Genomic DNA, 57671 nt, shown 5'->3' with positions numbered 1-57671 from the left:
GGCGGGTCTGAACGGTGACATCCTGGTGTGGAACCCGGTGCTGGAAGACAGCTTCGAGATCTCCTCCATGGGGATCCGGGTGGACGCAGAGGCCCTGCGCCGCCAGCTCGCCATCACCGGGGACGAGGATCGCCTGCAATACGACTGGCATCAGGATCTGCTGGCAGAACGCATGCCGCAAACCATCGGCGGCGGCATCGGCCAGTCCCGTCTGGCCATGCTGCTGCTGCAAAAAGAGCACATCGGTCAGGTCCAGGTCGGCGTCTGGCCATCTGAAATGAAGGCTGCCATCCCAGGCATGCTGTAACGAATTGATTTGATTGCCTCTGTCCTCCTATCGCGGCAACACGGCGCGGGACAGACGCGATAGCGAAGCTGGTCAGCCGGGGTGGAGAGCGTATCCCGACTGACTGTAAGGCGGGCATGGTCGCTGACTGTGCCTGCCGACCCTGGGGCTTGCCCCTGCGATCCGCCCAACCCACGTCAGATCGCATCGAATACATTCCTCCCGGCAATCTTCGGATTGCCGTTTTTTTACGCCGAAAAACTGTGCTCAAAACCCGCCCCGATCTGGTGCTGGCGCGGCAACCCCGCCTTTCTGCTGCCGGTGCAGTGGCAGGCAAACAACCGCTCCACCGCCTCTTCCTGCAGATAGGCTCCGAGCGCCACCGCCCGCTCTGGGCCGGAAAACTTCAGGTGCAGGCCGCCGATGACGGCGTGGATCCGCTCGTCGCCACACACCTCCTTGGCCCACTCGATGATGTTCTCGACCCCGGCGTGACCGCAGCCGATAAAGACGATGAGCCCCTGCTCGCTCTTGTAGGCCAGCGCCGAGTCGTCGCTGATGAGGTCTTTCTCCACCCGCCCGCCCCGCACCATGTAACCAAGCAAGGAGGGTTTGGCCTGCTCCCGTCGCAGTATGGTTCCCAGGAACACCAGCCGCTCGGACAGCCAGACCGGCTCAGCTGAACAGTGAGGGAGCAGCCCTCTCGTCGCCAGTTGTCGCGGATCCAGGTCGCCCGAGAGGCGGTAGAGGTTGTAGCGTCGGGGCAGCAACGGCAGGAAGTAGCCCCGCTCATTGAACACATCCGGACAAGCGATCAATGGAATAGGATCGGAATAGACGGGCAGGGAGCCGATGCCTCCCACATGGTCGTAATGACCGTGGGACAGCACCACATGGGTGAGAGAGCCAAGATCTACCCCCATCACCTCGGCATTGTGCCGCAGCGCCCGGCCCCGACCACTGTCGAACAGCACCTTGAGTCCATCGCACTCCAACAGCAACGACAGTCCCTTTTCAGGCAGGCAGCCGGGTAGATGAACATCATCATCCACCAAAACGGAAAACGTCAGCATCTCAATCACCCTGAAAACAAAACGCAGGCACGAGGCCTGCGTTTTTCATCGACAATCCCATTACTGGGTCATGGTGAGGCCGTTGCTGTCGGCCCCCAGCCGCAGTGTCTTGCCCGGGATGACCCGACCGCTGAGCAGGGCCTGGGCCAGCGGGTTCTCCACCTTCTGCTGGATCGCCCGCTTGAGGGGACGCGCCCCGTAGACGGGATCGAAACCGGCGTGGACCAGCTTGGTCAGCAGCTCCTCGCTCACCTCCACCTCGAAGCCCTGGGACTCCAGACGGCTCATCAGGCTCTTGAGCTGGATGCGGGCGATGGACTTGATGTGCTCCTCACCGAGCGGGTGGAACACCACGGTCTCGTCGATCCGGTTGATGAACTCCGGCCGGAAGCTGCGGGTCAGCACCTCCATCAGCATGGCCTTCATCTCGTCGTAATCCTTCTCGGAGTGGTGCTCCTGGATGAGATCAGACCCGAGGTTGGAGGTCATGATCACTACGGTGTTGCGGAAGTCCACGGTACGCCCCTGACCGTCGGTCAGGCGGCCATCGTCCAGCACCTGCAACAGGATGTTGAAGACATCGGGATGCGCCTTCTCCACCTCGTCCAGCAGGATCACCGAGTAGGGGCGACGGCGCACCGCCTCGGTGAGATAGCCCCCTTCCTCGTAACCCACGTATCCCGGAGGCGCCCCCACCAGACGGGCCACGCTGTGTTTCTCCATGAATTCGGACATGTCGATCCGCACCATGGCGTCCTGGGTATCGAACAGGAACTCCGCCAGCGCCTTGCACAGCTCGGTCTTGCCCACCCCGGTGGGGCCGAGGAAGAGGAAGGAGCCGATGGGGCGGTTCGGGTCGGACAGCCCGGCACGAGAGCGGCGAATGGCGTTGGAGACGGCGTCCACCGCCTCTTCCTGGCCGATCACCCGGCTGTGCAGCTGATCCTCCATCCGCAGCAACTTCTCCCGTTCCCCTTCCAGCATGCGGGCCACCGGAATGCCGGTCCAGCGGGCCAGGACGTCAGCGATCTCCACGTCGGTGACCCGGTTGCGCAGCAGGCTGGTCTCCTGCATCTCGGCCTGGGTGGCGAGATCCAGCTGTTTCTCCAGTTCAGGGATGCGGCCGTACTGCAACTCGGACATGCGGCCCAAGTCCCCTGCGCGGCGCGCCACCTCGAGATCCTGACGGGCCTGCTCCAGCGCCGCCTTGATGTGCTGAGTACCGGCGAGGGCAGCCTTCTCGGCCTTCCACACCTCTTCCAGCTCGTTGTATTCCCGTTCTTTTTCCGTCAACTCCTGATTGAGCAGATCGAGGCGCTTGCGGCTGGCGTCATCGTCCTCCTTCATCAGCGCCTGCTGCTCCAGCTTGAGCTGGATGATGCGCCGCTCGAGCCGGTCCAGGGATTCCGGCTTGGAGTCGATCTGGAGCCGGATGCTGGCCGCCGCCTCGTCGATAAGGTCGATGGCCTTGTCAGGCAGCTGGCGATCCGCGATGTAGCGGTGGGAGAGCTGGGCCGCCGCGACGATGGCGGGGTCGGTGATCTGCACATGGTGGTGCAGCTCGTAGCGCTCCTTCAGGCCACGCAGGATGGCGATGGTGTCCTCCACCGAGGGCTCCTCCACCAGCACCTTCTGGAAACGGCGCTCCAGCGCGGCATCCTTCTCCACGTACTGCCTGTACTCATCGAGGGTGGTGGCCCCGACGCAGTGCAGCTCGCCGCGGGCCAGGGCGGGCTTGAGCATGTTGCCCGCATCCATGGCACCCTCGCCCTTGCCGGCACCGACCATGGTGTGCAGCTCGTCCACGAAGAGGATGACGCTGCCCTCCTCCTTGGCCAGATCGTTCAGAACCGCCTTGAGCCGCTCCTCGAACTCGCCGCGATACTTGGCTCCGGCCACCAGGGCCCCCATGTCGAGCGACAGCACCCGCTTGTTCTTGAGCCCTTCCGGCACTTCGCCATTGATGATGCGCTGGGCCAACCCCTCGACGATGGCGGTCTTGCCGACGCCGGGTGCGCCGATCAGCACCGGGTTGTTCTTGGTGCGGCGTTGCAGCACCTGGATGGTGCGGCGAATCTCGTCATCCCGGCCGATCACCGGGTCGAGCTTGCCGAGTTCGGCCCGCTCGGTGAGATCGATGGTGTACTTCTCCAGCGCCTGGCGATTCTCCTCGGCGTTGGCATCCTCCACCTTCTTGCCGCCACGGACCTTGTCGATGGCTGCCTCGAGTTTTTCCTTGGTCAGCCCCTGGGCACGCAGCAGCTCGCCCAGCGTCCCCTTTTCATCCAGGGCCGCCAGCACGAACAGCTCGGACGAGATGAACTGATCCTTGCGCTGCTGGGCCAGCTTGTCGCAGACGTTGAGCAGGCGGCCGAGGCCGTTGGAGAGCTGTACGTCCCCTTCCACCCCGCTGACGCGGGGCAGGCGATCCAGCTCCTCGCCGAGGCGCGAGCGCAGGGTATTGATGTCGAGCCCGGTCAAGGTGAGCAGCGGACGAATGGATCCGCCGTCCTGATTGAGCAAGGCGCTCATCAGATGGACGGGTTCGATGAATTGGTGGTCACGACCCAGTGCAAGAGACTGGGCATCGGAAATGGCAATCTGGAATTTGCTGGTCAGGCGATCGAGGCGCATTGCACTCCCCCTTCAAGACAGACGCCGCATGCGCGGCAACAACATCGCTTTCTGACAAGGAAGATGTGGTCTTGAAGGGCAATTTCAAGGGGTGGCTGTTTATTTTTTCCTCAATAGCGGTGACCGAGGGAAAACGACCTCGCAATGGCAGCCTGCACCCTGAGCCTGCTCGGCAGCAAGACATGGTCGCGGAGGGCCATCACCAGAGAGTGAGGAGGCGCTTGCGGCCACTCGCGAGCGCCTCTTCGGCTATTTTTCCAGCCACACAAGGGAGGCCATGCGACCCGTCTGTCCATCGCGGCGATAGGAGTAGAAGCGCTCGCTGTCGCTGAAGGTGCAGTATTCGCCGCCATAGATGGCGGTGACGCCGGCGCGGGCGAGGCGCAGTCGGGCCAGCTGGTAGATATCCGCCAGCCATTTCCCTTCGTTGAGGGATGGCACGAATGCAGTCGCCGCTTCCGCCTGCTCCGTCATGAAGGCCTCACGCACTTCGCCACCCACTTCGAACGCGGCGGGACCGATGGCCGGGCCCAGCCAGGCCAGGATCTCGCCAGGCTCGCAGCCCATGGCGGCGATGCTTGCCTCCAATACCCCCCCCTGCAGTCCGCGCCAACCGGCATGGGCCGCCGCCACTACGGTGCCTGCCCGATCGCAGAACAGCACCGGCAAGCAGTCGGCAGTCATCACGATGCAGGCCTGCCCCGCCTCATGAGCACAGGCGGCATCGGCATCCGGTACGCGCTCATAACGGTCGCTCACCGGATGGACGGCGATGCCATGTACCTGGTTGAGCCAGTTGAGAGTGCCGGGGATCCCCGCCACCTGTTGCAGTCGGGCGCGGTTGGCCTCGACCCTGGCCGGTGCATCGCCCACATGGGCCCCGAGGTTCAGACCGGCAAAGACCCCTTCGCTGATGCCGCCGTCCCGGGTGGTCGAGAGAGCCCTGACATTGCCCGGCGCGGGCCAGTCGGGTGCGATCCAGTTCATCTGTGGCTCCTTTCGTTCATATGAAAACGGGGCCCCTTGGCTGCAACCAGTCAAGGGGCCCCGCATCAGATCATGGAGGGCAGGTTACGGCAGGAATCGTCGCAAGGCCGCCCCCGGGATCAGTTCCAGACCAGATCGTCCGGATTGGCCAGGGTATCCGCCCGCAGCACTTCCATCAGCGCCACCATGTCCTGCGGCGTGGGGGAGTGCCACTCCATCACTTCACCCGTAATGGGGTGCGCCAGCTTCAGCATGGTGGCGTGCAGCGCCTGACGGTGGAAACCGCGCAGGGCCTCGGTCAGTTCGGGGGTGGCGTTGCGCAGCAGACGCAGACGACCGCCGTAGGCGGGATCCCCCACCAGCGGATGCTTGATGTGGGCCATGTGGACACGGATCTGGTGCGTACGGCCGGTCTCCAGCCGCAACCGCAGACGGGTGTGACCACGGAACTTCTCGTGCACCCGGTAGTGGGTGACGGACTCGCGCCCGTTGGGCACCACAGCCATGTGGGTACGCTGGGTCGGGTGACGACCGATGGGGGCATCGACGGTGCCGCCGGCGGTCATGTGACCGATGGCAATCGCCTCGTACTCACGGGTGATCTGGCGTGCCTGCAGGGCTTCCACCAGGTGGGTCTGGGCGGGAATGGTCTTGGCGACCACCATCAACCCCGTGGTGTCTTTGTCCAGACGGTGCACGATACCGGCACGGGGGACCTCGGCGATGCCGGGGTAGCGGTGCAGCAGGGCGTTGAGCACGGTGCCGTCCGGCGTACCGGCGCCCGGGTGAACCACCAGGCCGGCCGGCTTGTCGATCACCAGGATGTGTTCATCTTCATAAACGATGTTCAGCTCGATGTTCTGGGCATCCCAGCGGGTGTCGTCTGCCAGTTCCACATTCACATGTACCTGCTGCCCGGCCACCACTTTCTCGCGCGGGGTATTGGCAACCTGACCGTCCAGGGTCACTCTGTCCTGTAAAATCCACTCCTTGATGCGGGTCCGGGAGTAGTCGGGAAACAATTCGGCCAGGGCCTGGTCGAGTCGTTGCCCGAATTGGTGATCCTGAAATTCGCCTGTCAGTTCAATATGCTGGCTCATGTATGGTCTCTTGAGCGGGGGTATCAATTCGAAATAATCCGGGTATTCTAGCTTTTCTTTTAGCCAAGCATAACGGATACTTTGCCAATTTCGTGGAAATGGACCGGATGTTGTTGATGGGAAAGAAGTCTCACCTGCTGATGTCGCTCGCCTTGGTCGCTACCCTGATCACTGGCTGTTCCAGCACCAAACCCAAGGTTCCCGACGAACCGCCGGAAGTTCTGTACCAGAAAGCCCGCATCAAACTGGATACCGGCAACTACCTCAATGCCATCGAACTGCTGGAAGCGCTGGACTCTCGTTACCCGTTCGGTGCCTACTCCAACCAGGTTCAGCTCGATCTCATCTATGCCTACTACAAGCAGGATGATACCGCCCAGGCGATCGCCAACATCGACCGTTTCATCCGCCTGAACCCGGCGCACAAGAACATCGATTACGTCTTCTATATGCGCGGCCTGACCAACATGGCGGCGGATTACAACTTCTTCCAGGATTTCCTCGGCATCAATCGGGATGACAAGGACCCCTCCTACGCCCGTCAGGCCTTCCAGGACTTCAAGACCCTGCTGCAGAATTACCCCAACAGCAGCTATGCAGCCGATGCCCGTGCCCGCATGATCGGCCTGAAGAACCGTCTTGCCCGCTATGACCTGGGGGTAGCCGAGTACTACGTCAAGCGTGACGCCCTGATCGCCGCCGCCAACCGCGCCAAGCTGATCGTCGAGACCTATCCCGACACGGTGGAGACCGAGAAGGCGCTGGAAATCATGGTCAACGCCTATGACACGCTGAAGATGCCGACCCTGGCCCAGCATGCCCGAGAAGTGCTGGCCAAGAACTACCCGGACAACCGTCTCGGTCGCGGCTGAGTAGCGAACGGACAATGAAAAACCGGAGCCACTGGCTCCGGTTTTTTTATGGCCGACGGCGGCACTCCGGGGTCACTGGTGCTTACCCTGCTGCTTGGCCCGCATGATGTTGATGATCTCGATGTCGGTATCCAGCATCCCCTCCCTGGAGAGGCGGCCCAGGTTGGCGATGGTCTGGTCCACGTCGTCCGAGACGATCCCCTCGCTCTGGGGCACGCGCAGGTTGTTGATGGCCATCAGCGAGGATTTCACCGCCGCCGAGGTGGAGGTGGAGACCTTCATGGAGCAGGCGCTGCCGGCGCCGTCGCAGATGATGCCGGAAACATCCCCAATCATGTTGTTGATGCAGTGGCTGATCTGCTCGAACTGGCCTCCCAGCAGCCAGGTGATGGCGGCCCCCGATCCCATGGCGGCGGTACTGGCGGCACACAGGGCGGAGAGCTTGTTCTGGTAGGCCTTGATGTAGATGGCCACCAGGTGGCTCATCACCAGGGCACGGGCTAGCTGCTCGTCATCGGCCTTGAGGAAGCGGGCGGCGGCGACCACCGGCATGGTGGCGGCAATGCCCTGGTTGCCGGAACCGGAGTTGGACATGGCGGGCAGCATGGCGCCATCCATCCGCGCATCGGAGGCGGCAGACGACAGGCGCATGGCCAGGGTCATCAGGTCGTCGGAGAGCAGCTTGCGCTCCACCTGATCGGTGAGGATCTTGCCGATGCGCAGGCCATAGCCCTGCAGCCCTTCGTCCGCCAGCGCCTGGTTCATGGTGGCCGCCTCGCGGATGAAGTCGATCTCGGCCAGCGGCACCTCCAGGGCGAAGGCCACGATCTCCTTCAGGGTCATGGCGGGCTTGTCGGCCTTGGCGGGCTGGATCTGCACCCCGGGGGCGCTGTCCTGCACCATCAGCACCTCGCCATCCTTCTCCATCAGCACGATGCGGGTGTGGTCGGTACAGATCACCACCCGGGCGCTGTGCCCCTCCACTTCGGCCAGCACCTCGGCGTAGAGCACGTCGGGCACATCCTTCACATCCACCTCTATGGTGGGCAGCAGCCCCTTGGCCGCCTCGACCTGATCCGGCGTGAGGCTCTTGAGCACCTCCAGCCCGGCATCCGGGTTGCCACCGGTGATGCCCACTGCGGCAGCCACCGGCAGGCCGATCATGCCGGTGCCGGGCACGCCGACCCCCATGCCGTTCTTGAACAGATTGCCGCTGACCCAGACGCGGGTGCGGGTCGGTACCTGCCCCAGCAGCTTGCGGCAGTTGGCCGCCGCCAGGGCGACCGACATGGGCTCGGTGCAGCCGAGGGCCGGCACCACTTCACGCTTGAGCAGGGTAATAAAGTCGGTCCATTGTGCGTTCATTGCGATGTGTCTCATGTTCATGGCGCCCGCGTGCGGGCTCGTCATTGTTGTTCGGCCAGTTCCGCCTTGTGATTGCGGATATGCAGGTAAACGGTATGGCGGGAGATGCCGAGCAGCTCGGCCACCAGTTGGGCGGCATCCTTGATCTCGAAGATGCCCATGTCGTAGAGCCGGTGCACGATCGCCTTGTTGCGAACGTTGCTGCCCAGCCCGGGATCCCTGTCCACCTTGGCGATCACCTGCGCCACCAGATCATCCACCGAGCTGGCGAAGGTCTCGGTGCCGTGGGCAGGGGGCACTGCGGGCGGGGCAAAGGTGTCGAGCAGGCTGCCAAGGGGCGTGTCCAGGCTGAAATTCACGCACAGCATACCGATGGGTTTGCCCTCGCGGTTGCTGATGGTGATGGACGAGGACTTCAGCAGGGTGCCCTCCCGGGTGCGGGAGAAATAACTGCTCCACTGGCTGCCGGCGGCACTGTGCAACTTGTCGAGCGCAAAATCGGTGACCGGCGCTCCCTCCTGGCGGCCGGTGATGTGGCCGTTGGCAATCTTGATGACGGAGGCGTGCAGACTGTCAAAGGCGTGCAGCACCACCTCGCAGCCCGGGCCAAACAGGGCGGACAGCGCCGCCACCGCAGGCTCAAAGCTGGCAATCAGATGGCGCTCTTCATCGGTCAGTGTGCTGGCGTCGCGCAAGGGAGCTACCTCGGTCATGGGGTCATCCGGTCAACGTTGGGTAAGGATATTCGAAGCGGACTCAAATAAAATTGAGCAAATCCGCTTTTTGCGCGGGCATTATGCCCGACTGGTGAGACAACACCACAAAATGTGAGCAAAATCACGACTGAAATGACAAAAAGGCCTCATGAGAGGCCTTCAAGGTGGTTTTTTGGTGCTTTTGCTCAACTTTAATTGAGCCAGGGCTCGCCAGTCAGTCCGGACAGGCAGGCACCACCGCCTGTCTGTTCCCTGCCACGGTCACCCACTCTGGTCATAGAAAAAGGGGGCCGAAGCCCCCTTTTTGTCTCATCCAGTCAACGCTTACAGCGCCTTCAGGATGGCCTCGACGCTGGCCTTGGCATCGCCAAACAGCATCTGGGTGTTCTCCTTGAAGAACAGCGGGTTCTGGACACCGGCGTAGCCAGTGTTCATGGAGCGCTTGAAGCCGATGACGTTCTGCGCCTTCCACACTTCCAGCACCGGCATGCCGGCGATGGGGCTGCCCGGATCTTCCATGGCGGCCGGGTTGACGGTGTCGTTGGCACCGATCACCAGCACCACGTCGGTGTCGGCGAAGTCATCGTTGATCTCGTCCATTTCCAGCACGATGTCATAGGGGACTTTCGCTTCCGCCAGCAGCACGTTCATGTGACCAGGCAGACGACCGGCCACCGGGTGGATGCCGAAGCGCACCTTGACGCCGCGATCACGCAGCTTCTGGGTGATCTCGGCCACCGGGTACTGGGCCTGCGCCACCGCCATGCCGTAGCCCGGGGTGATGATGACGGAGCTGGCGTTCTTCAGCATGTCGGCCACGTCTTCGGCGTTGGTCTCGCGGTATTCGCCCAGCTCCTGCTCGGCGGTGGAGGCCACGCCGTCGGAGCCAAAGCCTCCTGCGATCACGGAGATGAAGGAGCGGTTCATCGCCTTGCACATGATGTAGGAGAGGATGGCACCGGAGGAACCCACCAGGGCACCGGTGACGATCAGCAGGTCATTGGAGAGCATGAAGCCCGCCGCCGCCGCCGCCCAACCGGAGTAGGAGTTCAGCATGGAGACCACCACCGGCATGTCCGCACCGCCGATGGAGGCGACCAGGTGCCAGCCGAAGGCGAAGGCGATCAGGGTCATCACCAGCAGGGCGAAGGTGGAGCCACCGGCGTTGACGAAGTGGATCATCAGCGCGATGGAGACCACCACGGCCAGCAGGTTCAGCTTGTGGCGGTGCGGCAGCATCAGCGGCTTGGAAGAGATGAGGCCACGCAGCTTGCCGAACGCCACCACGGAACCGGTGAAGGTCACGGCACCGATGAAGACGCCCAGGAACACTTCCACCAGGTGGATGTTCAGCATGGCGCCGGAGAGGTGCTCGACCTGGGCGACGCTTGCCGCCTGCTCGAACGCCGCCCGGGCGGCTGCCAGGGTCGCATCCAGGTTGGAACCGACGGAGACCACCACTTCAGCGGGGGCGGAGGGGTGCAGATCGATGAAGCTGTTGAAGCCCACCAGCACCGCTGCCATGCCCACGAAGCTGTGCAGCACGGCCACCAGCTCGGGCATCTCGGTCATCTCGACCTTGAGGGCCAGACGCACGCCGATGGCGCCACCGATGGCCATGGCCAGGATGATCCAGTGGACGCCACTGGTTTCCGGGTTGAAGACGGTGGCGAGCAGGGCGATGGCCATCCCCGCGATACCGAACAGGTTGCCATGCTTGGCCGTTTCTTGCTTCGACAGTCCTGCGAGACTGAGGATGAAGAGCACGGCGGCAACGATATAGGATGCTGTTACCAGTCCTTGAGACACGTTAAACCCCCTTAATCCTTACGGAACATCTTCAGCATGCGCTGAGTGACGGTGAAGCCACCGAAGATGTTGATACTGGCAATCAGCACGGCGACAAAGGCCAGCACGGTGACCAGGGTCGACCCTTGTCCAATCTGCAACAGCGCACCGACCACGATGATGCCGGAGATGGCATTGGTGACCGACATCAGCGGCGTGTGCAGGGCGTGAGAGACGTTCCACACCACGTAGTAACCGACCACGCAGGCCAGGATGAAGACGGTGAAGTGGGAGAGGAAGGCGGCAGGCGCTACGGCGGCCACCCAACCGAAGGCGGCGATGCCGAGGGCACCGAACACGAACTTCTTGTTGGAGGGCTTGGCCTCTTCCTTCTTGGCGGCCGGTTTGGCGGCAGCGGGTTTCTGCGGGGCAGCAGAGACGGAGATGGCGGGGGGCGGGAAGGTCACTTCACCGGCCTGGACCACCGTCATGTTGCGCTGCACCACGTCTTCGAAGTCGATGGCGACGTTGCCGTCCTTCTCCTTGCACATCAGCTTCATCAGGTTCACCAGGTTGGTGCCGTAGAGCTGGGAGGATTGGGCAGGCAGGCGGCCCGGCAGATCGGTGTAACCGATCACCTTGACGCCGTTGTCGGTGACATGCAGTTCACCCGGTACCGTGTATTCGCAGTTGCCGCCGGCCTGGGCCGCCATGTCCACGATGACGGAGCCCGGCTTCATGCTGTCCACCATTTCCTTGGTGATGAGCTTGGGTGCCGGCTTGCCCGGGATCAGGGCGGTAGTGATGATGATGTCCACTTCCTTGGCCTGCTGGGCGAACAGCTCCATCTCGGCCTTGATGAACTCTTCGCTCATCACCTTGGCGTAACCGTCGCTGGAAGCGCCATCTTCGCCGCCGAAGTCCAGCTTGAGGAACTCGCCACCCATGGACTCGATCTGCTCGGCCACTTCCAGACGGGTATCGAAGGCACGCACGATGGCACCGAGGGAACCGGCGGTCCCGATGGCGGCCAGACCGGCCACACCGGCACCGATGACCAGCACCTTGGCGGGCGGAACTTTACCGGCGGCGGTGATCTGGCCGGTGAAGAAGCGACCGAACTGGTGCGCGGCTTCCACGACGGCGCGATAGCCACCGATGTTGGCCATGGAAGAGAGGGCGTCGAGGGACTGGGCACGGGAGATCCGCGGCACCATGTCCATCGCCATCACATTGATGTTGCGCTCGGAAAGCTTCTTGACCAGCTCGGGGTTCTGGGCGGGCCAGATGAAGCTCACCAGGGTGGCACCATCCTTAATTTGTGCGATTTCGGCCTCGGTCGGCGCGTTGACCTTGAAGACAAGGTCGGCTTGCCAGACGTTCGGTACCACGCTGGCACCGGCAGCCTCGAAGGCGGCATCATCGAAGCTGGCTCGCAGGCCGGCACCGGCCTCGATGGCAACCTCGAAGCCGAGCTTTTTCAGCTGCTCGACAGTGGCCGGGGTCGCTGCGACCCGGGTCTCACCGGCGAGACTCTCTCTCGGTATTCCAATCTGCATGACTATTCCCTGATGGTTAATAAACAATCATCGCCAAGTCTCTCATGTCTGAGGGGACAAGGCATGATCAAAGTGCAGGTCACGGGCCCTTTGTTATGAAAATCAGCAGGCTTCACCTCGACCTCCTGTCACGGTCAGGCCCCCGCTTTTCAGGCGCGAGGGTGATTAGTATCAAATTTTGGAGTTTTATTACAACCACGGCCCCGGGCGGGCGGGTACAGAATTCAGCCCATCCCGGACCATGATTAAAAAAAACAAACCAAATTAGGGGCTTATACCAGCAAAAAGCGCTAAAAAAAGTGATCCAACCAGTCAAAAAAAATGTTTAACCCGGCCTCTACCTTAGCGTTTTTTGTTCTTACGAAATCTGCCGTTGGCTCATCTGATGAGATGAAAAGGGAAAAAGTAACCATTTTGCAACGGCGTGCTCTGCTTACCAGGCCGCCTCATAAATATGCCGGCTCTGGGCCAGGTCGATGTCGCCGTGCTCACCCAGGGCGGTCATGCCGTGCTCTTCGAGCTTGGCCAGCAGGGCGTCGATCCGGGCGTCGGCCACGTAATCCCGCAGCCGGGTCTTGATCCCCATCCGCTCGAAGAAATCGCGGGTGGCGGCGATGGCACCGTCGATACGCGCCTCGTCACTGCCGCTGCGCAGATCCCAGACCCGCTCGGCGTATTGCAGCAGCTTGGCGCGCTTCTGCTCGCGCTTGGCCTGCAGCAGGGCGGGCAGCACCACCGCCAGGGTCTGGGCGTGGTCCAGACCGTGCAGGGCGGTGATCTCGTGGCCCAGCATGTGGGTGGCCCAGTCCTGGGGCACACCGGCTCCGATCAGGCCGTTCAGCGCCAGGGTGGCGCTCCACATGATGTTGGCACGCACGTCGTAGTTTTCCGGCTCCACCAGCGCCTTGGGCCCCTCTTCCGCCAGGGTCAGCAGCAGCCCTTCTGCAAAGCGATCCTGCACCTTGGCATCCACCGGGTAGGTGAGGTACTGCTCCAGGGTGTGGATGAAGGCATCCACCACCCCATTGGCCACCTGACGGGCGGGCAGGGTGTAGGTGAGCACGGGGTCGAGCACGGCGAAGCGCGGCATCACGAAGGGCGAGAAGAAGTGCTGCTTGTCCCCTGTGCTCTTGCGGGTGATGACGGCGCCCATGTTCATCTCGGAACCGGTGGCCGGCAGGGTCAGCACGCTGCCCAGGGGAATGGCGGAGGCCACCTCGCCCCCGACGGTCTCGAGGATGTGCCAGGGATCCCTGGCCGGATCGTAGTGAGCGGCCGCGGCGATGAACTTGGAGCCGTCCAGCACGGAGCCGCCACCCACCGCCAGCAGGAAGTCGACCTTCTCGGCGCGGGCCAACTCGACCGCTCCCATCAGGGTCTCGTAGGTGGGGTTGGGCTCGATGCCGCCAAATTCAAACAGGGTCAGGCCGGCCAGCTCGCTGCGGATCTGGTCCAGCAGGCCGCTGCGCACCACGCTGCCGCCGCCGTAGGTGACGAGGATGCGGGCGTCGCTGGGGATCTGGCCGCGCAGCTGGGCCACCTGGCCCTTGCCGAACAGCACCTTGGTGGGGGTGTGCAGGATGAAGTTGTTCATGGGATCTCCCGGGGTGGTCGTAGTCGGTAAGGTATGGGTTGCATTTTTCTCTTATAACCTCCTACCATCAAGGGAACTTTCTGCCGATTTCTTGCCTATTTCTACTGAGCCTGGATAAATGAGTACAAATCAGCCCATCGCGGCGACCCACCAGTCCGCCCTCGCCAGCCGACTCGCCGCCCTGGCACCCCACCCGGGGATCACTGCCGCCCCCGTGCCCGGCGTGCACCTCATCTACACCACGGAGCATCACGACCGCATCCCGGTGCTCTACCGCCCGCGCATGATCATCATCCTGCAGGGGCACAAGGTGGGCTATCTCTCGGACTTCACCTTCCGCTACGACCCCGAGCACTACCTGATGATGACCCTGCCGCTGCCCTGCGAGTGCGAGTGCTTTGCCTCCCCCGAATCCCCTCTGGTGGGGCTCTCGGTGGAGATCGACGTGGCGGCGCTGCAGGCCCTGCTGCTGGAGATGGGGGACGCGGCCCCCGCCCCGGCGGAGCCGGGTCGCGGCGTGGTCTCCGTGCCCCTCTCCGAGACCATGCTCTGCGCGGTGGAACGCCTCATCGACGTGATGGACAAGCCGCTCCACGCCCGGGTGCTGGGGCCCCAGATAGTGCGCGAGATCCTGTTCCACGCCCTGCACGAAGGGGGGGCCCCCGCCCTGCTGGCCATGGCCAGCCGTCACAGCCAGGTGAGCCAGATAGCCCGGGTGCTGCGTATCATGGAGCAGCGCTTTACCGAGAACCTGACGGTGGAGGAGCTGGCCCGGGAGGCGAACATGAGCGTCTCGGCCTTCCACCACCACTTCAAGGCGGCCACCGCCACCTCGCCCCTGCAGTACATCAAGACCCTGCGCCTGCACCGGGCGCGGCTGATGATGCTGCACGACGGCCTCAAGGCCGGGGTGGCGGCGGACAAGGTAGGCTACGAGAGCGGCTCCCAGTTCAGCCGCGAATACAAACGCTTCTTTGGCAACACCCCGAGCGAACACGCGGCACGCTTCCGCTCGGGACAACTGCGTATCGTGGAGGGATGACATGCGCACACTGATCCTGCTCGTTCTGACCCTGCTGGCCACCGCCTGCACCGGCATTCCACCGGGGCACCAGGTGGTCAAGCCCTTCCAGCTCGACCGCTACCTGGGCACCTGGTACGAGGTGGCCCGCCTCGATCACGGTTTCGAGCGCGGCCTGAACCGGGTCACCGCCACCTACAGCCTGCGGGATGACGGCGGTGTCAGGGTGATCAACCGGGGGCAGGACGAACAGGGGGAATGGCGCGAGGCCGAGGGGCGCGCCTACTTCGTGGGCGACAGCGACGAGGGGCGCCTCAAGGTGAGCTTCTTCGGCCCCTTCTACGGCAGCTACAACGTGCTGGCGACGGACTATGAGCTCTCCCTGGTGAGCAGTTACAACCTCCAGTACCTCTGGATCCTCTCCCGCACGCCCCATCCCCCCAAAGAGAAGGTAGAGGCCCTGGTCGAGCGGGCCCGGGGGCTCGGCTTTGCCACCGACCGGCTGATCTGGGTCAGCCAGGATCCGGCGGGGAACGCCCCATGAGGATCTTCCAGGCCACCCCCGGGGACATTCCCCGGGTCACCCCCCTGTTCGTGCAATACCGGACGTTCTACCGGCTGCCTGCCCGGCCCGAGGCCGCCGAAGCCTTCCTGCTGGAGCGCTGCACCGCCGGGGAGTCGGTGCTCTTCGTGGCCCAGAGCGAGGCGGGAGAGGTGCTGGGATTTGCCCACCTCTATCCCCTGTTCTGCTCCCTCGCCCTGAAGCCCATCTGGCTGCTGTACGATCTGTTCGTGGCGCCGGCGGCCCGCCAGCAGGGGGTGGCCCAGGCGCTGCTGGCGCGGGCCGATCGCCACGGCCAGGAGACGGGCGCCGCCTTCCTGATGCTGAGCACCGCCACCGACAACCGGCAGGCTCAGGCCCTCTACGAGGGGCACGGCTACCAGCGGGATATCGAGTTCTACAGCTACATCAAGCCCCTCTGAGCCCCTGGCCTGGCCGATTGCCGGGCCAGGACCCGGCATTATTCAGCGGATGCATGGTGAAATATTATCCATACACAGGATGAATAAAGGCGACCCCGGGGTCGCCTTTGTCACATCCGGGTCCCAGCCTAGAGCCGGAAGCGCCCGATCTCCTGCTCCAGCCGCTCGGTAAGAGACTTGAGCTGGGCCGCCTGGGCGGCCTCTTCGCCAGCCTGGGCCGCCAGCGCCTGGGAGACGTGGCGGATGTTCTCGGTGTTGCGGCTGATCTCGCCGGTCACCGAGGTCTGCTCCTCGGCCGCCGCCGCGATCTGGGTCGCCATGTCGCTGATGGCGCCGATGGCCTCGTTGATCCTGCCCAGGCTGAGATTCGCCGCTTCGGCATCCTCCACGCTGGTGCCCGCCAGCTGGCGGCTGGTCTCCATGCCGCCCACCGCCTTGCGGGTGGTCTGCTGCAGCGCCTCGATCATCTGCTGGATCTCGGCGGTGGAGTCGTGGGTGCGGCGCGACAGCACCCGCACCTCATCCGCCACCACGGCAAAGCCGCGCCCCTGCTCCCCGGCCCGGGCCGCCTCGATGGCGGCGTTCAGGGCCAGCAGATTGGTCTGCTCGGCGATGCCGCTGATGGTGGCCAGAATGCCGCTGATCTGCTGGGCGTGGCCATCCAGCTCGTGGATGGTCTGGCTGGCGTCGGAGACCTCCCCCGCCAGCCCCGTGATGCTGCGCTGGCTCTGGCCGACCTGTGACTGGCCGGCCACCGCGAGGCGCACCGCATCGCCGGCGGTGTTGGCGGCAAATTCGGCGTTGCCGGCGATCTCCTGGGTGGCGGAGGCCATCTCGGTCACCGCGGTCGCCACCATGACGATCTCGTCCTGCTGCTGGCGCACCCGCTGGCTGCGGGCCTCGGCCCCCGCCGCCTGGGTGCGGGACTGGGCCGCCAGATCGACGGTGACGTCCCGCAACCGGCTGACGATGCCGTGCAGTCGCGCCACGAACTGGTTGAAGTTCTGGGCCAGCTGCCCCACCTCATCCTGGCTGCGGGTGGCGATCTGCACCGTGAGATCCCCCTCCCCGTGGGCGATGTCGGCGAGCGCCCTGGAGACCCGTCCCAGATCCGCGAACAGGTAGTTGAACATAGCGATGAGCAGGGCACCGAACACCAGCAGCAGCACCAGGGTCAGCCCCACCAGTTGCCACAGCAGGGAGGCGAGCGGCGCCTCCAGCACCTCCTTGTACATCACCATGGCGAGCAGCCAGTCGGTGCCGGGCACTCCCTGCACCGAGAGCAGCACCTCGCGCCCGTTCAGGTTGGCGCCGTGCAGCTCGCCGTCGCGGCTCCACGCATCCAGCGCCGCCCCGGTGAGGCCGGGATCCAGCTCCGCCACCTGCTTGAGCGCCAGCTCCTTGTTCGGGTGGCCGACGATGAGGCCGGTGCGGTCGAGCAGCATGGCGTAGCCCTCTCCCTGCACCTTCATGGCCAGCACCTCGTCGATGAGGGCGTCGAGGGAGAGATCCGCCCCGGCCACCCCGATCACCCGGCCCTGGTGGCTCACCGGCTCGGCCAGGGTCACCACCATCTGCTGCATGGTCACGCTGACATAGGGCGGCGTGACGATGAGCTTGCCCGCCTTGTCGGCGTTCTGGTACCAGGGGCGGGCCCTGGGGTCATAGTTGGCGGTGTTGAGGGCGGGATCGTGGCGGGTCATCTCCCCCTGCGCCGAACCAAAATAGGTGAGGCCGAAACCGCCGGAGGTGCGGGTCTGCAACAGGTGGGGCACCAGGGCCGTGTCGGGGTCGTGCGCAATGACGGCGGCCAGGGCGTCGACCGCGTGCTTGCGATCCTCAAGCCAGTTGCCGATGGCCACCGAGTGGGCGTGGCCGTAGTTGACCGCCTCGCTCTGGATGGCGTCAAGGGTGCGGGATTTGAGGGTGTGGAAGGCGACAATACCGAGCAGGGCTGCCATCAGCAGCACTACCCCCAGGCTGGCCGCGAGCAGCTTGCCGCGCAACGAGAGAGTCATGACAACGAATCCTTGTGGTAGCCGGGGGCCGGGAATACCCCCATCTTGGTAGTTCTATCGGCACAATGATGAACGGTCTTTAGTGAATCCTGATATTTTTTCATCTATCAACAACAGAACACACTACCAGCAACAGACTGTTCACTATTCCATGCTGACACCCGCAGACACCACAAGGCCGCCCTAAGGCGGCCATGAGGTCAGGTCGCGGATGACGGGCAGGCACCGGCAGAGCAGGCCAGCACCCGCTGACCTGTCTCTTGAGGGCGGTTTCAGGCGTCTGCAAAGAGGGTTGGCGGGCAGGGTTGAGCATCCATCAGGAACCGAACTGGTGCTCCCCCTGTGCCCCCCTCTCGGCAACGTGGGCTGTGCTAGATTGGGTATCCCGTTTTCAAGGAGAACCCGCTGCCATGCCACGAAATATCGAGATCAAAGCCCGCATAGCCGGGGTCGATGACCTTATCCCCAAAGCTGCGGCCATCGCCGACAAGGGCCCCGTCGACATCGCCCAGGACGATACCTTCTTTCGCTGTGAATCGGGCCGCTTCAAATTGCGGACACTCTCCCCGTCGGCAGGCCAGCTCATCTTCTACCGCAGGCCTGATCAACAGGGTCCGAAGGAGAGCTACTACCACATCACGCCAACGAACGAGCCGGACAAGCTGAGGGAAACGCTCACCCTGGCTTGCGGCCAGATTGGCAGAGTGCGAAAACAGCGGACCCTGTTTCTGGTGGGCAGAACCCGGATCCATCTCGACCGGGTTGAAGGGCTGGGTCACTTCCTCGAACTGGAAGTGGTGCTGGAAGATGACGAGCCGCGCGAGGTGGGGATGCAGGAAGCTCACGACATCATGGCGCGTCTCGGTATCGAGCCCTCCCGGTTGATCGAAGGCGCCTATCTGGATCTCCTGCTGCAACGACAACCCTGAGGGATTCACAACAACAAGGCCGCCTCAAGGGCGCAATGCTGTTCAGATAAGCACTTTTTTGACTGATTATTCATAAATTGGATTTGAGTTGAGGGGGCAAGGCTGTGTCCAGTCGATCTTCCTCCAGCCTTTATCCAGCGGGGCTTGCAATAGAAAGAGGGAGGCATCATGCCTCCCTCGCTTTTTTGTCCTGATACTACGTGGACTGGAACTCAAATTCTCTTAAGTGAACAGCATTGCGCCTCAAGGGCGGCCTTTTACTGTCCGGCGGCTGGGTTATTTGACCCGCGCCAGCGCCGTGTTGATCCTCAGGTTGGTCGCCTCCAGCCCCGGCTGCTGGCCGTAAAAGTCGAACGCCAGCTCGACACCGGGGCGAAACAGCAGGCAGTGGGTGGAGCCGCCGAAGTGGAACATGCCGAGCTGCTCCCCCTTCGCGATCCGCTGCCCCGGCTGCACCGTCACCTCGCAGCTCGACACCTCCGCCATGCCCACCGGCACCACGCACATCAGGCCGATTTTGGGGTTGTCGGCCTCGATGAAGATGAGTGCCCGGGTCGCCACCGCGGTCAGGAAGGGCTGGGACTGGTTCGGGGCGCTGGGGTCGGGCCCCGCCGGGCTGTCGAAACCCTGGTGGCGGTTGGCCAGGTAGTAGCTGCCGTTGACCACCTTGACCGAGCGCACCGTGCCGCTCACCGGGCTGTGCCAGCGGTGATAGCTGAGGGCGCTGAGGAAGGCCTGATAGAGGGTGCCCCCCTCGAACGCGGCGGCGCGCGGGTCGAAGTCCAGCAGGTTGTCCAGAGAATAGGGCTGCCCCTTGAGCCAGAAGGCGTCCTGCCGCCTTACCCCGGTCACCACCTGCAGCGGGGCCGACTCGCAGGCGTTGGCGATCACGCTGTCATCGTCCGGGGCCGTCACCGGCCGCACGCCGGGGCAGAAGCGGCGGGTGAAGAAGTCGTCCCAGCTGGCGAAGCCCTCGTATTCCTCTCCCGGCACGGTGTGGAAGATCCCCTCGAAGCGCTCTGGGGTGGGGTTGTCGCCGGCCCCGAGCGCCCCCTGCGCCACCCGGACCATCTCCCGTTTCGCCACGTCACCCAGCCAGGGGACGATCAGGGTCTGGCGATCCAGGGGGCTCACCGACTCCGTCAGCACATAACGGGACGCGGAACTTTGCAGGAAGTCGGCCCAGTAGCCGAGGATCTTGCGCAGTTGCTGGTTCACCAGCGCATTGGCGAAAAAGTCGTACCCGGCGGCCGTCGCCATGGGCCAGTTGAGCAGGGCATTGATGGGGAATCCGATCAGCCCGGCGGGCTCCTGGGTCTGCACATCCTGATAGGCTTCCGGGGCCGTGGTCATGATGCCGTTGAGCAGTTGCAGGAACTCATCGAAGCTGCGCACCTGGACCTGACCGAGCGGCGTGCTGTGCTCGTGCTGCCACGCCTCGTCAAACATCCCCTGGGCCTGCTGATGCAGGAGGGGATCCTGCTCCACCAGCGCCTTCAATCCGGCGATCGGGGCCACCAGCGGGCGAGGCTGGCGGGTGACCGCCTGACGCAGCCGCTGTACCCAGCGCGCCACATGGGCCTGATCCCGGGGGACCCAGCCACCGGCATGGGCATGGGGGTGACGCGTATCCACTGCCTTGTTCATCGCTCTCTCCTTGTTGAAGCGCCTTGGGCCCGCCGGATGCGATGCGCCTGAGGGCGCCATCTGGCAGGAAGCAAGGTGTAGCACAGGGGAAAAGCGGCCTCCATTGGCAGAAATGGCAGCGGCGAAGCGGGGAAAAAGAGGCTAACGGAGACGGTGGCAAACGCCGGAAATGCGAAAGGCCAGCTCAATGAGCTGGCCTTTCTGAAAAATGGCAGGGGCGGCAGGACTCGAACCCGCAACCATCGGTTTTGGAGACCGCTGTTCTACCAATTGGAACTACGCCCCTGCAACAAACGAGGCGTAGTATACAAAGCGGAGGTCAAAGGTAAAGGCTTTTTTTCTCACTTTCGATGCGATCGAACAAATGACGAGCAGATCCCCGCAATTCCAACAAGGAGCGGGGGTAAGCTGCTGTATTTGCAGCCCCGACGGGGTAGGAATGGGACACAAATGGGGGTAGGGTGAAACCAGGCTCAGGGAGGCTGCCCATGCTCAATTACCGACTGCTGCAACAGCTTGCGCCCCTCAACTTCCGGGATGAGCGCAAGACGGAGACCCTGGCCGACTATCTGGACAGAGTCTCTCCCCTGGTGCCCTCCATTCCCTCCAATGTGCTCGCCCAGTGGATTTACCGTCATTGGCGCGGTTTTGAATCCAACTGGAGCTTTATCGATCTCGCCAGCCACCAGTTCGAGTGCGAGCACTGGCCCACCGCGCAGATTATCGAGCAGATAGACTCCCGCCACATGGAGGTGATCGATCGCTGGGGCGAGATGCTGCGCAGCAACCGCTACGTGCGCCGCTCCTGGCTCGGCGATGACATGCTGCGCCGGGGCACCTGGTCCGAGCCTGTCATCGTCCTCGCCACCGCCCCGGGCACCTGCTACCCGGACGGTCACCCCCTGCCCCATCCCTACTGCCTGCTGGAGGGGCACCACAGGCTCGGCTACCTGCGCAGCATGGCCGCCGATGGCGCCCCCTTGCAGGCGCAGCACGCACTCTGGATTTGTCGACCCGTTCGCGACACTTAAACGTTTTTCCGACCAAATCCTGCCTCTGAAATAAATTTTTGACAATTCAAAAACCAGCCCTATAATCGGTGCGGTTTTGAAAAAGGTCGGGACAGGACAATGCCGTTTTTGATGAAAAAAGCAGCCTTGCAGACGGGTGGAGCGCACCAGAGCGGCCCCGTTGTTTCCGGTTCCCGTCCCACAGATCCCCCGTTTTTTTTGAAAAGAGCCCCTGTTTCAGGGGCTTTTTTTTGTGCCGGAAAAACCTTCATTGATGCCAAAGGGAATGCAGACGATGACCAATCCACTCTATAACAAACACGTCATCTCCATCTCGGATCTGACCCGGTCCGACATGGAACTGGTGGTCGCCACCGCACAGCGGTTGAAGGCCGAACCCGACAGCCGCCTGCTGAAAGACAAGCTGGTCGCCAGTTGCTTCTTCGAAGCCTCCACCCGCACCCGTCTCTCCTTCGAGACCGCGGTCCAGCGCCTGGGCGGCAACATCATCGGCTTCGCCGACGGCGGCAACACCAGCGCCAAGAAGGGCGAGACTCTGGCCGACTCCATCAAGATCATCGGCTCCTACACCGATGCGGTGGTGATGCGCCACCCGAAGGAAGGGGCAGCCCGTCTGGCCTCCGAGTTCTCCCGGGTGCCGGTCATCAACGGCGGTGACGGCTCCAACCAGCATCCCACCCAGACCCTGCTCGACCTCTTCTCCATCCACGAGACCCAAGGCAAGCTGGACGGCCTCAACGTCGCCTTCGTCGGTGACCTGAAGTACGGCCGCACCGTCCACTCCCTGGCCCAGGCCCTGAGCCTGTTCAACTGCCGCTTCTTCTTCATCTCGCCGGAGGCGCTGGCCATGCCGGACTACCTCTGCGAGGAGCTGGAAGAGAAGGGCATCCGCTTCAGCGTGCACGAGACCATGGAAGAGGTGATGCCGGAGCTCGACATCCTCTACATGACCCGCGTCCAGAAGGAGCGCTTCGACGAGACCGAGTACAAGCACATGGCCGCCAAGTTCGTGCTGGAGCTGGCGACCCTGGAAGGGGCCAAGCCCACCATGAAGATCCTCCATCCCCTGCCCCGGGTTGACGAGATCGAGGTCGCCGTCGACAAGACCCCCCACGCCTACTACTTCCAGCAGGCGGAGAACGGGGTCTATGCCCGCCAGGCACTGCTGGCACTGGTACTGAACGAAACCGTCTAAGGGAAAGGGGAACATCATGTCCGAGAAGAACCAACTGCAAGTCGAAGCCATCCGTCACGGCTCCGTCATCGACCACGTCCCCGCCGGCCAGGGCATCAAGATCCTCAAGCTGTTCCAGCTGATCGAGACCCAGGAGCGGATCACCGTCGGCTTCAACCTCAAATCCGGCGCCCTCGGCAAGAAGGATCTCATCAAGATCGAGAACACCCGTCTGACCGAGCAGCAGGCCAACCAGCTCGCCCTGTTCGCCCCCAAGGCGACCGTCAACATCATCGAAGACTTCGTGGTGGTGAAGAAGCACCAGCTGGCGCTGCCGGAGTTCATCGAAGGGGTCTTCCACTGCCCCAACTCCAACTGCATCTCCCACAACGAACCGGTGGAAAGCTACTTCCGGGTGCGCGAGGTGAAAGGGGCGGTGCGGATGAAGTGCAAATACTGCGAGAAGTCCTTCACCCAGGACATCGTCAGCGAACGCTACTGATTTCCTGCCGACAAAGGATATCCATGTGGGCCCTATCGGGCCCATTTTTGAACCCTGTCACATCACTTATTCCCCCTTTGGTTATAATTTGCCATCCCGTAATGGATATACCTCGCTCATCCCCTGCTTGAGTGCTCCTCATTAGTGTTTTTCGCTATGAAAAGCCGGAACGACAGACTGGGCGAGACCGCCATCGCTCATCGCCAAAGGAAGTCGCCATGGTCAACACCCTCAGCCGCCCAGCAGAACCAGAGTCCGACCTGGCCCAGCTCGACGCCTGCCGCCAGATCATCGGCCAGCACTGTTACAGCACCCAGGAGGAGATCCGCCGCGAGCTCTCCGCCCGCGGTTTTGCGGACATCAGCCAGTCCACCATTTCCCGCCTGCTGCGCCGTCTCGGGGTCGCCAAGGCCCAGAACGCCAACGGCAAGAAGGTCTACACCCTGGTGGACGAGCAGCTGGAGCCCGCCGGCAGCACCCGCTCCATCCACGACATGGTGCGCGCCGTGGTCCACAACCAGCAGATGGTGCTGGTGCATACCACCCCGGGGGCCGCTACCGTGGTGGCTCGCCTGCTGGATCGCAACGCCAATCCCGAGATCCTGGGGGCCGTGGCCGGCAACGACGTGGTACTGATCGCCCCGCGCCACATCAGCCGCACCCGCCAGGCTCACGCCGCCGTGGTGCGCACCCTGGAAAACGCCCGCTGACCCCTGCTGGATGCCAGAAGGCGACCCCGGGGTCGCCTTTTTGTTGCCCGCGCGGCAAGGAGTCAGACCACGGGAGAGCCCGGGCGCCCCGCCTTGCCAGCCATAAAAAACGGGAGCCCCAGGCTCCCGTTGTTGTCCCTATGTCTGTCGGCATTCATGCCAGCACGGCACCCAGGCTCAGGCAGAGCACGATCAGCACAGTCAGCATGCCGAGCAGCGGGGCCACCCACTTCAGCCAGCGCACATAGGGCACCTTGGCGATGGCCAGTCCCCCCATGACCACGGCGGAGGTCGGGGTCACCAGGTTCACCAGGCCGGAAGCGGACTGATAGGCGGTGACCACCAGCTCGCGGCCCACGTTGGCGAAGTCGGCGAGCGGCGCCATGATCGGCATGGTCAGCACCGCCAGACCGGAGGAGGACGGCACTAGGAAGGAGAGCACCACTTCCAGCACGAACATCACGTTGATGAAGACGATGGTGGAGAGGCCGGTCACTATCCCCTCTGCACTGTGCAAAATGGTGTGGGTGATCATGCCGTTGTCCATCACCACCACGATACCGCGGGCGATACCGATGATGAGGGCCACGCCGAGCAGGTCACGAGCACCGTCGATGAAGTTGGAGGTCAGCTCCTCCTCGCTCATGCGGGAGATGACGCCGACGATGATGGCGGCAGCCAGGAAGACGCCGGAGATCTGCGCCATCCACCAGCCCAGCACGGCCACCCCGTAGATCATCACGGCAAAGGCGGCGACGAAGATACCCAGCACGATCTTGCGGGTGGTGGTGAACTCCAGCATCTGGTCGCTCTTGTTGCCGAGGAAGTGGGCACGGTTCTCTTCCCACTTGTCGGCCACCAGGGATTTGCTGGGGTCGCTTCGCACCATCTTGGCGTAACGCATCACATAGGCCACGCAGATCAGCCAGCCGGCCACCAGCATGGCGACCCGCAACCAGATGCCGTCGGTGAAGGAGATGCCGGCCGCGTTGGCGGCGATCACGGTGGCGAACGGGTTGATGGTGGAGCCCAGGGTACCGATACCGGCCCCCAGCAGCACGGTCGCGGCAGCGACCACGGGGTCGAAGCGGGCGGCCATCATTACCGGCACCAGCAGGGTGTAGAACGGCAGGGACTCTTCCGCCATGCCGTAGATGGTGCCCCCTGCGGCGAACAGCGCCATCAGGATGGGGATCATCCACTCTTCACGGCCACGCAGGCGATCGGTGACGCGCTCGATACCGGCATCGATGGCGCCGGTCTTGGTCACGATGCCAAGGAAGCCACCGATGATCAGGATGAAGAGGGAGACGTCGATGGCGCCAGCCTCATAGGTGTCGTGGTTGTAGAGACCGTCGATGGGTGCCAGCAGCACGTCGACGATCCCCTGGGGATTGGCATCCACCAGCTTGTAGGTACCGGCCACCGGCACTTCCTTGCCGAGGGCCTCGTTCATGGTCATCTCGTATTTGCCGGCCGGCACTATCCAGCTCAGGGCGGCCACCAGGGCGATCAGCACAAACAGTATCGTGTAGGCTGACGGGAACTTGAATTTGGTCATGGTCCAGCTTCCTTCTGTGGGTGTGGTATCCATGCAGGCTGCGGGTCGTAGGGTTGGAGGTATTATGCCGCTGTCACATGGTTGAAAAGCCGGGGGTCACCCCCCGGCACCACTGACGACGTCAGTCGCCCAGCGTAGCCACCATCACTGCCTTGATGGTGTGCATCCGGTTTTCCGCCTCGTCGAACACGATGCTGTGCTCGGATTCGAACACGTCCTCGGTCACTTCCAGGCCCTTCATGCCATATTTGTCGGCCACTTCCTTGCCCATGGTGGTCTCGTCGTTGTGGAACGCCGGCAGGCAGTGCATGAACTTCACATCCGGGTTCTTGGTGGCGTTGATGACGTCCATGTTGACCTGATACGGGGTCATCAGTTTCACCCGTTGATCCCAGGCTTCCTTCGCTTCACCCATGGAGACCCAGACGTCGGTGTAGAGGAAGTCGGCACCCAGCACACCTTCTTTCACGTCTTCGGTCAGGTGGATGCGCGCACCGGTCTCTTCGGCGATGAGGCGGCAGGTGGCAACCAGCTCCTCTTCCGGCCAGAAGGCTTTCGGCGCCACCAGACGGATGTCCATGCCCATCTTGGCGGCACCCACCATCAGGGAGTTGCCCATGTTGTTGCGGGCATCACCCAGGTAGGCGAACTTGATCTGATCCAGACGCTTGCCCTTGCCGTGCTCCAGCATGGTCATGAAGTCCGCCAGGATCTGGGTCGGGTGGAATTCGTTGGTCAGGCCGTTCCAGACCGGGACGCCGGCGTAGGCCCCCAGCTCTTCCACGATCTCCTGGCCGTAGCCACGGTATTCGATGCCGTCATACATGCGGCCCAGCACCCGGGCGGTGTCCTTCATGGACTCCTTGTGACCGATCTGGGAACCGCTCGGGCCGAGGTAGGAGACCTGGGCGCCCTGGTCGAAGGCCGCCACTTCAAACGCACAGCGGGTGCGGGTGGAGGTCTTCTCGAAGATCAGGGCGATGTTCTTGCCGGTGAGGTGCTTGCGCTCATAGCCACCGTATTTGGCCTTCTTCAGGTCGATGGCCAAGTCGATCATGTATTGGATTTCGCGCGGGGTGAAGTCCAGCAGTTTCAGGAAGTTACGGTTACGCAGATTAAAAGCCATGATGAGTTCTCTCTATATTTGTGTCAGACCAATTCGGGCAGTGTTATTGACTACGCAGTGATTCAACGACTCAGGCATTGACGGTATTGGTGGCGACGATGTTGGTGCCGGCTTCCCCCTTGAGGATGGCGAGGCCATCTTCCAGGGAGCCGATGCCGACCATGCCGCCGGTCGCCTTGACGAATTCGCAGGAGGCTTCGACCTTGGGCCCCATGGAGCCGGCATCGAACTTGACGCCCGCCAGCTCGTCCGGGCTGGTGACCCGCAGCGGACGCTGGGTCGGCTTGCCCCAATCCAGATAGACGGCATCGGCGTCGGTCAGGATCAGCAGGGCGTCGGCCTTGATCTGCTTGGCCAGGTAGGCGGCAGACATGTCCTTGTCGATGACGGCCTCGATGCCGGTCAGGCTCTGGCCATCCCAGGTCACCGGGATACCACCACCACCGGTACAGATGATGAGGTGACCCTGGGCGATCAGGGTTTCGATGGCGTCGCCTTCGACGATGCGCTGGGGCAGCGGGGACGGCACCACACGGCGGAAGAACTTGCCGTCGGCCTTGACCACCCAGTGCTTCTCGGCAGCCAGGGTGCGGGCTTCCGCCTCTTCGTAGACGGGGCCGATGAACTTGGTCGGGTTGGCAAACGCCGGATCCTGGGGATCAACCTGCACCTGGGTCAGCAGCGCGGTGACGTTGCGGCTCGGCATCAGGTTCTTCAACTCCTGGATCAGCATGTAGCCGATCATGCCCTGGGACTCGGCACCCAGCACATCCAGGGGATAGGGGGAGACCTTGGTGTAGGCGCTGTTCTGCAGGGCCAGCAGGCCGACTTGCGGGCCGTTGCCGTGCACCAGCACCACGTTGTAATCCTCGGCGATGCGGGCGATGGTCTTGGCGGCGGTGGCGATGTTCTTGCGCTGGATGTCGGCTTCCAGAGGTTCACCGCGGCGGAGCAGGGCATTGCCCCCCAGGGCGACGACGACAGTTGGTTTTTTCATGGGTGTTACTCTCGAGTTCGGGTGTGTGTGGCGCCAGCCTCTGCCGGCGCCACGCCGTCTTGTCAGATGCCGTCACGTTCCATCGGGCAGCTCATGCAGCGGGCGCCGCCGCGGCCACGTCCCAGCTCTTCACCCGGGATGGGCAGCACAGTGATGCCGGCCTTGTCGTACTTCTCGTTGGTGTAGGTGTTGCGCTCGTAACCCACCACCACGCCGGGGCGCACGGTCAGCACGTTGTTGGCGTCGTTCCACTGCTCCCGCTCGGCCTCGAAGCTGTCGCCGCCGGTGGTGATGAGCCTGAGCTGATCCACCCCCAGCGCCTTCTCGATGGCGGTCACGAAGTAACCCTCTTCCTTGATGTTCATCCCGGTGGCTCCGCCCGGGGTCAGGCTCCAGCAGTTCACATCCTTGCGGATGACTTCCGGATAGACGGAGAAGGTGTCGACATCCATGTGGGTCATGACGGTGTCGAGGTGCATGCAGCTGCGGTGTTTCGGCAGCTCCATGGCGATGACCTGCTTGGCCTGACCGTGCTTGAACAGGCTGCGGGCCAGATGCTCCACCCCTTGCGGCGTGGTGCGCTCGGACATGCCGATGAGCACGGCGCCTCGGCCGATGACCAGGACGTCGCCCCCTTCGATGGTGGAGTTGTCGTAGTCGCGCTCCTCGTCACCGAAGTACTTGATGAACTCCTGACCGGCAAACTGCGGGTGCCAGCGGTAGATGGCCTTCACGTGGTTGGTCTCGCGACGACGGGCGGCCTTGGCCATGGGGTTGATGGAGACGCCGCCATAGACCCAGCAGGAGGTGTCGCGGGTGAAGAGGTGGTTGGGCAGCGGTTCGATGATGAAATCGGTCGGGGCATGCATGCCGACCACCATGTTGACGCCGCTGTAGGGCATCTCGGAGTAGGTGAGGCCGCCGGAGAGGATGCGGGCCAGCTCGCGGTGAGGCATGTCCGCCAGGAAGCAGCGCACGTCGTTGGCCAGGGCAGTGCCGAGGCGATAGTCGGAGACCTGGTGTTGCAGCAGCCAGGCTTTGGCTTCCGGCACGTCCAGGGTTTCCGCCAGCAGATTGGTCAGGAGGAAGACTTCGACATTCTGATCGCGCAGTACCTGAGCGAATTTGTCGTGCTCCTGACCGGCACGTTCCACGGACAGGACGTCGTCAAACAGCAGATCCTGGCAGTTGGAAGGGGTCAGACGCTTCAGACTGAGGTTGGGGCGGTGCAACATGACACGGCGCAACTGGCCAACTTCAGAACCCACATAAAATTTGCTCATGATGATATTCCGTCTAGCAGTGGTCCCTGCGAGTGATTGAATAGATTCCTTCTATTCAGGCTCGTGGCTAAGGCGGGATATTCTTTATGTAGGGTACTCGGCTTGTGTTCTATCCTGCCCTTGCCTTTCGACGCAGAGATTAGGTCTGGCAACTCCACCAAACTTGGACATTGATCACATTCACCCGAGACTGCATAAATTCAGAAGTTAATTTATGATGGAGTTTACATATCTGACATTTCCCTCACCCTCCATCCGGCATAAATACGCAATAAAGCCCCAACATATTCCACAAAGAGCGCAATTTCATTCATCCATGATATCCAGAAATGGATAGCCACCAATAAAAAACATCAAATAAATCATTGTATTAAAATCAAAGCGCTCATTTTTTGAATAAAGCTCACCCACCTTTGAATTTATCCTCGCTTATCATCCCGTTTGCTCTCACATAAATAATCACCTGCTCCTTTATCGCTGAATAATCCATCTCTTGTCCCAGATCATGGCGGCCCAACCGGGCCAGATGGCGAGCCTCATCGCCAAGTCGTGTGCACTATCTCTTTTATATGGATATGCATTTTGCACGCATCCTGATGGCGACTTTTTCACCGACCGGAGTGCAACCGGGATTCAAAGTTTTTTCATTAGTTGAATTTTTTCAGTCACCTTGCGCCGATTTCGGGTTCGCCTTAACTCAAAAAGTGATGCTTGTCACATTCGTTCCCGTCACCAAGGAGATAACCATGAAGATCCCGTCGCTGTTTCTGTTCGTCGCCCTGGTCCTGCCCATGACACCGGCCCTGGTGCATGCCCAGGGAGCCCCCGCCATGCCGCTGGTGGTCTGTCACGTTGACCAGGCACCCCAGATGCTGGTACCCGCCTACCTATGCCAATGGTACGGTGGCAGCCAGCACCCCTGACCCTCTCGCCCAAGGGGAGGCGATCTCCTCTTGGGTCATCTCAGCTTTCCCTCCTTTACCTCCTGAATGGGATCCGGACCACGCCACCTGCATCATGCCCGTTGCCCTCCTCCCCCCTCATCTGCGATCGACACTGACCGGCCTCCCCGGATTCTGAACCGCAGTTAAACGCCTTGTGAGACATTCGCCATAGACTGAGTAAGCAAAGTGCCAACAAAAATCTCGCCATAGTCGGAAGATGCGCGTGAAAAAACAGCATGAGAGATCATTAAAACCATGATTTTAAAAAAGATAACTTCATTATCCTTTCGCGGGAAACCAGTTTGAATAAAACGTTTTTCAGCATGTCATTGTCGCCCTGCGCGAAATCCTTATAGTTACTCCTGCACGGACGCAATGAAGTCGGTCAGGAAGACTGGCTGCCAGGGTTGGGCAAATGGACTCACCACAGGATGTGGTAAAGGACACCTCCCAGGACGGAGAAAGTGCGACGGGAACGGATGACTCGTCAGGCCATGATGGCTAAAGGACACCCCAAAGGATTGGGAAGGGGAAACCTAAAGGAAGAGGTATAGTCAGGGATTGCAGGGAGCAACTTCGTTCAAGGATATGAGCGATAAGACTATCGGGGGCGACGCAAGTCGCCCCCATCTTTTTTGGGTATTTTTCACGTCTGCCCGCTGATGGGTCACCCCGACCACGGCATTGCTGGCCAGGGTAACCGGGACTCGCCCAGCCGGCGCTATTCCAGCCGGAAGTGCCCCACTATCTCCCGCAGCCTGTCATAGGTACGCTGCATGGCGTTCGAGCTGTCCACGGTGCGCTCGCCATTCCCCTTGAGCTGGGTGATCACCTCGGCGATGGCACTCATGTTGCGATTGATCTCCTCGGCAACGGCACTCTGCTCCTCCGCGGCCGTGGCGATATGGCTGATGAGATCGTTGATCTCCACCACTTCTCCCGCCATCAGATCCAGTGACGCATTCACCTTGCTGGTGTTTTCCGCCGCATCCTGGCAGCTCTGTCGGGTGTTGCCCATGGCGGCCACCACGGTCTGGGTGCCCCGTTGCAGCCGGGTCAGCATGGTCTGGATCTCGGCAGTGCTCTTCTGGGTGCGTCCCGCCAGAGAGCGCACTTCGTCCGCCACCACCGCAAACCCCCGCCCCTGCTCACCAGCCCGGGCTGCCTCGATGGCAGCGTTGAGGGCCAGCAGGTTGGTCTGCTCTGCGATGCCACCGATGACCCCGAGAATCGAGCCTATCTGCTGCACATCCTGCTGCATGGCTTCGATGGAGTGTGCCGTGGCCTCCACCTCCGTCACCAGCGCAGTGACGCTGGCCATGGCCTGATCCACCACCTGACGCGACTGGTTGGCCAGTTGCTGGCTCTGGCCGGTCAGCTGGGCAGTATTGGCCGCGCTCTCCGATACCGAGACGGCAGTACGGCTCATCTCGTTGATAGCGGTGACCACCTGTTCGGTCTCCCGCACATGCTCGGCCAGCAGGCCCTGGGCCGACCCCGTCTGCCTCGCCAATGCCGATATCCCTTCATTGAGCTGGCCGCTCGCTTGTCTCACCTCCCCCATCATGCCCTGCAACTGCTCGATGAAACGGTTGATGCCCGCCGAGATCTGGCCGAGATCATCCTTGCTGGTCACCGTGAGCCGGCGGGTCAGATCCCCATTGCCCTGGGAGAGCTCCTGTACCAGGTCGCGCAGGGAGAGGATGGGTCTATAGGCCAGATTGAGGGCCACCATGGAGAGGGCCAGTACCAGCGCCGCCACCCCGAGCAGGGCCAGGGTGATCTTGCCGTTGAGCGCCTGGGTCATGGCCCGGATATAGTCGAGATCCACATAACCGGTCAGGGTCCACTCGCTGCCGCGAATATCCAGCTTGTTGGGGCGGCTCTCGCTCTCTCCCTGGGGCTTGCTGCTGTAGAGCACCTGTCCCTGACTGTCGGTGAGGGAGAAGTAACGCCCTTCCCCGCTTACCTTGGTCAGCAGCGTCTTGAACTCGCTCATGTCGAGGTAGTAGAGGTAGGCTGAGTCTGCACCGCGCGGCACCAGGATGGAGATGACTGGTTTGCCGTCCAGCTGCTCCAGCGGGCTGACGGTGATCTGGTTGTTGGCGGCGGGGATCAGCTTGCGCAGGGCATCAACCCTAGCCTTGTCGTCGATGATCCCGTTCGCGTCGAATGCCATGTCGCCAATGAGCTTGACGATGTTGTGAAAGCCGGTCTCCTGCAGCGCCTTCTTGACGCTGGTCACCCCGAGGTTGAGGTTGGCGGCCAGCAGCACCTTCTGGTTGATGTCACCCGCCAGCTTCTCCCTGACCAGGGTGATCTGCTCGTTGATGTTCTGGGTGGCCTGGGTGCGGATGTAGCCGCTGATGAAATGGTTGACGCTGAACCAGGCGGTACCGATGGTGACCAGAATGGCGAGCAGCAACAGTACGTTGATTTTGACTTTGAATGCCATGGTATGGGTCCCTCCAAAGAGAAAGGGCCGGGATGACCCGGCCCTCCCTGCCAATGCTTACTTCTTCTTGGCGTACTTCATGGAGTCCAGGGCTACCGCCAGGATGATGATGCCGCCCTTGATGATGAACTGCCAGTAAGGGCTGACACCGATGTAGGTCAAACCATAGTTGATCAGCGTGAAGATAAGTACGCCGGTGATCACACCCGCGACAGTTCCCACACCGCCGGCAAACGAAACGCCCCCCACCACGCAGGCCGCGATGGCATCCAGCTCGTACATGAAGCCGAGGTTGTTGGTGGCACTGCCGATCCGCCCCGCTTCCAGCATGCCGCCGAAGGCGTAGAAGACACCGGCCAGGGCATAGATGACCACCAGGTTGACGGCGACGTTGACGCCGGACACCTTGGCCGCTTCCGGGTTGCCACCGATGGCGAAGATGTTCTTACCAAAGCGGGTCTTGTTCCACAGCACCCAGACGAAGACGCTGGCGATGGCCGCATAGAAGGTCAGGTACGAGAGCTTGAACCCACCAATCCGGATGAAGCCCTGCGCAAAGTTGGAGAAGCGAGGATCAAACCCGGCTACCGGAGAAGCCCCCACGGAGTCGAAATAGAGGGAGTTGATGCCGTAAACGATGATCATGGTGCCCAGGGTGGTGATGAAGGGCGTCACGTTCAGGTAGGCGACGATCAGGCCGTTGACCAGACCAATCAGGGCGCCCACCACGCACACCAGCAGGATCACCGCCGGAATGGGCACCTCCCCCAGGGTGGGGAAGACCTTGTTGACGTTGGTCAGGGCCTGCAGCATGGTGGCCGCGATCAGCGCTGCCAGGCCGACCTGGCGACCGGCCGACAGGTCAGTACCCTGGGTGATGATGATGCCCGCCACCCCGAGGGCAATGATGACCCGTACCGAGGACTGGGTCAGGATGTTGCTGAGGTTGGTGAGGCTGAGGAAGGAGGGCTCCTTGATCACGATGATCATGAGCAACACCAGCAACACCACATAGATGCCGTTCTCTTTGAGCGCCTGCATCAGATTGAAATTTTTAGCCGACTCCATAATGTCTTCCTGTCTTTATAGGTACAGAGATGCCAGGCGCAGGATCTCGCTCTGGTCAGTTTCTTTGGTGTTGACGATCCCCGCGACCCGGCCATTGCTCATGACCATGATGCGGTCCGTGATGCCGAGCAGTTCCGGCATTTCGGAGGAGATGATGACGATGCCCTTGTCCTTCTTCGCCAGCTCCAGGATGAGCTGGTAGATCTCGAACTTGGCGCCGACGTCGATACCCCGGGTCGGTTCATCCAGCATCAGGATCTCGGGCTGGGTCAGCAGCCAGCGACCGATGATCACCTTCTGCTGGTTGCCACCGGAGAGGGAGCCGATCTGGGTCTGCTGGGTCGGTGTCTTGACCCGCATGGAGTCGATGACCCACTGGGTATCGCTCTTCATCTTGTTGTCGCTGAGCAGCCCCATGGATCCCTTGTAGTTGTCCATGTTGGCGATCAGGGAGTTGAAGGCGATGTCGAGGCGTGAATAGATCCCGGTGGAGCGGCGCTCCTCGGTCACCAGGGCGAAGCCGTTCTGGATCGCCTCGTGGGCGTTGTGGTTCGCCACCTCTTTGCCGTGCAGCTTGATGGTCCCTTCGCTGCGATCGCGGATGCCGAACAGGGTCTCCACGATGTCGGTGCGCTTGGCCCCCACCAGACCGGCGATGCCGAGGATCTCCCCCTTGTGCAGGTTGAAGGTCACGTCCTTGATGGAAGGCTGGTTCTTGGCCGTCAGGTGCTCGACCTCGAGGATCACCTCTTTGGGCTGGTTGGTTTTTTCCGGGAAGCGCTGGGTGAGCTCGCGGCCGACCATCATGCCGATGATCTGATCCATGGTCATGCCCTTGAGGGGCTGGGTCGCCACCCACTGGCCATCCCGCAATATGGTGATCTCGTCACAGAGCTGGAAGATCTCTTCCATCTTGTGGGAGATGTAGACGATGCCGCACCCCTTCTCCTTGAGCTTGTTGATGATCTTGAAGAGGTGGTTGACCTCTTTCTCGGTCAGGGAGGAGGTGGGTTCGTCCATGATGACGATCTTGGCGTCATAGGAGAATGCCTTGGCAATCTCGATCATCTGCATCTGGGAAACCGACAGGGTGCCGACCTTGACCCTGGGGTCGATGTCGATGTCCAGCTCCTCGAAGATATGCTTGGTGTCCTGATACATCTTGCCGTGGTCGACAAACAGTCCCTTGGTGGGATAGCGGCCGAGCCACATGTTGTCCATCACGGTGCGTTGCAGTACCAGGTTCAGCTCCTGGTGCACCATGGAAACGCCATTCTCCAGCGCCTCTTTGGACGAGGTGAAGTTGATCTCCTGTCCCTTGAAGAAGATCTTGCCCTGATCCTTCTCGTAGATGCCGAACAGGCACTTGAGCAGCGTGGACTTCCCTGCGCCATTCTCGCCCATCAACGCATGCACAGAATGAGGACGGACCCGTAAATTGACATTATCGAGTGCCTTGACGCCAGGAAAGCTCTTACTGACGTCAATCATCTCCAACAGCCATTCTGATTGTTGCCGTGTTGTCATATCAGCCATCACATCTGGTTGAAAAGAGGGCAAGGGGATCTCCCTTGCCCTGAGGGGAGGAATTACTCGAATTGGGACAGGTTGTCTTTGTCTACGCCCACGTAGGCAACGCGGACGACCTTGTTGTCGATCTTCCAGTTGGTGCCTTCACCGGCCGGCTTGCCTTCGGCCAGGTTCTTGGTCAGCTCGAAGGTGGCCTTGGCCTGGTTGGCCGCATCGTTCAGCACGGTACCGGCCATGGCACCGCTCTTGACCATGGCCAGGGCTTCCGGCAGGGCGTCAACACCGAACACCGGGATGGCGGTCTTGCCCTGGGCCTTCAGGGATTCCACGGCGCCCATCGCCATGCCGTCGTTGTTGGCGATGACCACTTCGATCTTGTTGGCGTTCGGACCGGAGATCCAGGCGTCCATCTTGTCCTTGGCCATGGCGGTATCCCACATACCGGTATCCATGTGCAGCTGCTCGGTCTTGATGCCGCCATCGTTCAAGGTCTTGACGACGTAGGTGGTGCGGGCTTCCGCATCCGGGTGGCCAGGCTCACCCTTGAGCAGCACGAACTGGATGACGCCATCCTTGTTCAGATCCCACTCGGGGTGCGCTTTCCAGTGCTTGGCGATCAGCTGGCCCTGAATGATTCCGGACTCCTTGGAGTCGGTGCCAACGTAGTAGGCCTTGTCATAGCTGGCCAGGTCGGCCGCGCTCGGCTCCTTGTTGTAGAAGACCACGGGGATCTCGTCCGCACGGGCTTTCTCAATCACGACAGGGGCCGCCGCCGGGTCAACCAGGTTGATGGCCAGGGCCTTCACGCCCTTGGCCAGCAGTACGTCGATCTGGTCGTTCTGCTTGGACTGGTCGTTCTGGGAGTCGTTCATCAGCAGTTCCACACCCGGGGTGGCCGCCGCTTCTTTCTCGATGGCCTTGCGCACCACGGCCATGAAGTTGTCGTCGTACTTGTAGACGGTGACCCCGATACGGGTATCGGCCTGGGCTTGGGCTCCCGCCATCAGTCCCATCAGCAAGGTGGCAACTGTCGTGAGTTTTTTCATTGTTATGCTCCGATCTCTATCTGTTTTTTGTAGGGAATGCTGTACACCGTTTGAGCTGGCGCCAGCCTAATGTAATCAGTTTGTTGTGAGGCGGTCTGTGATCCTGGCAACAAAATGAAAACGTTTACACTCTGTTACATAGCCGTAATATTGTTAAAAATTAAATAGTTACGTGAGAAACCGCCTTTGGATCTCGCCATCTCCCGACGGCGGGTCCGGCTAGCTCAGACGGCAGTGCCAGTGATAACGCCCCGGCAACAGCCAGAACTCGGGCCGCACGCTCTGGCTCCAGGAGTCGTCGCCTCCGACCCCCATGTGGAAGCCATCGAGGCACAGGTGCGTGCCCCCCAGGGCCACCAGATCGGTCTGGTGACGGGCTTCGGCCAGCTGCTGCTGACTGTAGCGGCTGACGCTGAAGTGGAAGCGCCCCTCCACCGCCAGATCCCCCAGTTGCAGTGCGCGGGTATCGCAGCGCAGTCCGTTGTCGGTCGGGAAGACATAAGGGGTGTGCAACGCCTCGATGGGCAATTGCCAGCGACCGAGATCGGCGGCGAGCCGGCGATCCGGGTAATTCTCGTGGGGGCCAAGCCCCAGCCAGCTCACCGGGGCACCTTCGGCCGGTTCATCGGCCAGCCAGAGCCGGGCACCGATGCGCGGCAGGGAGGGCATGTCGGCGGCCACCTCCACCTCGATGGCGAGGTGCATGGCGCCCTCCCCGTCCATCCTGTGATGCCAGCGGGTCAGGATCTTCGGCTCGTCACCCACGAAGTAGCCGTGGTGCGCCGTGATGAGGCCCAGCTCCGGACTCGCCTCCAGGCCGAGACAGCGGTGCTGCAGATCATTGAGTCCGGCCTCCTGCCAGCGGGCAATCCAGGCGTTGGGATCGGCGTGATCCGCCTCGCTGGTGCCGATATCGTTGTCGAGCGGCGCCCGATAGAAGTGATCGGCGATGGCGTCGCGCAGCCGCTCGCGGCCCTGCTTCTGCCAGCTGACGATGCGACCACTGGCCTTGTCGAGCTGCCACAGGGAATCTGCGGCGCCAAGCACCCAGTGATCGCGCTGCTCGGTCAGGCTGACCGCCGGGCAGGCCGACGGCAGCGCCAGGGGCGCGGGCAACAGGCATTGCTGGCGAGCCACCTCGTGACCCGCTCCGGCCCAGGCCGTGGCGGTGGGCTGCACGATGGCGAGATCCAGCCAGGCGAGCGCCCCCGGCGCAAAGGCCGGCAGTTGCTCCAGCAGGGTCAGCGTCACGCTCCCCCGGGGGGCCAGCTCGAGCGGGCATTCACCTTGGCTCACCACCACGCCGTCTTCACACAGACGCCACTGCAGGCGTTCGTTGTCCGTCTCGCGGAACAGGTATTCGCTGCGGATCTCCACCGTCAGCGGCTGGCGACCCTGCAGGGTCAGAACAAAGGGCTGCTGGGCACGCCGGGCTTCAAACAGGGAGGGATGGGGGGTGCGATCGGGGAACAGCAGGCCGTTGCAGCAGAACTGGCGATCGTTGGGAGTGTCGCCGAAATCGCCACCATAGGCCCAGAAATGGCGGCCATCGTCGGTCTGCTTGTCCAGCCCCTGATCGACCCAATCCCAGACAAACCCACCCTGCAGCCGCGGATGATCGCGAAATGCCTGCCAGTAATGGGCATAGCCCCCCAGGCTGTTGCCCATGGCGTGGGCGTATTCGCACAGGATCAGCGGCCGGGTCTCTTCCGGCAGGCCGATCCACTTGGCCAGCGCCCACTTGGGCACCGCCGGGAAGGGTTGATCCTGGTGGGTACGGGCATACATGGGGCAGATGATGTCGGTGGCCGGGGTGTCGGCCCCGCCCCCTTCGTACTGCACCGGGCGGCTGGGATCCGCCCCCTTCACCCAGCGATACATGGCGTCGTGGGCCGGACCATAACCGGATTCGTTCCCCAGGGACCAGATGATGATGCAGGGGTGGTTGAAGTCCCTGGCCACCATGCGGGTGACCCGCTCCAGGAAGGCGTTGCTCCAGGCGGGATCCCGCGCCAGCCGCCCCATGGGGGTCATGCCGTGGGTCTCCAGGTTCGCCTCGTCCACCACATAGAGGCCGAGCCGGTCGCACAGGCGATAGAGCTCGGGGTGATTGGGATAGTGGGAGCAGCGCACCGCGTTGAAGTTGTGCCGCTTCATCAGCAGCAGATCCTGCTCCATGTCGGCCGGGGTCACCACGTGACCCGTGGCGGGATGGTGTTCATGGCGATTGGCACCACGAATGAGCAGGGGTTGGCCGTTGACCCGCAGCAGGCCGCCACGGATCTCCACCGCCCGAAAGCCCACGTCATGGGCCTCGCTCTCGAGGACGCTTCCCTGCTCGTCCAGCAGGGTCAGGGTGAGGCGATAGAGGTGCGGGGTCTCGGCGCTCCACTTGTGTGGGGCCGTTACCGTCAGCCACAACTCGGCGCGATCGTCATACACCCCTTTCTCGTCGATGGCCTGGGTGCCAATCTGCTGGCGCAGGGTCGCAACCCGCTCGTCGCCATCATAGAGGTTGGCCTCCACCGACAGACCGGCTCCGTTGGCCGCCTGCAATTCAACCTTGAGGCGGGCATCCCGGTAGCAGGCGTCGAGCTCGGGCGTCACCCGGATATCCATCAGATGACGGGCCGGTTTGTGCAGCAGGCTGACGGAGCGGAAGATGCCGCTCATGCGCCACATGTCCTGATCTTCCAGATAGGAGCCGTCAGACCAGCGCAGCACCAGGACGGCGAGGCGGTTGGCCCCGGCCTGAAGGAAGGGGGTCAGATCGAATTCCGCCGGCAGCCGGCTGTCCTGGGAGTAACCGACCCAGCGGCCGTTGCAGAAGAGGTGAAACGCGCTGTCCACTCCGTCGAAGATGATCCGGGTCTGCCCCTCGGCCAGCCAGTCCGCAGCAACGGTGAACTCGCGGGAGTAGCAACCGGTGGGATTCTCGGCAGGCACCCGGGGCGGGTCGCAGGGAAAGGGGTACTTGATGTTGGTGTAGATGGGCACATCCGTGACGGGTCGCGCCCCCGGATAGGCCGCAGCCAGTTGCCAGTTGCCCGGCACCTTGATGGGGCAGGCATCCGGCAGATCCTCCACCAGCCACTGCTCCGGCACCCGCTCCGGGGCCTCGAACCAGGAGAACTGCCACTCGCCGTCCAGCAGCAGGCGGGAAGGTGACAACCCCCCTATCCTGGCTTCCCCTTCACTGCGCCAACTGGACAAGGGGGTATGGGCTGGCAACCGGTTCACGGCGGTGATCCCCTGGGTCTGCCAATCCTGACGGGCCACTATCTCCCTGAGCATGCTTCACTTCTCCCTGCATTCACGCTGAAAACCACTGCAGTGTAGGAGAGTTTTGCCCGGTGATCGGCGATCCCGCTCACACAGATGTAAACGATTACACTCATTTTGTTAAGTAAAACGGAGTAAAAATCGGATAAATCCGGGTAAATGACCCCATGGGGGAAAAAGCGGACCTTCGGAAGGGCAGAAGATGCCCGGGAGTGTGAAACCGGGAGGCAATGGCCGAACCAGCGGAGCAAGCCATGGCAAAGACCCGACATCGCGCCCCCTCGCCTCAACCCGGTTCCGGGCACACAGCCCGGCCTCTCGAAGGAGTGTGCAGAGACCACGATCGCCCCTGCCCGGCGCAGAGAAAGCCATGGCAGGCGTCTGGCAGGATCTGGCCGGAAGTGAGGCTCGGCAGACCGGGGGAGAGGGGCTCGTGACAGACGAGCGGGAAGAACTGGCGAGTTCGGCAGGCAGGGAGCGTGAGGGGACGGTTCTCACTCCTCAGACAGTCCTTTATGGTCTGCGCTAGCCATGCTCTGAGCTACCTATCGTCTGAGCTATGGGGGCGCTTTATATGCTGCAGTACGGGTTCGCCAGGTGCAGCGCTTGCGCCGACGGGGCGCAAGCGCTGCGATCAGGACCTGACGGGAGCGACCGAATGGCGGTTGATCAGGGTGGGGGTATAGATGCGGCTCTGCACCGATTCGCTCTCCCCTGCGGCGAGTTGCAGCGCCAGCTTGGCCGCCTGGGCCGCCATCAGCTCGATGGGATAGCGCATGGTGGAGAGCTTGGGCCTCAGGTATCTGGCGTAGATGATGTCATCGAAGCCCACCACAGACACCTCTTCCGGCACCTTGAGGCCGTTGTCCGCCAGCACAGAGATGGCCCCTGCCGCCATGGCGTCGTTGTAGGCCACCACCGCCGTGATGGGCAACCCCTTGGCCAGCAGGTTGAGCATGGCGCGCTCGCCCCCCTCTTCATTGGGCATGCCGCTCTCCACCAGCTCGGGATCGGCGAAGACCTCCGCCTCCGCCAGGGCATCCTGATAGCCCTGGTGGCGCAACAGCGCATCCTCGATGGCGTGATCCGAGCTCAGGAAGGCGATATGGCGGTGGCCGAGATCCAGCAGATGACGGGTGGCGGTCGCCGCACCCTGGCGGTTGTTGAGGGCGATGCAGCGCCCCCTCAGACTCGGAATGTCGCGGTTGATCAGCACCATGCCGGGGGCGCGCAGGGCGTAGTCGACCAGCTCCTCGTCGCCGAGCGCCTTGCTGTGCACCACCAGTGCCTCGCAGCGTTTACCGATGAGCAGCTCGATGGCCTCCCGCTCCTGCTGGGCGCGGTGAAAACCATTACCCATCAACAGATGCAAGCCCTGCTCCACCGCCACCGCCGCGACCCCTTTGACCAGGGCGCCGAAGAAAGGATCCGCCACGTCCCCCACCACCACTCCCATGGTGTCACAGGTCTGGCTGACCAGGGCCCGCGCGTTGGCGTTGGGGGTATAGCCCAGCTCGGCCATGGCCTTCAGCACCACCTCGCGGGAGGCGGCACTGGCCTTGGGTGAGTTGTTCATCACCCGTGAAACCGTTGCCACTGACACATTGGCCAAACGGGCGACATCCTTGATGGTGCTCATTCTGTTTTCACTTATTTCACGCTGCAACTGGCCGCATTATACCGTTCAATGTCACTGATAACAGGGGGAAAAATCAGAACTTGCCACATTGGTCGATGAAAACAAGTGTAATCGTTTACACATATTTGTTAAGCAGCTCACAGTTTGCCCGTCAGCCCCTCGGCTAGACTCCTGCTCAGGCTTTCCTGATGCGAGGAGTTGAGGGTGGAACAACGGATGAAAGTACTGGTCACCGGCGGTTGCGGCTACATCGGCAGCCACACCTGTCTGGCCTTGCAGGCCGCAGGCATGGAGCCCGTGGTGGTGGACAACCTCTGCAACAGCAAGGCGGGCGTCCTGACCCGTGTCGCCGCCATCAGCGGGCGCGAGCCCCGCTTCTACGAAGGGGACATCCGTGACCCGACCCTGCTGGATCGCATCTTCAGGGAGCAGCACATCGACGCCGTGATCCACTTCGCCGCCCTCAAGGCGGTCGGCGAGTCGACCCGCATCCCGCTGGACTACTACGAGAACAACCTGAGCGGCACCCTGGTATTGCTGCAGGCGATGAAACGGGCCGGGGTACGCAATCTGGTGTTCAGCTCGTCGGCCACCGTCTACGGCGATCCCGCCAGCACCCCGATCCGGGAGGATTTCCCCCGCAGCGCCACCAACCCATACGGCCGATCCAAGCTGATCATCGAGGAGATCCTCGAGGATCTGCAGCGGGCCGAGCCCCACTGGAGCATGACCCTGCTGCGCTATTTCAATCCCGTCGGCGCCCACGAGTCCGGCACCCTGGGGGAGGATCCCCAGGGCATCCCCAACAATCTGATGCCGTTTTTGACCCAGGTCGCCATCGGCCGGCGCGACTGCCTCTCGGTCTTTGGTAACGATTACCCAACCATCGACGGCACCGGGGTGCGCGACTACATCCATGTGATGGATCTCGCCGAAGGGCACGTCAAGGCTCTGGAACACTGCGCCGGACGGGGCGGTGTCCACGCCTACAACCTGGGCACGGGCCAGGGCCAGAGCGTGTTGCAGATGGTCGCGGCGTTCGAGGCCGCCTGCGGCCGGCCCCTTCCCTACCGGATCGAGCCACGGCGCCCCGGCGACATCGCCGAGTGCTGGGCCGATCCCGCCAAGGCCGCTCGGGAACTGGACTGGCACGCCAGCCGGGATCTCGCCGCCATGTGCGCCGACAGCTGGCGCTGGCAGTCCGCCAACCCCAATGGTTACGAGGCGTAGGCCCTGGCCTGCGCCTTCGGATGTATTCAACTCACACACTGGAGTGATGATGTTCAACCCCGTTGATCACCCCCACCGCCGCTTCAACCCGCTCACCGGCCAGTACGTGCTGGTCTCCCCTCACAGGGCCAAGCGCCCCTGGCAAGGCCAGGTCGAGAAGGTGAGCCAGGCGCCGAGCCAGGCCCATGATCCCGACTGCTTCCTCTGTGCGGGCAACACCCGGGTGACCGGCGATATCAACCCCGACTATCAGGGCACCTTCGTCTTTACCAACGACTTCGCCGCCCTGATGCAGGACACCCCGGCCGCTGACGCGGCGCCGGATCCCCTGCTGAAGCTGGAAGCCGCCCGGGGCACCAGCCGGGTCATCTGCTTCTCGCCGGATCACGGCAAGACCCTGCCCGAGCTGCCCCTGCCTGCCATCGAGCAGGTGATCACCACCTGGATGGACCAGGTGGCCGAGCTCTCTGACCAGTGGGAATGGGTGCAAGTCTTTGAAAACAAGGGCGCCGTCATGGGCTGCTCCAACCCGCACCCTCACGGCCAGCTCTGGGGCAGCGACTTCCTGCCCAACGAGATTGCCCGGGAAGAGGCGCACCAGCGCGCCTGGCTGGCCGAACACGGCCGCCCCCTGCTGCTGGACTATGTGGAGCGGGAGCTGGCGGATCGCTCCCGCATCGTGGTGGAGACCGCCCACTGGCTGGCGGTGGTGCCCTTCTGGGCGGCCTGGCCGTTCGAGACCCTGCTGCTGCCCAAGGCCCATGTCCCCTCCATGCTGGATCTCACCGGGGAGCAGCAACAGGATCTGGCCATCGCGCTCAAGGAGCTCACCAGCCGCTACGACAACCTGTTCCAGTGCAGCTTCCCCTACTCCATGGGCTGGCACTTCGCCCCGCCCCGTTCCGACTGCCCCGAGGCGTGGCAACTGCACGCCCACTTCTATCCGCCCCTGCTGCGCTCCGCCACGGTGCGCAAATTCATGGTGGGCTTCGAGATGCTGGCCGAAACCCAGCGCGATCTCACCCCGGAACAGGCGGCGGAACGGCTGCGCGCCCTCAGTCCCATCCACTACAACGACCAGAACCAGTCCAACGAGGAGGCCCTATGACCCCGAGCCAGCGCGTCAGCGCCGTGTTTGCCGAGCAGTTTGAGCAACAACCCGACCTGCTGGTACGGGCTCCAGGCCGCGTCAACCTCATTGGCGAGCACACCGACTACAACGACGGCTTCGTGCTGCCCTGCGCCATCGACTACGAGACCTGCGTCGCCATCGGCCTGCGCGGCGACAACCTGGTCGAAGTGATCGCCGCCGACTACGACAACCAGCGCGATCGGTTCAGTCTCGATCAACCCATCGAGCACCACCCCAGCCAGCGCTGGAGCGACTACATCCGCGGCGTGGTCAAACACCTGCAGGCACGGGGCCACGCCCTGCACGGCCTCAATCTGGTGGTCTCCGGCAACGTGCCCCAGGGGACGGGTCTCTCCTCCTCCGCTTCCCTGGAGGTGGCCATCGGCCAGGCCTTCAAGGAGGCCCAGGGGCTGGCCATCAGCCAGGCGGAAATCGCCCTCAACGGCCAGCAGGCGGAGAACCAGTTCGTCGGCTGCAACTGCGGCATCATGGATCAGATGATCTCCGCGAGCGGCAAGCAGGATCACGCCCTGCTGCTCGATTGCCGCTCCCTGGAGACCCGGCTCATCCCCATGCCCACCGATCTGGCGGTGCTCATCGTCAACTCCAACGTGCGCCGCGGCCTGGTGGACAGCGAATACAACACCCGTCGCCAGCAGTGCGAAACCGCCGCCCGTCACTACGGGGTCAAAGCCCTGCGGGATCTTGACCTGGCCACGCTGGAAGCGGGCAAGGCCGGTCTGGACGAGGCCTGCTATCGCCGTGCCCGCCACGTGGTCGGCGAGAACGCCCGCACTCTGGCGGCGGCCGATGCGCTGGCACAGGGCGATCTGGTGCGCCTCGGCGAGCTGATGGGCCAGTCCCACGCCGCCATGCGGGATGACTTCGAGATCACCGTGCCCCCCATCGACGGCCTGGTGGAGATCATCAAGGCCCGGATCGGCAGCGAAGGCGGTGTGCGCATGACCGGCGGCGGTTTTGGCGGCTGCGTGGTCGCCCTGCTGCGCCCCGAGAAGGTGGCCGAGGTGATCGCCGTGGTGGAGGCGGAATACCCGGCCCGTTTCGGCCTCAAGGCGGACTGCTACGTCTGCCGTGCCAGCGCAGGGGCCGGCAGACTGTAACGCACGCCTGACAACGGGTGACGCCCCCTGCCCGGCACTCACGAGGCCGACAGGGGGCGACGGGATCACGACGGGGAACCGCAAACCATGATGAGATTCGAGCTGGAAAACGAGGAGGGACTGCGGCTGCGCGGTCTCGCATACGGGGCCACCCTCACCTCCCTCACCCTGCCGGTGGCGGGAGAGCGGCGGGAGGTGCTGCTGGGCTGCGCCGACGAGGCCTACCTCACCCAGCAGGTATGGCTGGGGGCCGTGGCGGGGCGCTTTGCCAACCGCATCGGCGGCGCCCGCCTTGAGCGGGAAGGCCAGTGCTGGACGCTGGACGCCAACCAGGGGGCCAACTGCCTGCACGGCGGGCGCGACGGGTTCCATCGCCGCACCTGGCAGATCAAGGAGCAGGAGGCGGACAGGGTCAAGCTGGCGCTCCTCTCCCGGGCGGGGGATCAGGGCTTTCCCGGCAATCTGAGGGTGAGCCTGGAGTATCGGCTGGAGCAGTGCGATCTGGTGGTCGACTTCTGCGCCAGCACGGACGCCCCCAGCCCGGTCAGCCTCACCAGCCACGCCTACTTCAACCTGGATGGTGGTGGCGACATCCGCCACCACACCATCAGCCTAGACGCCGACCGCTACCTGCCCACGGATGACCAGAGCCTGCCGCTGGCCATCGCCCCGGTGGAAGGCCCCTTCGATCTGCGCGCCCCCCGCCCCATCGGCCAGGCGTGGCTGGACCACCCCCAGCAGCAGTTGGCCAAGGGGTACGATCACGCATTTCTGCTCAACAACAGCGTTTTTGTGCCTGCTGATGAGCCGTTTGGTGGGTCCAGCCAGCCATGGGCCGCCCGGGTGATCTCGGGGGATGGCAAGCTGGCGATGGCGGTCTACACCAACCAGCCCTCACTGCAGTTCTACAGCGGCAACTGGCTGACCGGCACACCGGATCGTCAGGGCCGACCCTACCGGGATTACGACGGCTTCTGCCTGGAGGCCCAGCAATTGCCCGACAGCCCGAACCGGCCCGCCCTCGGCGATCCCTGGTTGCTGCCGGGGCAGCGTTATCGCCACCAGACCCGTTATCGCTTTATTCCTGCCCCCTGACAGCCCCGCTCGGGCAGACGAAGGAGCCCGGGCGCGCCGCCACGTCATGGCGGCCCCGATGGCACCGCCGAGTCAGCCGGGGTGAGGCCGGCCGCAGGGCCCGCCGATCCTCATTGCACACCAGCCAAGGAACCGCACCGTGATGGATGACAACTACCTCGCCGCCCCCGACCGCTACCAGCGCCAGCCCTACCGACCGGCGGGCCGCCACGGCCTGCGCCTGCCCGGCATCGGTCTGGGCCTTTGGCACAACTTCGGCGCCGGGAGCGATCCCGCCACCGCGAAGGCCATGGTGCATCAGGCGTTCGATCTGGGGATCACCCACTTCGATCTCGCCAACAACTACGGGCCGCCGCCGGGATCTGCCGAACTGACCTTCGGCACGCTGCTCAAGAGGAGCCTGGCTCCCTATCGGGACGAGCTCATCATCGCCAGCAAGGCGGGCTACGTGATGTGGGACGGCCCCTACGGCGATGGCGGCAGCGCCAAGTACCTCTTCGCCAGCCTGCACCAGAGCCTGCGCCGTCTGGGCCTCGACTACGTGGACATCTTCTATCACCACAGGCCGGATCCCCGCACCCCGCTCGAGGAGACCTGCCAGGCCCTGGCCCTGATGGTGCGCCAGGGCAAGGCGCTCTACATCGGCCTCTCCAACTACCCGGCCCCGCTCGCGGCCAAGGCTGCCGCCCGGCTGGCGGAGCTCGGCACCCCCTGCCTGGTCAACCAGCTCAAATACTCCCTGTTCCAACGCGATATTGAGCCCGACACCCTGCCGGCCTGCCGGGAGCACGGCATGGGGGTGGTCGCCTTCTCGCCCCTGGCGGGGGGGCTGCTGAGCGATCGCTACCTGGCGGGCATTCCCGCGGATTCCCGCGCCGCCAGTGCCAGCCCCTTCCTCACGGCGGACCAGATCACCGAAGAGAAGCTCGCCACCGTCCGCGCCCTGCATGCACTGGCCCTGCAACGGGGTCAGTCCCTGTCGCAACTCGCACTGCAATGGGTGCTGCGCGACCCCGTGGTGAGCTGCGCCCTGATCGGCGCCAGCCATCCCCAACAGATAACGAGCGCCGTCGAGGCCCTGGGGCAGCCCCCCCTGGACGATGATCTTCAACAGAAAATCCTGTCCATACTGGCCTGACAGCACAAAGAGATCATAAACACAGAGGTCAACTGGCGTGACTGACCTGTCAGAACGTGACGGGGCCGTCATGGCTTCTGACAGCATGTGGCAAGCCGCGCCCTGCATGGTCCGCCAGCGCCCTTTTCCGGCCGGAACAGGGCGCTGAAATCCCCAATATTCACTGGTTGCCCGCGTGATTTTCCGCCATCATTGGCCGCCCCGACCCGTTCGGGGTTGATTTTATCCAGACCCCATAACCAAGAGATCTGCACCATGACCGAATCCTACGCCCTGTTCGTCGCCTTTGTGCTGGGTATAGTGGAAGGCCTGACCGAGTTCCTCCCCGTCTCCTCCACCGGCCACATGATCATCGTCGGCCACCTCCTCGGGTTTGAAGGACCCAAGGCCGCCACCTTCGAGGTGGTGATCCAGCTCGGCTCCATCCTGGCAGTGGTCGTCATGTTCTGGCGCCGCCTGTTCGGACTCATCGGCATTCACTTCGGTCAGAAACCGACCCCGGGCCACGCGACCCTCTCCCTGGTGCACGTCATCCTCGGCATGCTGCCCGCCGTGCTCGTCGGGCTGGCTATCCACAGCTGGATCAAGGCCAATCTGTTCGGGCCGGAAACCGTGATGTATGCCCTGGTGGCCGGCGGCATCCTACTCATCATCGCCGAAAAGTTCCGCCCCGCCGTGACCGCGGAGACCCTGGACGACATCAGCTACAAGCAGGCCTTCGGCATCGGCCTGTTCCAGTGCCTGGCACTCTGGCCCGGTTTCTCCCGCTCCGGCGCCACCATCAGCGGCGGCATGCTGATGGGCATCAGCCGCCACGCGGCAGCGGAATTCTCCTTCATCATGGCGGTACCCATGATGATCGCGGCCAGCGGCCTGGATCTCTACAAGAGCCGCGATTTCCTCTCCATGACGGACTTCCCCATGTTTGCGGTGGGCTTCGTCACCGCCTTCGTGGTGGCCATGGTCGCCATCAAGACCTTCCTGGCGCTGATCCGTCGTCTCGACTTCATCCCGTTCGCCATCTACCGCTTCCTGCTGGCCTTCGTCGTCTACCTGGTCTTCGTGGCCTGATGGGCTTCGCCGCCAAGCAACACAAAAGGGACCCGAGGGTCCCTTTTTTCATGCCGTGATACCGCCTCAGTCGCGCAGCAGCCCGCGATCACCGGGCAACCGTGAGCCCAACTCAATAGAGGTGCTGACTGATGCCGTTGAGCAGCCGTGACAGCCCCTTGGTGAACTGCACGGGGGCATCCTGCACCGTGTAGCAGAGGCAGCCGTCCGGGGTACGGGGGCTGTGGGCGTGGCTGGCATCGCGCCAGATGAAATCCCCCGCCTGATAGCGGGTGTCGCCATCTTCGATGGTGCCCGCCAGCAGCAGGGTCAGCTCATATCCCTTGTGGGTGTGCTCCGGGATCCGGCCCCCCGCCTCGATGTGGAGCAGGTTGGCCCGCGCCCCCATCTCGTCCAGGGGCAGGCTGACCTGACGGATGGCCCCGAGATGACGCCACCTGGGGGCATGATGCCGTGCCAATGCCCGCGGCAGCCGGTAACTGTGACCCGCCACCCTGAGCTCTGGCCTCGGGCTTTCGGGAAGGGCGAGCGCCGCCTCCGTCGCCACCGGCTGTTGCAGTATGCCCGCCAGCATGGCATCGAATCCGGCGGGCAGCGCCTCGTCCGGCGCGTCAGGGGCGAGATGCTGGCACGCCAGCGCCTCTTCAAATTCCTTCACCCGGGCGGCGCACTCGGGGCAGAACTCGCAATGGGCGGAGACACCGACGGCCAGCGGAAGAGGCAGCTCGTCGGCAGCGAAGGCGCGCAGCATGGGTTCAGTCGGATGGGTCTTAATCATGGCCTTGCTCCACTTGTTCCTTCAGTTTCTGTAATGCCAGCCGGAGGCGGGACTTGATGGTACCGAGCGGCACGCCGAGCCGGTCTGCCAGCTCCTGCTGGGAGAGCTCCTGCAGATAGATGCCGCGCACCACCTGCTGCTGCGGCTCCGGCAGGGTGGCCACATAGTGGGCCATCTGGCGGGTCAGCACGGCGTCCTCGCCCCCGCTCAGGTGCTCCTCCTCCGCCCTGAACTCCAGCAGGGGCCAGATCTCCTCGGCGCACAGCTCCTCCTTGCTGGCTCGGCGGCGGCGCAGCATGTCGAAGCTCTGGTTGCGCATCACCGTATAGATCCAGGTGGTCGGCGCCCCCTTGTCGGGGTGGTAGAGGCGCGCCTTCTGCCACACCAGCAGCATGGTCTCCTGGACCAGCTCCATGGCGTTGGCCTCGCTGCCGAGGTGGCGCAGCCCGTAGCTGCGGATGCGCGGGGCGAAGTGGTGAAACAGGGTGGCGAAGGCAGCCTTGTCGGCCTGCTCGGCCACCCGGATGAGTAGAGATGTCAGATCGCCATCTGGGTTGTCCATGGGGGGCGATGTCCTGCGTGGAGCCGATTGTGGTTGGCCAGTATATGCCATTGCGCCATCCCTCGCGTGTCGTGGTCTTCACCAGTACGTGCGGGAAGGAAAAAGGATCACCCCGGACTGTCAGTGGCTGGCGACCAGCAGGCCGCTCAGCAGGGAGAGGGCGGGCTGGTTGTCCTTGGCCGCGACCAGCCACTGCTTCTGCTCCACCGGGATGGGCAGCACCTCCAGCCAGCGCTGGGCCACCCAGCTCGCGTCCTCCCAGTCCGGCTCGGGATAGAGGGCCGCGTATTCGGGGTAGTCATTGAACACGTCCTGCAACGCTTTGGCCAGGGAGTGCTGGTCGGCCTTGAGCCGGCCGCTCTGCCAGGGGGGCAGCGGCTCCACCTCGCCGACCCGCAGGCCGTCCTCTTCCTGCCACAGATCGGTGATCCTGACCCGTTCCACCCCGAGCACTGTGATGCCGAGCAGGCCGTCAGGCAGCAGATCGAAGTCGATGATCCGCACCCGGGTGGCGATGGGATACATGTTGCGCAGCGCATCGGGCTGGCGGGGATCCAGCATGCAGAGCGCGAACTCCCGCTCCCGGGACTCGGCGATCATGCGCTGGTATCTGGGCTCGAAGATGCGCAGCGGCATGATGCCGCCGGGCAGCAGGTGAGCGGAGAGTGGAAACAGTACCAGTGTCATGGGAATCATCCTCCAACGGCGTCCTCAAAGGATACGACCGCCGTAGGCAGCGAGATCATTCAGACCGAAACGGTATAAATAGCCCCGCAATAATCAGGGGAAAATAGCCTGGACAAGCCGTTTCGTTATGCAGTAGAAATGGATAACCACCACTTATTCAAATCAATATCCTGCCATGTGGTGGAAAACGCAGTGAAATATCCGCCACACCCACGGGTACGGGCCGTTCCTATAGTTTTCTCGGCCCGATGCGGGTAAAATTCACGCCCTTATCCAGTCAGTCATTTTTCGACGCGCAACCTCGGTGGTCAGTTATGAAAGAGCATATTCATCATCTACTTGAACAAACGGTAGCCAATCTCAAGTCTGCGGGCGTCCTGCCGGCGGACCTGGAAGCCCGCGTGCAAGTAGACCGATGCAAGGAGAAGGCTCACGGCGACCTGGCCACCAACCTGGCCATGCTGCTGGCCAAACCGGCCCGCAAGAATCCCCGCGAGCTGGCCGCCGCCATCATCGAGCACCTGCCTGCCTCCGATCTGATCGCCAAGGTCGAGATCGCCGGCCCCGGCTTCATCAACTTCTTCTTCGATACGAGCTGGCTGGCCGGCCAGGTGGAGGCCATGGTGACCAGCGCCAACGCCAACGTGCGCCTGCCCGCGCCGCAGACCGTGGTGGTGGACTACTCGGCGCCGAACGTGGCCAAGGAGATGGCGGTGCACCACATCCGTTCCACCGTGCTCGGTGACGTGGCCGCCCGCGCCCTGGAGTTCCTCGGCCACAAGGTGATCCGCGCCAACCACATCGGCGACTGGGGCACCCAGTTCGGCATGTTGATCGCCTACCTGGAGAAGATGGCCAACGAGCACGCCTCCGACATGGAGCTGCGCGATCTGGAGGCCTTCTACACCCAAGCCAAGCGTCACTACGACGAAGACGAAGCCTTCGCCGAGCGCGCGCGCAACTACGTGGTCAAGCTGCAGGGTGGCGATGAGTACTGCCGCACCATGTGGAAGAAGCTGGTCGACATGACCATGGAGCAGAACCAGCGCAACTACGACCGTCTGAACATCTCCCTGTCCAACAAGGACATCATGGGCGAGTCCATGTACAACGACATGCTGCCGCAGATCGTTGCCGACCTGAAAGCCAAGGGGCTGGCAGTCGAGAGCGAAGGGGCCACCGTGGTCTTCCTGGACGAGTTCAAGAACAAGGATGGCGAGCCCATGGGCGTCATCATCCAGAAGAGCGACGGCGGTTTCCTCTACACCACCACCGACATCGCCTGCGCCAAATACCGTTACGAGAACCTGGGCGCCGACCGGGTCATGTACTTCATCGACTCCCGTCAGCACCAGCACCTGATGCAGGCCTGGACCATCACCCGCAAGGCGGGCTATGTGCCGGAGTCCGTTCCCCTCGAGCACCACGCCTTCGGCATGATGCTGGGCAAGGACGGCCGTCCCTACAAGACCCGCTCCGGCGGCACCGTCAAGCTGGTCGACCTGCTGAACGAAGCGGAAGAGCGCGCCAGCGCCCTGCTGGAGAGCCGCAACAGCGACCTCTCTGCCGAAGAGAAGGCCCAGGTGGTGCACGCCATCGCCATGGGCGCGGTCAAGTATGCGGATCTCTCCAAGAACCGCACCACCGACTACATCTTCGACTGGGATCTGATGCTCTCCTTTGAAGGCAACACCGCCCCCTACCTGCAATACGCCTACACCCGTATCCAGTCCATCTTCCGCAAGGCCGGCGTCGATGCCGATACCCTGAGCGGCAAGGTGGTCCTGAGCGAAGATGCCGAAGAGACCCTGGCCCAGAAGCTGATCCAGTTCTCCGACGCGGTCAACGGCGTGGCGGACAAGGGGATGCCGCACCTTCTGTGCACATATCTCTATGAATTGTCTGGCAACTTTATGACCTTCTACGAAGCCTGCCCGATCAACAAGGACGGCGTGGACGAAGCGACCCGCCAGAGCCGTCTGCTGCTGTGCGCCGCTACCGCCAAGGTGCTCAAGCTGGGCCTGGGCGTGCTGGGCATCCACACCCTGGAGCGCATGTAATAGATGGCGACCCGGGATTACGTCGGCAACAGCCCGAGACGACGGGCGGGTGGCCGTAACATCAAGAAAGCGGCCCCTCGCCGCTTTCCTGTTATCCCGGCACTGCTGGCCGGGGCCCTGGTCGTCGGTTTCGGCGCCTTCCTCTACCTCATCAACGGCAAGGGCGCCGACGCCCCCACCATCGAGGAGCAGGTGAAGGCCAACAAGCCCAAGGCGCAGGGCAATGGCCTGCCCCAGGAGAAGTGGAGCTACATCGAGCGGCTGGAGAACAAGCAGGTGGACGTCATCGAGCCGCCGCCCCAGCCGGGCGTGCTGCCGCCGCCGCCCGCCGAGACCCTGACCCTGCAGCCGGAGAAGCTGCCGCAACCCGTGCCGACCGAGATCCCCCAGCCGGGGACCCCCATCGGCCAGGTCAAGCCGTACCAGCCGCAGCCGGTGCAGCCGACCAAGCCGGCCACCGGTGCCCCGGTCGCCAGCGCCCGGGAACAGGTGATCGACCAGAAGGCCGAGCGTGAACGGATGGAGCGGGAGATCCGCGCCGAGCTGGAACGGGAACGAGCCGAGGCCGCCAGGGCCAAGGCGGCGACCCAGACTGTACAGACCGCAGCCGCCGACGGCGGTCGCTACATGATGCAGTGCGCCGCCCTGCGCTCCCAGGACTCCGCGGAGTCGCTCAAGGCGCGCATCGCCTTCACCGCCGGCCTCTCCTCCAGCCTGCAGGTGGTCAACGGGGCCGGTGGCGCCGTCTACAAGGTGATGGTGGGCCCCTTCAACGGCAAGGCGGCGGCCGACGCGGCCAACCGCAAGCTGCAGGGCTCCGGCATCAGCGGCTGCATCCCCAAGAAGGGGTGATCACCGCTTGCCAGGCACAGGGCCGGGTGACAACACCCGGCCCTGTTTCTTTCGACCCCCTTCCTGTGCCCCCCTCGTCCCTCCCCCGATCCGGTCACTGAACAGGCTTGAAAAGCCGGTTGGCCATCCCCATCTTTGTTGCCATGCACAGTCAGGCCGTCATTCGGCTCAAGCGAGGTAAATGAAGTGACTACCATAGTTTCAGTTCGCCGCAACGGTCAGGTCGTCATCGGTGGCGATGGCCAGGTCTCCCTTGGCAACACCGTCATGAAGGGCAATGCCCGCAAGGTTCATCGCCTCTACAACGGCAAGGTGCTGGCAGGTTTCGCCGGCGGCACCGCCGACGCCTTCACCCTGCTCGAACGCTTCGAAGCCAAGCTGCAGGCCCACCAGGGCAACCTGGAGCGCGCCGCCGTGGCGCTGGCCAAGGACTGGCGCACCGACCGCGCCCTGCGCCGCCTCGAGGCGCTGCTGGCGGTCGCGGACGAGCACAAGTCCTTCATCATCACCGGCAACGGTGACGTGGTGCAGCCGGAGCACGATCTCATCGCCATCGGCAGCGGCGGCAACTTCGCCCAGTCCGCCGCCATCGCCCTGCTGGAGAACACGGACCTCGACGCCAAGAGCATCGTCGAGAAGGCCCTCAAGATCGCGGGCGACATCTGCGTGTTCACCAACCAGCACCACACAGTGGAAGTGCTGGACTACAGCGCCAAGTAAGCGCCCCCTCTTCTTAGGGGCGGCCAGGCAGCCCCCGACAAAGGAATCCCATCATGTCCGAGATGACCCCGAGAGAAATCGTCCACGAGCTGGACAGGCACATCATTGGTCAGGCCGATGCCAAACGCGCGGTCGCCGTCGCCCTGCGCAACCGCTGGCGCCGGATGCAGCTCAATGAGGAGATGCGCCACGAGGTGACCCCGAAGAACATCCTGATGATAGGCCCGACCGGCGTCGGCAAGACCGAGATCGCCCGCCGCCTGGCCAAGCTGGCCAACGCCCCCTTCATCAAGGTGGAGGCGACCAAGTTCACCGAGGTGGGCTATGTGGGCAAGGAAGTGGACAGCATCATCCGCGATCTGACCGACGTCGCCATCAAGCTGGTGCGCGAGACCGAGATGGAGAAGATGAAATACCGCGCCGAGGAGGCCGCCGAGGAGCGCATCCTCGACGCCCTGCTGCCGAACCCGCGCAACAGCTGGGGCGAGGAGGAGAAAGCCGACAACTCCAACACCCGCCAGATCTTCCGCAAGAAGCTGCGGGAAGGCCAGCTGGATGACAAGGAGATCGAGCTGGATCTGGCCGCCACCCCCATGGGCGTGGAGATCATGACCCCGCCGGGCATGGAAGAGATGGCGAACCAGCTGCAGGGGCTGTTCCAGAACCTGGGCCAGGGCCAGAAGAAGAAGCGCAAGGTCAAGGTCAAGGAGGCCATGAAGGCGCTGATCGAAGAGGAAGCGGCCCGCCTGGTCAACCCGGAAGAGCTCAAGCAGAAGGCCATCGCCTCCGTCGAGAACAACGGCATCGTCTTCCTCGACGAGATCGACAAGATCTGCAAGCGCGGCGAGAGCTCGGGCCCGGACGTTTCCCGTGAAGGGGTTCAGCGCGACCTGCTGCCGCTGGTCGAGGGCTGCACCGTCAACACCAAGCACGGCATGGTCAAGACCGATCACATCCTGTTTGTCGCCTCCGGCGCCTTCCAGATCGCCAAGCCGTCCGACCTCATCCCCGAGCTGCAGGGCCGTCTGCCGATCCGGGTCGAGCTGACCGCCCTGACCACCGAAGACTTCGAGCGCATCCTGACCGAGCCGAACGCCTCCCTGACCGATCAGTACAAGGCGCTGATGGCCACCGAAGGGGTCAACATCGAGTTCACCCAGGATGGCATCCGCCGTCTGGCCGAAGCGGCCTGGCAGGTCAACGAGCGCACCGAGAACATCGGCGCCCGCCGTCTGCACACCGTGATGGAGCGCCTGATGGAAGACATCTCCTACGACGCCTCCGAGAAATCCGGCGAGACCTTCGTCATCAACACCGACTACGTCAACGCCCACCTCGGCAAGCTGATTGAAGACGAGGATCTGAGCCGCTTCATTCTGTAACAGGTTGATCGATAACGAGGAGCTGAGCGGTTTACTATCCTGCCCAATTCCATAGCAAGACGCCTCCCCTGTGGAGGCGTCTTCGTTCTCAGCGTTCTCCCGACTCGCAGCCGTCCCGGGCCACATCACCCTGCACGGCACGCTCCTCCCTTCCCGCCAGCCAGAGCGCACTCATCAGCAGCAAGGCCGTCAGGGCGAAGGTGACCCGGGTGGCAAACGCCAGCTCGTCCGCCGTCGCGAGGGCGAGATCGGGCCGCCCCGCCAGGGCGGCGAACAGGCCCCCCAGCCCCGCCGCCCCCATCAGCTGGCCCAGGTTGCGCGACAGGGTCAGCAGCCCGGCCACGGCGCCACGGCTCGCCCCCTCCGCCTCCCCCACCACGGCGCTGTTGTTGGCGGTCTGGAACAGGGCATAACCGGCGGTGAGCAGCAGGATGGGCAGCAGGTAGCCGAGGGGCCCGAGCGCCCTGTCCAGCAGGGCCAGCAAGACGGTGGCCACCACCATGAGTCCTAGGCCGAGGCGCACCACAGGGGTCGCCCCCACCCTGTCCACCAGCCAGCCAGCGGGCATGCCGGACAGCGCCGCCAGCAGCGGGCCCATGGAGATCATCAGCCCCACCGTCCCCATGTCGAGGGCAAAGGCGCCGTGCAGGTAGAAAGGACCGATCAGCAGAGTCGCCACCATGACGCTGGCCACCAGCGCACTGGCGATGATCCCGCCTCTTTGCCTGGGCGCCCCCAGCAACGCCAGGGGCAGTAGGGGGCGACGGGCGCCCGAGTCGGCACGTACGAAGAGCGCCATGGCGACGAGCGCCCCTATCCCCGGCCAGGTCCCGAGCGGGCTGCCCCGGGTCAGTGCCAGCCCGTAGCAGAGCAGCGCCGTCACCAGCAGCAACAGACTGGTGAGCGGGAGGCTTCCCTCGGCAGAGCCCGCCTCATCCCGGGGCAGATCCCGCCAGGCACACCCCAGCGCCAGCAACGCCAGGGGGAGCAGCAGCAGGAAGGGTGCCTGCCAGCCAAATCCGCCGATCAACAGGCCGCCGAAGGAGGGGCCGAGCGCCGTGCCGCAGGCCGACAGGGTGCCGAGCAATCCCATGCTCCAGCCCCGTCGGGCTGGCGGCACCAGCTCTCCTGCCATGGCCAGCGAGAGCACCAGCATGCAGGCCGCACCCGCCCCTTGCAGGGTGCGAGCTGCAATGAGCCAGCTGATGGAAGGGGCCAGGGCGCACAGCAGGGAAGCCAGTGCAAAGACCCCGGTCCCCCAGAGCAGCAGGCGACGCCGCCCCAGACGATCCCCGAGCCGGCCCGCCACCACCGTCAGACTGGTAATCCCAAGCAGGTAGGCCACCAGCACCCATTGCAGGCTGGCGAAGGGCACGCCGAAGTCCTGCCCCAGGGCAGGCAGCACCAGGTTGGCCATGCTGCCCGCCAGCATGGGCAGCAGGGTGGCGAGCCCGAGCCCCGCGAGACCAAGACGGCGCGTCACGGGAGGGGGAACAAGAAGTGGTGTGGACATGGCAGTCTCTCCGGCAAGTGATGATGCACTCAGGCTAGCGGGGGAGATGACAAGGCGGAAGACGCACGGATTGCAGCTTATAGTTGCATCAGACGCCATATGAAGAGACGGCAACTCGCGTATCATGAAGGGGTCGGCCCGTCAGGCGCCGCCTGCGAGGAGACGACCATGACCCCGGATTTCAACCTGCTGATCACCCTGGATGCCCTGCTGGAAGAGGGCAGTGTGGCGGGCGCCGCCAGACGGCTAGGCCTGAGTGCTTCCGCCATGAGCCGGGCCCTGGCAAGGCTGCGGGATACCACGGGGGATCCGCTGCTGGTGCGGGCGGGACGCGGCCTGATCCCCACACCCCGGGCGCAGATCCTGCGGGATGAGGTTGCCCGCCTGGTTCAGGAGACCCGGGCCGTGCTGCGCCCCCAGCAGGAAGTAGACCCGGCGAGCCTGGAGCGCACCTTCCGCCTGCGATCCAGTGACGGCTTCGTGGAGGCGGTGGGCCCCGCCCTGCTGGCGCGCCTCGCCGTCGAGGCCCCCGGGGTGCGGCTGCACTTTCTGGCCAAACCCGACAAGGAGAGCGGCCCCCTGCGCCGTGGCGAGCTGGACTTCGAGACCGGGGTGATCGGCGCCACCACGGCCCCTGAGCTGCGCACCCAGGCCCTGTTCCAGGACCACTTCGTCGCCGTGGTGCACCCGGACCACCCCCTCTGCGACGGCACCCTGACCGTGGCGCGCTATGCCGCCGCGCGCCACGTGCTGGTCTCCCGCCGGGGCCAGCCTCACAGCCCCATCGACGAGATCCTCGCAGGCCAGGGGAAAAGACGCACCATCACCACCCTGGTACCCGGGTTTGCGACGGCGCTGGCCCTGGTCAGGGAGAGCAATCTGGTGGCGACGGTGCCGCACCTGCACTGCGCCAGCCTGCTCGGCGATCTGGTCACCCTGCCCCTGCCCTTCGCTCTGCCAGGGATCCGGGTCTCCCTGCTCTGGCACCCCAGTCAGGATGCCGATCCGGGCCACCGCTGGCTGCGCGCCCTGATACGGGACACCTGTGCCCGGCCCCCCTATCACACCGGGACCACCGACACCCCCTGATCCGGGTCAGGCAGCTCCCGGCTCCATCACCAGCCTCTTGTGGCCCGGGCACCCGCACCCGGGGCCTGAAGCGCCTGTCACCACCCCGTCACACCGACATGCCTGTGGCTTGGGCACAAGTGGTGGATCCTTCCCCCTGCCGGACGGGGATCACGGCCCCTCAGAGCGGGGCGGATCATACCAATCAGATTAAAGATGTGATCTAATTGCTCTATTCTGGTTTCACTGTACTCAGTATGTCCGATCCAATCGATTTCTTGGCCCTCGCCAAGGCAGAAACCAACGCCAGGAAACGCATGCGATTCCTGGCGTTAGCACAC

At 63.4% G+C, this 57671-nt stretch carries 47 protein-coding genes and 1 tRNA gene (1 of these 48 running past the window's edge); 22 read left to right on the top strand and 26 right to left on the bottom strand.

What is annotated here, in order from left to right; all coding sequences use genetic code 11:
• Positions 1 to 307: the final stretch of an aspartate--ammonia ligase gene (gene asnA / locus J9889_RS20080; protein WP_210557855.1), read on the top strand. 686 nt of this gene lie to the left of the window's left edge; the window shows 307 of its 993 coding nt (coding positions 687–993); its start codon lies off the left edge, out of view; its stop codon occupies positions 305 to 307.
• A 227-nt stretch (positions 308 to 534) separates the two neighbouring features.
• On the opposite strand, the gene J9889_RS20075 is transcribed toward asnA, so the two are convergent.
• The 4 genes from J9889_RS20075 to rluD all read right to left on the bottom strand — a co-directional run bounded on the left by J9889_RS20075 (position 535) and on the right by rluD (position 6080).
• On the bottom strand, positions 535 to 1359 hold the full coding sequence (locus tag J9889_RS20075) for an MBL fold metallo-hydrolase (protein WP_210557853.1): 825 nt from the start codon (positions 1357 to 1359) through the stop codon (positions 535 to 537).
• Between the two features lie 60 nt (positions 1360 to 1419).
• Positions 1420 to 3993, bottom strand: coding sequence for an ATP-dependent chaperone ClpB (clpB, locus tag J9889_RS20070; RefSeq protein ID WP_039039623.1), 2574 nt, complete (start codon positions 3991 to 3993; stop codon positions 1420 to 1422).
• 249 nt (positions 3994 to 4242) lie between these two features.
• Positions 4243 to 4980, bottom strand: a complete 738-nt coding sequence (pgeF, locus tag J9889_RS20065; protein WP_210557851.1) for a peptidoglycan editing factor PgeF — start codon at positions 4978 to 4980, stop codon at positions 4243 to 4245.
• Positions 4981 to 5099: 119 nt separating this feature from the next.
• Entirely contained in the window at positions 5100 to 6080 is a 981-nt protein-coding gene (gene rluD / locus J9889_RS20060; RefSeq protein ID WP_010675991.1) for a 23S rRNA pseudouridine(1911/1915/1917) synthase RluD, read from the bottom strand.
• 116 nt (positions 6081 to 6196) lie between these two features.
• Here rluD and J9889_RS20055 point away from each other — a divergent pair, with 116 nt between their 5' ends.
• Positions 6197 to 6952, top strand: coding sequence for an outer membrane protein assembly factor BamD (locus tag J9889_RS20055; protein WP_039039695.1), 756 nt, complete (start codon positions 6197 to 6199; stop codon positions 6950 to 6952).
• A gap of 72 nt (positions 6953 to 7024) precedes the next feature.
• Here the strand turns inward: J9889_RS20055 and J9889_RS20050 are convergent, their stop codons facing one another.
• From J9889_RS20050 to yqhD, 5 genes are all read right to left on the bottom strand, one after another.
• Entirely contained in the window at positions 7025 to 8332 is a 1308-nt protein-coding gene (locus J9889_RS20050) for an L-serine ammonia-lyase, iron-sulfur-dependent, subunit alpha (RefSeq protein ID WP_041215805.1), read from the bottom strand.
• 26 nt (positions 8333 to 8358) lie between these two features.
• Positions 8359 to 9030, bottom strand: coding sequence for a PAS domain-containing protein (locus J9889_RS20045; protein WP_010675994.1), 672 nt, complete (start codon positions 9028 to 9030; stop codon positions 8359 to 8361).
• 327 nt (positions 9031 to 9357) lie between these two features.
• Positions 9358 to 10842 carry a Re/Si-specific NAD(P)(+) transhydrogenase subunit beta gene (pntB, locus tag J9889_RS20040; protein WP_010675995.1) on the bottom strand — a complete coding sequence of 495 codons (1485 nt, stop codon included), beginning with the start codon at positions 10840 to 10842 and terminating at the stop codon, positions 9358 to 9360.
• A gap of 11 nt (positions 10843 to 10853) precedes the next feature.
• The gene (locus J9889_RS20035) at positions 10854 to 12380 is read right to left on the bottom strand and encodes a Re/Si-specific NAD(P)(+) transhydrogenase subunit alpha (protein ID WP_010675996.1); all 1527 of its coding nucleotides are present in this window, start codon (positions 12378 to 12380) and stop codon (positions 10854 to 10856) included.
• A 433-nt stretch (positions 12381 to 12813) separates the two neighbouring features.
• Positions 12814 to 13974 (bottom strand): alcohol dehydrogenase, encoded by a 1161-nt coding sequence (gene yqhD / locus J9889_RS20030; RefSeq protein WP_025202522.1) that lies wholly within the window; start codon positions 13972 to 13974, stop codon positions 12814 to 12816.
• 118 nt (positions 13975 to 14092) lie between these two features.
• On the opposite strand from yqhD, the gene J9889_RS20025 reads away from it, so the two are divergent.
• Genes J9889_RS20025 through J9889_RS20015 form a run of 3 tightly spaced genes read left to right on the top strand, consistent with a single transcriptional unit; the run spans position 14093 to position 15979 of the window.
• On the top strand, positions 14093 to 15016 hold the full coding sequence (locus J9889_RS20025) for an AraC family transcriptional regulator (RefSeq protein ID WP_010675998.1): 924 nt from the start codon (positions 14093 to 14095) through the stop codon (positions 15014 to 15016).
• Between the two features lies 1 nt (position 15017).
• Entirely contained in the window at positions 15018 to 15539 is a 522-nt protein-coding gene (locus tag J9889_RS20020) for a lipocalin family protein (RefSeq protein WP_041211937.1), read from the top strand.
• Positions 15536 to 15979 (top strand): GNAT family N-acetyltransferase, encoded by a 444-nt coding sequence (locus tag J9889_RS20015; protein WP_210557849.1) that lies wholly within the window; start codon positions 15536 to 15538, stop codon positions 15977 to 15979. The genes J9889_RS20020 and J9889_RS20015 overlap by 4 nt, the downstream gene beginning before the upstream one ends.
• A gap of 128 nt (positions 15980 to 16107) precedes the next feature.
• On the opposite strand, the gene J9889_RS20010 is transcribed toward J9889_RS20015, so the two are convergent.
• Positions 16108 to 17997 (bottom strand): methyl-accepting chemotaxis protein, encoded by a 1890-nt coding sequence (locus J9889_RS20010; RefSeq protein ID WP_210557847.1) that lies wholly within the window; start codon positions 17995 to 17997, stop codon positions 16108 to 16110.
• A gap of 410 nt (positions 17998 to 18407) precedes the next feature.
• Between J9889_RS20010 and J9889_RS20005 the strand changes: the two genes are divergently transcribed.
• Entirely contained in the window at positions 18408 to 18926 is a 519-nt protein-coding gene (locus J9889_RS20005; protein WP_143236935.1) for a class IV adenylate cyclase, read from the top strand.
• A gap of 276 nt (positions 18927 to 19202) precedes the next feature.
• Here J9889_RS20005 and J9889_RS20000 read toward each other — a convergent pair whose 3' ends face one another.
• Together J9889_RS20000 and J9889_RS19995 are read right to left on the bottom strand one after the other, a co-directional pair.
• Complete coding sequence (locus tag J9889_RS20000; RefSeq protein ID WP_210557845.1) at positions 19203 to 20573, bottom strand: phosphatidylserine decarboxylase family protein; 1371 nt, start codon at positions 20571 to 20573, stop codon at positions 19203 to 19205.
• A gap of 209 nt (positions 20574 to 20782) precedes the next feature.
• Positions 20783 to 20859, bottom strand: a tRNA-Trp gene (locus J9889_RS19995).
• A 202-nt stretch (positions 20860 to 21061) separates the two neighbouring features.
• Between J9889_RS19995 and J9889_RS19990 the strand changes: the two genes are divergently transcribed.
• The 4 genes from J9889_RS19990 (at position 21062) to J9889_RS19975 (ending at position 23990) form a co-directional block, all read left to right on the top strand.
• Positions 21062 to 21604, top strand: coding sequence for a hypothetical protein (locus J9889_RS19990; protein WP_039039632.1), 543 nt, complete (start codon positions 21062 to 21064; stop codon positions 21602 to 21604).
• A 274-nt stretch (positions 21605 to 21878) separates the two neighbouring features.
• Positions 21879 to 22799 (top strand): aspartate carbamoyltransferase, encoded by a 921-nt coding sequence (gene pyrB, locus J9889_RS19985; protein WP_069784964.1) that lies wholly within the window; start codon positions 21879 to 21881, stop codon positions 22797 to 22799.
• Positions 22800 to 22815: 16 nt separating this feature from the next.
• Positions 22816 to 23280, top strand: a complete 465-nt coding sequence (gene pyrI / locus J9889_RS19980) for an aspartate carbamoyltransferase regulatory subunit (RefSeq protein WP_010676006.1) — start codon at positions 22816 to 22818, stop codon at positions 23278 to 23280.
• A 218-nt stretch (positions 23281 to 23498) separates the two neighbouring features.
• Positions 23499 to 23990, top strand: a complete 492-nt coding sequence (locus tag J9889_RS19975) for an ArgR family transcriptional regulator (RefSeq protein WP_039039633.1) — start codon at positions 23499 to 23501, stop codon at positions 23988 to 23990.
• A gap of 154 nt (positions 23991 to 24144) precedes the next feature.
• Here J9889_RS19975 and J9889_RS19970 read toward each other — a convergent pair whose 3' ends face one another.
• From J9889_RS19970 to arcA, 4 genes are all read right to left on the bottom strand, one after another.
• Positions 24145 to 25551: a YfcC family protein gene (locus tag J9889_RS19970; protein WP_010676008.1), complete on the bottom strand. Its 1407-nt coding sequence runs from the start codon at positions 25549 to 25551 to the stop codon at positions 24145 to 24147.
• A gap of 121 nt (positions 25552 to 25672) precedes the next feature.
• Entirely contained in the window at positions 25673 to 26677 is a 1005-nt protein-coding gene (gene argF, locus J9889_RS19965) for an ornithine carbamoyltransferase (RefSeq protein WP_210557842.1), read from the bottom strand.
• Positions 26678 to 26747: 70 nt separating this feature from the next.
• Positions 26748 to 27674 carry a carbamate kinase gene (gene arcC, locus J9889_RS19960; protein WP_039039634.1) on the bottom strand — a complete coding sequence of 309 codons (927 nt, stop codon included), beginning with the start codon at positions 27672 to 27674 and terminating at the stop codon, positions 26748 to 26750.
• A gap of 62 nt (positions 27675 to 27736) precedes the next feature.
• On the bottom strand, positions 27737 to 28957 hold the full coding sequence (gene arcA / locus J9889_RS19955; protein WP_010676011.1) for an arginine deiminase: 1221 nt from the start codon (positions 28955 to 28957) through the stop codon (positions 27737 to 27739).
• A gap of 746 nt (positions 28958 to 29703) precedes the next feature.
• Between arcA and J9889_RS19950 the strand changes: the two genes are divergently transcribed.
• Positions 29704 to 29880, top strand: coding sequence for a hypothetical protein (locus J9889_RS19950; protein WP_102983722.1), 177 nt, complete (start codon positions 29704 to 29706; stop codon positions 29878 to 29880).
• A gap of 742 nt (positions 29881 to 30622) precedes the next feature.
• Here J9889_RS19950 and J9889_RS19945 read toward each other — a convergent pair.
• The 6 genes from J9889_RS19945 to J9889_RS19920 form a co-directional block, all read right to left on the bottom strand.
• Positions 30623 to 32356: a methyl-accepting chemotaxis protein gene (locus J9889_RS19945; RefSeq protein ID WP_210557840.1), complete on the bottom strand. Its 1734-nt coding sequence runs from the start codon at positions 32354 to 32356 to the stop codon at positions 30623 to 30625.
• A gap of 57 nt (positions 32357 to 32413) precedes the next feature.
• Positions 32414 to 33424, bottom strand: coding sequence for a galactose/methyl galactoside ABC transporter permease MglC (mglC, locus tag J9889_RS19940; protein WP_010676014.1), 1011 nt, complete (start codon positions 33422 to 33424; stop codon positions 32414 to 32416).
• Positions 33425 to 33439: 15 nt separating this feature from the next.
• Positions 33440 to 34960 (bottom strand): galactose/methyl galactoside ABC transporter ATP-binding protein MglA, encoded by a 1521-nt coding sequence (gene mglA, locus J9889_RS19935; RefSeq protein ID WP_010676015.1) that lies wholly within the window; start codon positions 34958 to 34960, stop codon positions 33440 to 33442.
• A gap of 53 nt (positions 34961 to 35013) precedes the next feature.
• Entirely contained in the window at positions 35014 to 36000 is a 987-nt protein-coding gene (gene mglB / locus J9889_RS19930; RefSeq protein WP_010676016.1) for a galactose/glucose ABC transporter substrate-binding protein MglB, read from the bottom strand.
• A 219-nt stretch (positions 36001 to 36219) separates the two neighbouring features.
• Positions 36220 to 39294 carry a beta-galactosidase gene (locus J9889_RS19925; RefSeq protein WP_210557839.1) on the bottom strand — a complete coding sequence of 1025 codons (3075 nt, stop codon included), beginning with the start codon at positions 39292 to 39294 and terminating at the stop codon, positions 36220 to 36222.
• A 622-nt stretch (positions 39295 to 39916) separates the two neighbouring features.
• Positions 39917 to 40921: a substrate-binding domain-containing protein gene (locus tag J9889_RS19920; protein ID WP_010676018.1), complete on the bottom strand. Its 1005-nt coding sequence runs from the start codon at positions 40919 to 40921 to the stop codon at positions 39917 to 39919.
• A gap of 216 nt (positions 40922 to 41137) precedes the next feature.
• Here J9889_RS19920 and galE point away from each other — a divergent pair, with 216 nt between their 5' ends.
• The 6 genes from galE (at position 41138) to bacA (ending at position 47708) form a co-directional block, all read left to right on the top strand.
• Positions 41138 to 42151 carry a UDP-glucose 4-epimerase GalE gene (gene galE, locus J9889_RS19915; RefSeq protein ID WP_210557837.1) on the top strand — a complete coding sequence of 338 codons (1014 nt, stop codon included), beginning with the start codon at positions 41138 to 41140 and terminating at the stop codon, positions 42149 to 42151.
• Between the two features lie 49 nt (positions 42152 to 42200).
• On the top strand, positions 42201 to 43259 hold the full coding sequence (locus tag J9889_RS19910) for a UDP-glucose--hexose-1-phosphate uridylyltransferase (RefSeq protein WP_210557835.1): 1059 nt from the start codon (positions 42201 to 42203) through the stop codon (positions 43257 to 43259).
• On the top strand, positions 43256 to 44404 hold the full coding sequence (gene galK, locus J9889_RS19905; protein WP_202040181.1) for a galactokinase: 1149 nt from the start codon (positions 43256 to 43258) through the stop codon (positions 44402 to 44404). Before J9889_RS19910 ends, galK begins: the two co-directional genes overlap by 4 nt.
• 27 nt (positions 44405 to 44431) lie before the next feature.
• On the top strand, positions 44432 to 45499 hold the full coding sequence (locus J9889_RS19900) for a galactose-1-epimerase (protein ID WP_223931092.1): 1068 nt from the start codon (positions 44432 to 44434) through the stop codon (positions 45497 to 45499).
• A gap of 142 nt (positions 45500 to 45641) precedes the next feature.
• Entirely contained in the window at positions 45642 to 46637 is a 996-nt protein-coding gene (locus tag J9889_RS19895) for an aldo/keto reductase (RefSeq protein WP_103857764.1), read from the top strand.
• A gap of 255 nt (positions 46638 to 46892) precedes the next feature.
• Positions 46893 to 47708, top strand: a complete 816-nt coding sequence (bacA, locus tag J9889_RS19890; protein WP_210557833.1) for an undecaprenyl-diphosphate phosphatase — start codon at positions 46893 to 46895, stop codon at positions 47706 to 47708.
• Positions 47709 to 47820: 112 nt separating this feature from the next.
• Here the strand turns inward: bacA and J9889_RS19885 are convergent, their stop codons facing one another.
• The 3 genes from J9889_RS19885 to J9889_RS19875 all read right to left on the bottom strand — a co-directional run bounded on the left by J9889_RS19885 (position 47821) and on the right by J9889_RS19875 (position 49735).
• The gene (locus tag J9889_RS19885) at positions 47821 to 48486 is read right to left on the bottom strand and encodes a ChrR family anti-sigma-E factor (protein WP_010676025.1); all 666 of its coding nucleotides are present in this window, start codon (positions 48484 to 48486) and stop codon (positions 47821 to 47823) included.
• On the bottom strand, positions 48479 to 49048 hold the full coding sequence (locus J9889_RS19880; RefSeq protein WP_042078738.1) for a sigma-70 family RNA polymerase sigma factor: 570 nt from the start codon (positions 49046 to 49048) through the stop codon (positions 48479 to 48481). Before J9889_RS19880 ends, J9889_RS19885 begins: the two co-directional genes overlap by 8 nt.
• Before the next feature lie 120 nt (positions 49049 to 49168).
• On the bottom strand, positions 49169 to 49735 hold the full coding sequence (locus tag J9889_RS19875; protein WP_209794335.1) for an LON peptidase substrate-binding domain-containing protein: 567 nt from the start codon (positions 49733 to 49735) through the stop codon (positions 49169 to 49171).
• Positions 49736 to 50049: 314 nt separating this feature from the next.
• Here J9889_RS19875 and argS point away from each other — a divergent pair, with 314 nt between their 5' ends.
• The 4 genes from argS to hslU all read left to right on the top strand — a co-directional run bounded on the left by argS (position 50050) and on the right by hslU (position 54749).
• Positions 50050 to 51795: an arginine--tRNA ligase gene (gene argS / locus J9889_RS19870; protein WP_210557830.1), complete on the top strand. Its 1746-nt coding sequence runs from the start codon at positions 50050 to 50052 to the stop codon at positions 51793 to 51795.
• Positions 51796 to 51798: 3 nt separating this feature from the next.
• Positions 51799 to 52647: an SPOR domain-containing protein gene (locus tag J9889_RS19865; RefSeq protein ID WP_210557828.1), complete on the top strand. Its 849-nt coding sequence runs from the start codon at positions 51799 to 51801 to the stop codon at positions 52645 to 52647.
• A 186-nt stretch (positions 52648 to 52833) separates the two neighbouring features.
• Positions 52834 to 53367 (top strand): ATP-dependent protease subunit HslV, encoded by a 534-nt coding sequence (hslV, locus tag J9889_RS19860; RefSeq protein WP_042078734.1) that lies wholly within the window; start codon positions 52834 to 52836, stop codon positions 53365 to 53367.
• A gap of 53 nt (positions 53368 to 53420) precedes the next feature.
• The gene (hslU, locus tag J9889_RS19855; RefSeq protein ID WP_210557826.1) at positions 53421 to 54749 is read left to right on the top strand and encodes an HslU--HslV peptidase ATPase subunit; all 1329 of its coding nucleotides are present in this window, start codon (positions 53421 to 53423) and stop codon (positions 54747 to 54749) included.
• Between the two features lie 88 nt (positions 54750 to 54837).
• Here the strand turns inward: hslU and J9889_RS19850 are convergent, their stop codons facing one another.
• On the bottom strand, positions 54838 to 56262 hold the full coding sequence (locus J9889_RS19850) for an MFS transporter (RefSeq protein ID WP_210557824.1): 1425 nt from the start codon (positions 56260 to 56262) through the stop codon (positions 54838 to 54840).
• Between the two features lie 168 nt (positions 56263 to 56430).
• Between J9889_RS19850 and J9889_RS19845 the strand changes: the two genes are divergently transcribed.
• The gene (locus tag J9889_RS19845) at positions 56431 to 57351 is read left to right on the top strand and encodes a LysR family transcriptional regulator (RefSeq protein WP_210557822.1); all 921 of its coding nucleotides are present in this window, start codon (positions 56431 to 56433) and stop codon (positions 57349 to 57351) included.
• Positions 57352 to 57671 lie beyond the last annotated feature (320 nt).

Origin of the sequence: Aeromonas sp. PrichA-15, from assembly GCF_017939245.1 — a bacterium.
In the GTDB taxonomy this organism is placed as follows: Bacteria; Pseudomonadota; Gammaproteobacteria; order Enterobacterales; family Aeromonadaceae; genus Aeromonas; species Aeromonas caviae.
Note: the sequence above shows the minus strand (reverse complement) of the source record. Positions and strands in the feature narration are given on the sequence as shown.

What these genes read in the sequence shown, in the direction of transcription:
- bacA (WP_210557833.1), top strand. Translation starts at nt 46,893, where the DNA reads ATGACCGAATCCTACGCCCTGTTCGTCGCCTTTGTGCTGGGTATAGTG.
- arcC (WP_039039634.1), bottom strand. Translation starts at nt 27,674, where the DNA reads ATGAAAAAACCAACTGTCGTCGTCGCCCTGGGGGGCAATGCCCTGCTC.
- J9889_RS20000 (WP_210557845.1), bottom strand. Translation starts at nt 20,573, where the DNA reads ATGAACAAGGCAGTGGATACGCGTCACCCCCATGCCCATGCCGGTGGC.
- J9889_RS19950 (WP_102983722.1), top strand. Translation starts at nt 29,704, where the DNA reads ATGAAGATCCCGTCGCTGTTTCTGTTCGTCGCCCTGGTCCTGCCCATG.
- J9889_RS20045 (WP_010675994.1), bottom strand. Translation starts at nt 9,030, where the DNA reads ATGACCGAGGTAGCTCCCTTGCGCGACGCCAGCACACTGACCGATGAA.
- J9889_RS19845 (WP_210557822.1), top strand. Translation starts at nt 56,431, where the DNA reads ATGACCCCGGATTTCAACCTGCTGATCACCCTGGATGCCCTGCTGGAA.
- J9889_RS19885 (WP_010676025.1), bottom strand. Translation starts at nt 48,486, where the DNA reads ATGATTAAGACCCATCCGACTGAACCCATGCTGCGCGCCTTCGCTGCC.
- clpB (WP_039039623.1), bottom strand. Translation starts at nt 3,993, where the DNA reads ATGCGCCTCGATCGCCTGACCAGCAAATTCCAGATTGCCATTTCCGAT.
- yqhD (WP_025202522.1), bottom strand. Translation starts at nt 13,974, where the DNA reads ATGAACAACTTCATCCTGCACACCCCCACCAAGGTGCTGTTCGGCAAG.
- J9889_RS19880 (WP_042078738.1), bottom strand. Translation starts at nt 49,048, where the DNA reads ATGGACAACCCAGATGGCGATCTGACATCTCTACTCATCCGGGTGGCC.
- mglB (WP_010676016.1), bottom strand. Translation starts at nt 36,000, where the DNA reads ATGAAAAAACTCACGACAGTTGCCACCTTGCTGATGGGACTGATGGCG.
- J9889_RS20075 (WP_210557853.1), bottom strand. Translation starts at nt 1,359, where the DNA reads ATGCTGACGTTTTCCGTTTTGGTGGATGATGATGTTCATCTACCCGGC.
- J9889_RS19920 (WP_010676018.1), bottom strand. Translation starts at nt 40,921, where the DNA reads ATGAGCACCATCAAGGATGTCGCCCGTTTGGCCAATGTGTCAGTGGCA.
- J9889_RS20025 (WP_010675998.1), top strand. Translation starts at nt 14,093, where the DNA reads ATGAGTACAAATCAGCCCATCGCGGCGACCCACCAGTCCGCCCTCGCC.
- mglA (WP_010676015.1), bottom strand. Translation starts at nt 34,960, where the DNA reads ATGGCTGATATGACAACACGGCAACAATCAGAATGGCTGTTGGAGATG.
- arcA (WP_010676011.1), bottom strand. Translation starts at nt 28,957, where the DNA reads ATGAGCAAATTTTATGTGGGTTCTGAAGTTGGCCAGTTGCGCCGTGTC.
- J9889_RS19970 (WP_010676008.1), bottom strand. Translation starts at nt 25,551, where the DNA reads ATGACCAAATTCAAGTTCCCGTCAGCCTACACGATACTGTTTGTGCTG.
- J9889_RS19975 (WP_039039633.1), top strand. Translation starts at nt 23,499, where the DNA reads ATGGTCAACACCCTCAGCCGCCCAGCAGAACCAGAGTCCGACCTGGCC.
- rluD (WP_010675991.1), bottom strand. Translation starts at nt 6,080, where the DNA reads ATGAGCCAGCATATTGAACTGACAGGCGAATTTCAGGATCACCAATTC.
- J9889_RS19925 (WP_210557839.1), bottom strand. Translation starts at nt 39,294, where the DNA reads ATGCTCAGGGAGATAGTGGCCCGTCAGGATTGGCAGACCCAGGGGATC.
- pyrB (WP_069784964.1), top strand. Translation starts at nt 21,879, where the DNA reads ATGACCAATCCACTCTATAACAAACACGTCATCTCCATCTCGGATCTG.
- J9889_RS19895 (WP_103857764.1), top strand. Translation starts at nt 45,642, where the DNA reads ATGGATGACAACTACCTCGCCGCCCCCGACCGCTACCAGCGCCAGCCC.
- pgeF (WP_210557851.1), bottom strand. Translation starts at nt 4,980, where the DNA reads ATGAACTGGATCGCACCCGACTGGCCCGCGCCGGGCAATGTCAGGGCT.
- J9889_RS20035 (WP_010675996.1), bottom strand. Translation starts at nt 12,380, where the DNA reads ATGCAGATTGGAATACCGAGAGAGAGTCTCGCCGGTGAGACCCGGGTC.
- argS (WP_210557830.1), top strand. Translation starts at nt 50,050, where the DNA reads ATGAAAGAGCATATTCATCATCTACTTGAACAAACGGTAGCCAATCTC.
- J9889_RS19910 (WP_210557835.1), top strand. Translation starts at nt 42,201, where the DNA reads ATGTTCAACCCCGTTGATCACCCCCACCGCCGCTTCAACCCGCTCACC.
- J9889_RS19990 (WP_039039632.1), top strand. Translation starts at nt 21,062, where the DNA reads ATGCTCAATTACCGACTGCTGCAACAGCTTGCGCCCCTCAACTTCCGG.
- J9889_RS20050 (WP_041215805.1), bottom strand. Translation starts at nt 8,332, where the DNA reads ATGAGACACATCGCAATGAACGCACAATGGACCGACTTTATTACCCTG.
- argF (WP_210557842.1), bottom strand. Translation starts at nt 26,677, where the DNA reads ATGGCTTTTAATCTGCGTAACCGTAACTTCCTGAAACTGCTGGACTTC.
- J9889_RS19945 (WP_210557840.1), bottom strand. Translation starts at nt 32,356, where the DNA reads ATGGCATTCAAAGTCAAAATCAACGTACTGTTGCTGCTCGCCATTCTG.
- J9889_RS20015 (WP_210557849.1), top strand. Translation starts at nt 15,536, where the DNA reads ATGAGGATCTTCCAGGCCACCCCCGGGGACATTCCCCGGGTCACCCCC.
- J9889_RS19850 (WP_210557824.1), bottom strand. Translation starts at nt 56,262, where the DNA reads ATGTCCACACCACTTCTTGTTCCCCCTCCCGTGACGCGCCGTCTTGGT.
- galE (WP_210557837.1), top strand. Translation starts at nt 41,138, where the DNA reads ATGAAAGTACTGGTCACCGGCGGTTGCGGCTACATCGGCAGCCACACC.
- J9889_RS19875 (WP_209794335.1), bottom strand. Translation starts at nt 49,735, where the DNA reads ATGACACTGGTACTGTTTCCACTCTCCGCTCACCTGCTGCCCGGCGGC.
- galK (WP_202040181.1), top strand. Translation starts at nt 43,256, where the DNA reads ATGACCCCGAGCCAGCGCGTCAGCGCCGTGTTTGCCGAGCAGTTTGAG.
- hslU (WP_210557826.1), top strand. Translation starts at nt 53,421, where the DNA reads ATGTCCGAGATGACCCCGAGAGAAATCGTCCACGAGCTGGACAGGCAC.
- J9889_RS20055 (WP_039039695.1), top strand. Translation starts at nt 6,197, where the DNA reads ATGGGAAAGAAGTCTCACCTGCTGATGTCGCTCGCCTTGGTCGCTACC.
- pyrI (WP_010676006.1), top strand. Translation starts at nt 22,816, where the DNA reads ATGTCCGAGAAGAACCAACTGCAAGTCGAAGCCATCCGTCACGGCTCC.
- J9889_RS20010 (WP_210557847.1), bottom strand. Translation starts at nt 17,997, where the DNA reads ATGACTCTCTCGTTGCGCGGCAAGCTGCTCGCGGCCAGCCTGGGGGTA.
- J9889_RS20020 (WP_041211937.1), top strand. Translation starts at nt 15,018, where the DNA reads ATGCGCACACTGATCCTGCTCGTTCTGACCCTGCTGGCCACCGCCTGC.
- mglC (WP_010676014.1), bottom strand. Translation starts at nt 33,424, where the DNA reads ATGGAGTCGGCTAAAAATTTCAATCTGATGCAGGCGCTCAAAGAGAAC.
- J9889_RS19865 (WP_210557828.1), top strand. Translation starts at nt 51,799, where the DNA reads ATGGCGACCCGGGATTACGTCGGCAACAGCCCGAGACGACGGGCGGGT.
- J9889_RS20005 (WP_143236935.1), top strand. Translation starts at nt 18,408, where the DNA reads ATGCCACGAAATATCGAGATCAAAGCCCGCATAGCCGGGGTCGATGAC.